A 57,671-nucleotide genomic window follows, 5' to 3' on the forward strand; every position below is an offset into this window, starting at 1 on the left:
GTTCCGTCTTCCGTGCGACCCACGAGCGGTCGCACGGAAGACGGAACCTCGCACCACTCGCCCAGCACCTCGCACGGTGCGAGCCCAGCACCTCGCACCACTCGCCCAGCACCTCGCACCGTGCGAGCCACCCCGGCGAGCCGCACGCCCCCGCGCCCCGCTCCCGACATACGCTCATCCCATGGCAGTCCCCGTCCCGCTCGGCACCGAGGACCGCACCGCCCGCCTCACCCTCCGCCGCCCGGACTCCTGGCGCCGCGAGGACACAGCCCAGGCGGACCTGCGCGTCACCGGCGACGACGTCGTCCTCACCGTTCGATCCCGACCCAGCGACCGCGCGATCGGCGACGAGAACACCGGCCTGCTCGCGCGGCTGCCCGGCTCGGTCGAGGGCCTGCTGCTCGTCGGCTGCGACCCGTGGACCACCGCCGGCGCCCCGGCCCGGCTGGTCGAGTACGTCCGGCCCGACGAACACGGCGACGTCGCCGGCACCCACCTGCTCTTCGTCACCGGCCGGCACCGCGTCGACCTGACGATCGAACGCCCGCTCGCCCGGCTGCTCGAGACCGACGACCTCGTGCTCGCCGTCCTCGAGAGCGTCCGCGCCACCGAGACGGTCCCGGTCCGCCCCGAGCGCGACCTCGAACCCCTGCCGGCCCCCGCCCCCACGACACCGCTCGAGGGCCCCCGGCTCAGCACGGACGCGATCGGCACCCTGCAGAGCCTCGCCGGACGCCGGTGGAACCCCACGCTCCTCCGCACCGCGGCGGGCCGCGAACTCATCGAGGCGGGCCTCGTCGGCCGGCTCGGCACGCTGCCGGAGTCGACCCAGACCCTGCTCGAACCCTGGCAGGGCGATGCCCAGCCGGTCACGCTGGAACAGCACCTGCCCGACGGGGGCGAGTCGCGCCTCCAGGCCTGGTCGCAGACCGTCGTCGACGGGACCGACGCGGCGGGCGCCGTGGTCGCGTCCGTCACGCCCGACCGGGCCGTCGCGCTGATGGCCGGGAGGCTCGGCATCGGTCCGACGTGGACCTTCCCGTTCCGCACGGGGTCGCTCCCAGGGCACCTGCTCGGCCGCAAGCTGGCCGGCGGTCCGGACGCACCGGACCTGCCGGAGGCCCTCGTCGAGGCGGACCCGCGCCTCGCGCGGTTCTGGGCTGCGCCGTGGACCGTCTCGTACCTGCGTCGACCGGGCAAGCCGAAGCCGATCACGATCGTGCGGGCCGAGGGACGCGGATTCGCGCGCGTGGGTACGACGAAGGCCGGGGAGACCGCCTTCCGGACGGACTCCCCGGCCAACGTCTACCGGTCGGTGGTGCGGGCGCTGCTGGGCTGAGCGCGCCTGCGTTCTCCCGCTACGCGGCGGGGCCGGCGGCCAGGGTGATCGTGACCGTCCTCGCGGCGCCGGTGCTGTCGGTGTAGCGGACACTCACCTTGTCGCCCACCGAGTGCGACTGGACGACCTTGGTCAGCTGGTCCGAGCTCGTCACGGCGGTGCCGTCGACGCTCGTGATCGTGTCCCCGGCGGTCAGGCCGGCGCTCGCGGCGCCGGAGCCCTCGACCGTGCCGGCGACGGTGACGCCGCCCGTGGTGCCGGTGGTGTTGCTGACCTGGACCCCGAGGAACGCGGGCAGCCCGATGGTGATCGTGCTCGACGACTCCCCGGCGAGGATCTTCTCGGCGATCGTCTTCGCGGTGGTGATCGGGATGGCGTAGCCGGTGACGTCGGCCGTGCCCGAGGACGCTGCCGTGGCCATGCCGACGACCTCGCCCTCGCTGTCCAGCACCGGCCCGCCGGAGTCACCGGAGACGATGTCCGCCGAGATCTCGATCAGGCCGGTCAGGGACTCGGTGCCGGTGCCGGACTCGCTCTGCACCTGGATGTCCTGGTCGGTCGCGGTGACGGTGCCCTCGGCGGCGACGAGGTTGCCGGTGCCCTCGGCGTTCCCGACGTCCTTGACGGTGTCGCCGGTGCTCGGCTCACCGTCGTCGTCGAGCGTGACCGTGGACAGCCCGGAGGCGTTCTCGAGCTTCAGCACGGCGACGTCGTTGGTGGCGTCCGCCCCGACCACGTCGGCCTTGTACTCCTTGCCGGTGGTCTCGTCGGTGACGGTGATGCTCGTCGCACCCTGGATCACGTGGTTGTTCGTCAGGATCGTGCCGTCGGAGGTCAGGACCATGCCGGTGCCGGCCGCCTGCGACGACTCGTCGTAGTTCAGGACGGTGTTGATGGTCACGACGCCCTTCTTGTCGGCGGCCGTCGCCGCCGTGGCGGCGGACTGGGTGCTCGTGCCGGTGCTGCCGGTGCTGCCGTCACCGCTGGAGCCGCTGCCGCTGCCGGGCACCGTGAAGCCGTTCGTGCCGTCGTTGCTGCCCGTGCCGCCGGTGCCGTCGGTGCCGGATCCGGTGCCGGGCAGCGTGGTGGTGCCCTGCGACTGGCTCGACGTCGTGGTCGTCCCCTGCGAGGACAGGCCGAGGGCCGTACCACCGGCCGCACCGACGATGGCGAGCGCGGCGATGCCGGAGCCGATCATCAGCCCGAGCCGACGCGGTCGCTTCGTCGTACCGGGGTGGTTCGCGGTCGCCGCTGAGTACGCCCAGGCGTGGTTCGCGCCGGCGAGGGCCGGGCTGCCGATCAGGTAGGGGCCGCGGCCGTCCGGCGTGTAGGCGTAGGGGCCGGAGCCGTCGGGGCCGTAGAGGTAGGGACCGGAGCCGTCGAACGCGTACGCCGGGCGCAGGGAGGCCGGGTCGGCGTGCGGCGCCTCCCAGTGCATCCCGGGAGCCTGCTGCTGCGCGGCGGGGGTGCCGTTCTCGTCGTGGTCGGCGGCTGCGGGGTTCGGGGTCTCGTTCATCGGTGCTCTCCGGTCGTCCCTCGACGGCCCGGTCGGGCGTCGATGGAGACCAGTACAGAGCGCTTCCCCATGACGAGCCTATGAACGAACCCTGCGCATGCTCCGGGCTTGCTCGGGGGACGCCGAGTGGGGCTCCGGCGTTAGGGTGGCCTTACTTCCATGCCTCCGTCGACGTCCACGCCCCCGGCTCCCAGCTCCGTCCCCCGACTCGTCGGTGCGACCGTGCTGGCGGTCGTCGTCCTCGCCGTGGCGTGTGCGCTCTCGATCGCGTACGGCTCGCGGCCGATCCCGCTCGGCACCGTCCTCGACACGGTGATGCACCCCGGTCGGAGCGACGAGGTCGGGCTCATCGTGCTCGGCAACCGCGTGCCCCGCACCGTCGTCGGACTGCTCGCCGGGGCCGCGCTCGGGGTGGCCGGGGCGGTCATGCAGGGCGTGACGCGCAACCCGCTCGCCGACCCGAGCGTCCTCGGCATCAACTCCGGAGCGACCCTGGCCGTGGTGGCCGGGATCGCGCTCTTCGGCGTGAGCGGCACGGCGGCCTACCTGCCGTTCGCGTTCGTCGGGGCAGCCCTCGCCGCACTGCTCGTGTACGGGATCGCGACCGTCGCCCGTCGCGGCCTCTCACCCGTCGGACTCGCCCTCGCCGGAGCCGTGGTCGCCGCAGCGCTGTCGTCGGTCACCACCGCGGTGCTCGTGACCGACCAGAGCCTGCTCGACCAGCTGCGGTTCTGGCAGGTCGGTGCGCTCGCCGGCAAGGACCTCGGCACGGCAGGGATCATCACGGCGCCGGTGCTCGTCGGGCTGGTGATCGCGTTCGGTCTCGGTCGATCGCTCAACACCCTCGCGCTCGGGGACGAACTCGCGGCGTCGCTCGGGCAGCGGGTCGTGCTCGTCCGCGCCGTCGGCGGTCTGGTCGCGGTGCTGCTGGCAGGGTCCGCGGTGGCCGCCGCCGGGCCGATCGCCTTCGTCGGGCTCGCCGTGCCGCACGCCGTCCGCCGGCTGAGCGGCCCCGACCACCGCTGGACCATCCTGCTGTCGGCGATCGTCGCCCCCGCACTGCTGCTCGTCGCCGACGTCATCGGCCGCGTCGTGGCGTACCCGGGGGAGCTGCAGGTCGGCATCGTCACGGCGCTCATCGGGGCGCCGGTGTTCATCGCGCTCGTGCGGTCGAGGGTGGTGCGGGGACTGTGAGGCAGTTGTTCGGCTCCGGCCGCCCGCGGTCCGGCGGTCTGCGCCGCTCGGCCGGCCTGCGTCGTGAGGTCGCGGTGCTCGTCGCCGTGCTCGTGGTCGTCGTGGTGCTCGTCCTGGTCGGGCTCGGCGCCGGTTCGATCCCGCTCACCCCGGGCCAGGTACTCGCCGCCCTGTTCGGCCAGGGGGACCGAATCTCGGACTTCGTCATCGGGCAGCTCCGCGGGCCGCGGGTGCTCGGTGCCGTCCTCGTCGGGGCCAGTCTCGGCGTCGCGGGCGCGATCGTGCAGAGCGTCGTGCGGAACCCGATCGCGAGCCCCGACGTCATCGGGATCACCTCGGGGGCCAGCGCCGCGGGACTCACCGCCATCGTGCTGTTCGGTGCCAGCGGTGGCACGCTCTTCTCGGTCGTGCTCGTCGGCGCCGTGGTGGTCTCGATCGTCATCGCCGGGCTCGCCTGGCGACGGGGGATCACCGGCAACCGGGTGATCCTCGTCGGGATCGGCGTCGCGGCGATCTGCCTGAGCATCACCGGCTGGATGCTCACGAGCGGCACCGTCACCCAGGCCGGCACCGCGCTGCTCTGGCTCTCCGGCAGCCTGAACGCCGTCGACCGCGACCTGGTCGGGGTGCTCGGCGTCGCGTTCGTCGTGCTCGGCGTGCTCGCACTGCTGCAGTCCGCACGCCTCCAGGTGCTGAGCCTCGGGGACGAGGTCGCCGCCGCGCTCGGACTCCGGCCGGACCGGGCGAAGGTGCTCCTGCTCCTCACCGCCGTGTGCCTGACCGCCGCAGCCGTCGCCACGGCCGGGCCGGTCTCGTTCGTGGCGCTGATGGCCGCGCCGATCGCCAGACGCCTGGTCGGCGGTGGACGGGTCGCACTCGCGCCGGCCGCAGCCGTCGGTGCCGCGATCACGCTCGGCAGCGACCTGCTCGCCCAGTTCGTGATCCCCGGCAACGCGCTGCCGGTGGGGGTCGTGACGGGCGTCGTGGGGGCGCCGTACCTGCTCTGGTTGCTCGCGCGGGGCCGGTGACGACGGGTCGCACGAGTCGATGATTTCGGGTTCCACGGGTCGCTGACGCGGCTCGTGCGTTCGCGGATCGCGGAAGTCCCTCCACAGTCCCAGATCGGGGCTGCCGCTCGGGCCTTCGTTTCCGATACGCTGGTGGGCCAAGAGGAGGAGGTCCACCGATGCCAGATCCAGTGGTCCCGCAGCCGGGCGGTCAGAAGACCCCGGAGCAGCGGCTGGTCGACACCACGCTGACCTTCAGCATGGACATGGGCGCGGCGCTCACCGCCGAGTCCGGTGTCTCGACCGAAGAACGTGAAGCCGTCAACGCCCTGCCCTCCGGCTCGGCGTTGCTCGTGGTCCGTCGCGGCCCCAACGTGGGTGCGCGGTTCCTCCTCGACTCCGACGTCACGACGGCCGGTCGACACCCCGACGCCGACATCTTCCTCGACGACGTCACCGTGTCGCGCAAGCACGCGCAGTTCCTGCGCCACGGCACGAGCTTCAGCGTCAAGGACAACGGTTCCCTGAACGGCACGTACTTCGACGGTGTCCGCATCGACGAAGCGCTGCTCACCGACGGGGCCGAGGTCCAGGTCGGCAAGTTCCGCCTGACGTTCTACGCATCTCGGGTCGACCTGGCGCGCCTGGCGAACGCGTAGTGGCCGCACGGTCCGCTGCGGCCCGGGCGGGGTCCGCGGCACCGGACCTGCTCACCATCGGGCAGGTCCTCGCTCGCCTCAAGCCCGAGTTCCCGGACCTGTCGAGCTCCAAGCTGCGGTTCCTCGAAGAGCGCGAGCTCGTCACCCCGATCCGCACGGCCAGTGGGTACCGCAAGTTCTCCGCTGCCGACCTCGAGCGGCTCCGGGTGATCCTCGGACTGCAGCGCGACCACTACCTGCCGCTCAAGGTCATCAAGGAGTACCTCGCCGACCTCGATGCCGGGCGCGAACCCGTGTTGCCCGGCGGAGGCGACGCGCCGAAGCCGTCGATCCTCGGACGTGAGCGTCGGTACACCCGCGACGAGACGGTCCGGGCAGCCGGAGCCTCCCCGATGCTCCTCGCCGACGCGGTCTCGGCTTCGCTGCTCCCAGCCACCGACACCTACGGCGACGACGGCGTCTCCGTGCTGAAGGCCCTGGTCGAACTGCAGCGCACGGGTATCGAACCGCGACACCTCCGCACGCTGCGCAGCACCGCCGAGCGCGAGGTCGGTCTCATCGAGTCCGCCCTCATGCCGGTCTCCCGCCGGGGCGACGCCACCTCGCGGGCCAAGGCCACCGAACTCGCGCGTGAGATCGCCGGGCACCTCGAGATCATCCGGTCGAACCTCATCCGCCAGGCCATCGGTCGTCTCGACGCATGACACCGTCCGGTGCTTCGACGGGGCTTGTGTGTCAGTGGCCGAGGCGTATCCTCGACACGCCGGACGCGCCGGGTCGGATGTCCCGCGCGGGAGCGGTCGGAGTCGCTACCGTGGACCTCGGAACAACTCTCAACCCGTCGTTGAAGCTTCGGGTGGGAGCTCGATCGTCGTGGAAGGCAAGCTCATGAGTGGGAACGACACCCCTGGCACCGAGTCTGATGTGACCCGGTACGACCTCGGGCTGCTCTTCACCGATGGTCTGCCCGAGCACGACGAGCAGAACGGCTACCGCGGCACCGTCGCCGCACGGGCAGCCGGCATCTCGTACCGACAGCTCGACTACTGGGCCCGCACCGAGCTCGTGCAACCGACGATCCGCGGGGCCGCCGGCTCCGGGTCGCAGCGTCTGTACGGGTTCCGCGACATCCTCGTGCTGAAGCTCGTGAAGCGCTTGCTCGACACCGGCATCTCGCTGCAGCAGATCCGCACCGCGGTCAACCAGCTCCGTGAGTCCGGCGTCTCCGACCTGGCGCAGACCACGCTGATGTCCGACGGCGCCTCGGTGTACCTGTGTACCTCCGACGACGAGGTCATCGACCTCGTGTCACGCGGCCAGGGTGTCTTCGGCATCGCGGTCGGCAAGGTCCTGCGCGAGGTCGAGAGCTCCCTGGTCGAGCTCGACGCCACCGCGGCGGCCGACCCCTCCGACGAGCTCGCCGCTCGTCGCGCTTCCCGCGCTTCCTGACCTTTCGCGTTCGGGCCCGGGTTCGGGTTCGGGTCCAACGGTCGCGAATCGCCGTGTGCGCGTTGCCGAGTGGTCACGAACCGTCGCTTGCGGCGCTCCCAACTGACAGCTGTTGACCGCTCGGCGGCCGTGAGCGGTGTGTTGTGACCGCGCGGCGAGCCGGGGCCGGGCGTGTCTGCCGGAGCCGGGATGGGCCTCCCGGCGGTCTGCGCGTGGTCGCGCACCGTCGTGTGTGCCGCGCCGAATGGTCACGAACTGTCGGCTGCGACGCTGCCGGGCGACAGTTGGTGACCGCTCGGCGGACGTGAGCGGTGTGTTGTGACCGCGCGGCGAGCCGAGGCCGGGCGTGTCTGCCGGAGCCCGGGTCGGCCTCCCGGCGGTCTGCGCTTGGTCCCGAACTGCCGTGTGCGTGTCGTCGAGTGGTCACGAACCGTCGGCTGCGACGCTGTCGGCCGACAGGTGGTGACCGCTCGGCGAAGGCGAGCGGCACGTCACGCGACCGCGACCGCGCCGCGACCGCACGAGCACCGACCTACGCGGCGCCACCCTCGGCGTACGGACCGATCTTGCCGGTGCGCATGATGCGCTCGAGCAGCTGGTCGAAGTTCTTTGCCATCTCCTGCGCGGACTCGCCGGGCCAGACGTGCAGCGGCTTCGCGGCACCCTGCGCCTGCTGCAGCGACGTGCGCTCCGGCAGCTGCGGGGAGAGCACGAGCGGGCCGAACATGTCCCGGAGCTCCTTGATGCGGAACTGGTGCTCGAGCGACTGCACCCGGGCACGGTTCACGATGATGCCGAGGGGCTGCAGGCGCGGGGAGAGTCCGCGGCGGATCTCCTCGATGGCGCGCAGCGCACGGTCGGCGGCGGCGACGGAGAACAGGCCGGGCTCGGTGACGACGGTGACGCGGTCGGACGCGGCCCACGCGGTACGCGTCAGGGCGTTCAGCGACGGCGCGCAGTCGATGAGGACGAGTTCGTAGTCCTGCTCGACGTTGGCCAGGGCCTCTTCGAGCTTCCAGATGTCGCGGATCGACGGGTGCGGCCCGTCGAAGTTGATGGCGGAGGGCGATCCGACCATGACGTCGATCTTGCCCTGCGACCCCTTCGTCCAGCCCGAGGGGGCGATCGCCTGACGGACGATCTTCTCCTTCGGGTTCTCGAGGACGTCGGCGACGTTGAGGTGGCCGGCGAGGTTGATGTCGAGGCCCGTGGAGACGTCGGACTGCGGGTCCAGATCCACCACCAGCGTGCGCAGTCCCTTGGCGAACGCGGCCGAGGTCAGGCCGAGCGTCACCGTCGTCTTGCCGACACCACCCTTGAGGGAGCTCACGCTGAGTACATGCACGTTGAGCAACGTTACCGCCACTAGGGTTGTCTCACCTCAACCCGGGCTGAAAGGGACGTCGTGTTCACGAAGATCCTCGTTGCGAACCGTGGCGAGATCGCCATCCGCGCGTTCCGTGCCGCCTACGAGTTGGGGGCCCGCACGGTGGCCGTCTACCCGTACGAAGACCGGAACTCCCTGCACCGCCTCAAGGCCGACGAGGCCTACCTGATCGGGGAGCGCGGCCGCCCGGTCCGGGCGTACCTGGACGTCTCCGAGATCATCCGCGTCGCCCGCGAGTCGGGGGCCGACGCGATCTACCCGGGGTACGGGTTCCTGTCCGAGAACCCCGAGCTCGCCGCGGCAGCAGCCGCGAACGGCATCACCTTCATCGGTCCGGGCGAGCACGTGCTCGAGATGGCCGGCAACAAGGTCACCGCGAAGGAGCACGCGATCGCGGCCGGCGTCCCGGTCCTCGCGAGCACCCCGGCGAGCCGCGACATCGACGAACTGATCGCCGGCGCCGACGCGATCGGGTTCCCGGTCTTCGCCAAGGCCGTCGCCGGTGGTGGTGGCCGTGGCATGCGCCGGGTGGAGACGAAGCCCGAGTTGCGCGACGCCCTCGAAGCAGCGATGCGCGAGGCCGACAGTGCGTTCGGCGACCCGACGATGTTCCTCGAGCAGGCCGTCATCCGTCCGCGCCACATCGAGGTGCAGATCCTCGCCGACGCGACCGGCACCGACGCGGGCACGATCCACCTGTTCGAGCGGGACTGCTCGGTGCAGCGGCGCAACCAGAAGGTCGTCGAGATCGCGCCGGCGCCGAACCTCGACCCCGCGGTCGCGCAGGCACTGCACCGCGACGCCGTGGCCTTCGCCCGGTCGATCGGGTACGTCAACGCCGGCACCGTGGAGTTCCTGCTCGACACCGAGGGCGAGCGCGAGGGGCAGCACGTCTTCATCGAGATGAACCCGCGCATCCAGGTCGAGCACACGGTCACCGAAGAGGTCACCGACGTCGACCTGGTGCAGTCGCAGATGCGCATCGCGGCGGGGGAGACCCTCGCCGACCTCGGCCTGTCCCAGGACACCGTCGCCGTGCACGGCGCCGCGCTGCAGACCCGCATCACGACCGAGGACCCGACGCAGGGCTTCCGTCCGGACACCGGCCGGATCAGCACCTACCGCAGCCCCGGCGGTGCCGGCGTCCGGCTCGACGGCGGCACGGTCGCGACCGGCGCACAGATCAGCCCGCACTTCGACTCGATGCTCGCGAAGATGACGTGCCGCGGCCGGGACTTCCCGGCCGCGGTGTCCCGGGCCAAGCGCGCCCTCGCCGAGTTCCGCATCCGCGGCGTCAGCACGAACATCCCGTTCCTGCAGGCCGTACTCGAGGACCCGGACTTCGCCCGCGGCGACGTCTCGACGAAGTTCATCGAGGAACGCCCGCAGCTCTTCGGCGGTCACGTCTCGAAGGACCGCGGCACGAAGGTGCTCACCTGGCTCGCCGACGTCACGGTGAACAAGCCGAACGGTGAGCGGTCGCCGCTCGTCACTGACCCGGCCGACAAGCTCCCGGCCACCGACCTGACGACCCCGGTGCCCGAGGGGCAGCGCGACCGCCTGCTGGCGATGGGTCCGGCCGAGTGGTCGAAGGCACTGCGCGCCCAGACGGCCCTCGCCGTGACCGAGACGACGATGCGGGACGCCCACCAGTCGCTCCTCGCCACCCGGGTCCGCACGAAGGACCTCGTCGCCGTCGCACCGCACGTGGCAAGGCTCACCCCGCAGCTGCTCAGCGTCGAGGCCTGGGGTGGTGCGACGTACGACGTCGCACTCCGGTTCCTCGGTGAAGACCCCTGGGAACGCCTGTCCTCGCTGCGCGAAGCGATGCCGAACATCCCGATCCAGATGCTGCTGCGCGGCCGCAACACGGTCGGGTACACGCCCTACCCGACCGAGGTCACGGACGCCTTCGTCGACGAGGCGGCTCGGTCCGGCGTCGACGTCTTCCGCGTGTTCGACGCGCTGAACGACGTCAGCCAGCTGCGTCCAGCCCTGGAGGCGGTGCTCGCGACCGGCACGGCCGTCGCCGAGGCGGCGCTCTGCTACACCGCCGACCTCCTCGACCCCGCCGAGGACCTCTACACGCTCGACTACTACCTCCGCCTTGCGGAGCAGATGGTCGAGGCCGGCGCGCACGTCATCGGCATCAAGGACATGGCGGGGCTCCTCCGTGCCGGTGCCGCCGAGAAGCTCGTCACCGCCCTGCGCGAGCGCTTCGACCAGCCCGTGCACGTGCACACCCACGACACCGCCGGCGGCCAGCTCGCGACCCTGCTCGCCGCCTCGCGCGCCGGGGCCGACGCCGTCGACGTGGCCGCAGCACCCATGGCCGGCACGACCAGCCAGCCGAGCACGTCCGCCCTGGTCGCCGCACTGGCCCACACCGAGCGCGACACCGGTCTGTCCCTCGACGCCGTCGGTGACCTCGAGCCGTACTGGGAGTCGGTCCGTCGCGTGTACGCCCCGTTCGAGTCCGGGCTCGCCGGTCCGACCGGGCGTGTCTACAAGCACGAGATCCCCGGCGGTCAGCTGTCGAACCTCCGGCAGCAGGCGATCGCCCTCGGGCTCGGCGACCGGTTCGAGCAGGTCGAGGACTGGTACGCCGAGGCGAACCGGATCCTCGGGCGCCCGACCAAGGTCACGCCGTCGTCGAAGGTCGTCGGTGACCTCGCGTTGCAGCTCGCCGCGGTCGGTGCCGACCCGGTCGACTTCGAGCAGAACCCCGACAAGTACGACATCCCGGACTCCGTGGTCGGGTTCATGGCCGGCGAACTGGGCGACCTGCCCGGTGGCTGGCCCGAGCCGTTCCGCTCGAAGGTCCTGGCCGGTCGCGAGGTCCGACTCGAGATCAGCCCCGTGCCCGCGGACGAGCGTGCGCACCTCGAGACCCCCGGACCCGCGCGCCAGCAGGCCCTCAACCGCCTGCTCTTCCCGCAGCCGACGCAGCAGTTCCAGCGCGTGCGGGAGCAGTACGGCGACCTGTCCGTCGTGCCGACCGTCGACTACCTGTACGGGTTGCGCCCCGGACAGGAGCACAGCGTCCCGCTCGGCAAGGGCGTCGACCTGTTCGTCGGGCTCGAGGCGATCGGCGAGGTGGACGCCAAGGGCATCCGCACGGTCATGGCGACGATGAACGGGCAGCTCCGCCCGGTCGCCGTCCGCGACCGTTCGGTCGAGGTCGAGACGAAGGCGGCCGAGAAGGCCGACGCGTCCGACCCCAAGCACGTGGCCGCGCCGTTCTCCGGCGTGGTGACGCTCAAGGTCGCCGTCGGTGACGTCGTCGAGGCCGGTACGCCGGTGGCGAGCATCGAGGCGATGAAGATGGAAGCGGCTATCACGGCGCCCGTGTCGGGCACCGTCGGCCGACTCGCGATCCCGGTGACCCAGCAGGTGGACGCCGGCGACCTCCTGGTGGTGCTGCAGTAAATTGACCGTTCGTCCCATCCGCCTGTTCGGCGACCCCGTCCTCCGCTCGCCGGCCGACCCGATCCGCCCCGAACTGCTCGGGAGCGCCGGGGTCCGTGACCTCGTGCAGGACCTCATCGACACCGTCAAGGAACCCGGACGTGCCGGAGTGGCCGCGCCCCAGATCGGCGTCGGACTCCGTGCGTTCTCGTACAACGTGGACGGCGAGGTCGGCTACGTCCTCAACCCCGAGATCGTCGAGGTGTCCGGGGAGCCTGAGCTCATGGAAGAAGGGTGCCTCTCCGTCCCGGGGCTCGGCTACCCGACGCGTCGCTCCCCGTACGCGAAGGTGCGGGGTGTCGACGTCGACGGCGATGAGGTCGTCCTCGAGGGCACGGGCCTGATGGCCGAGGCGCTCCAGCACGAGTGCGACCACCTCGACGGGACCGTCTACGTGATGACGCTCGACCCCGAGATCCGCCGTCAGGCGTTGCGCGACATCCGCGCGCAGGACTGGTTCCACTGAGTGCTCGCACAGGCCCGCGTTCGCCGGCTGTGAACAGTGGTCTGACACCCCCACGGGGGATTGTCGCTTTGTCCTGACGAGGGGGTACCGTGCTGCTGTCGGCCTCCCACCGACGACCATCCCATCCCCCCAGGACTCCCGCATGACCAGTCAGAACGACGAGCTCAGCTCGCACCGCACCCGCACCAACCGTCGACCAGCCGAGACCACCGTCACGACCGGTTCGACCGCCGTCCTCGACGCCCCCGCGACGGAGCAGTCGCAGGAGGCCTGAGCCCCGCAGGCGCCCCGGCGCCCGCTGTACGGCCTGGAGGCCCGGATCACGTCCGACGGACGTGATCCGGGCCTCCAGACTGTTGCGTGCACACCCGCGCGTACCTGGCAGATTCGGGCGTACCTGGTCGAAAGAAACGATCCGGTACGCCCGAATCGACCCGGTACCCCCGTAGCCGGTCGGTTAAGGGTCGACCCCGCGTGTACCTGGCGGAATCGGGCGTAGCTGGTCAGAAGAACCGACCCGGTACGCCCGAATCGACCCGGTACGCCCGAGTCCACCCGGTACGCCCGCTGATGGTCGGTCACGGGTCAACTCCGCGCGTACCTGGCGGAATCGGGCGTAGCTGGTCAGAAGAACCGACCCGGTACGCCCGAATCGACCCGGTACGCCCGAAAGCTGCCAGCCGAGCGCCGGCAACCGCCTGGAGGCCCGGCGCCAGTCCGGCGGACCGGCACCGGGCCTCCAGGCGGTCGCGTCTCCGACCTGCGCCCACCTAGCGGAATCGGGCGTACCTGGTCAGAAGAACCGATCCGGCACGCCCGAAACGGCCCGGTACGCCCGACGGGCGCTACGCGCGGTTGCGCCGCCGACCCTCGATCACCGGGGTCGCCGTCGTCTGCACCTTCGACCCGGAGTAGATGTGGTCGATGTCGGCGGCGAAGTCCTTCAGGATGACCGACCGCTTGATCGTCAGCTTCGGCGTGAGGTGCCCGGAGGCCTCCGTCAGGTCCGTGTCGAGGATCGTGAACGACCGGACCGACTCGGCGCGGGAGACACGGCCGTTGGCGGCGTCGATGGCCTCCTGGACGGCGGAGAGCACGCGCTCGTCGTACGCGGCCTCGTGCCCGCTCAGCGCCGGGGTGATCCCGCGGGACTCGCACCAGCCGGGCAGCATCTCGCGGTCGAGCGTCACGAGCGCGGCGACGAACGGCTTGCCCTCGCCGACGACCACGACCTGGCCGATGAGCGGGTGCTCGCGGATGCCGTCCTCGAGCGGTGCCGGGGCGACGTTCTTGCCGCTCGCGGTGACGATGAGCTCCTTGGCGCGTCCGGTGACGGTGAGGACCCCGTCGGCGTCGAGCCGGCCGAGGTCACCGGTCCGGAACCAGCCGTCGGCGAAGGCGTGCTCGGTCGCCTCGTCGTTCCGCCAGTACCGGTCGAAGACGTCGACGCCGCGGATCAGGATCTCGCCGTCGTCGGCGATCCGGACCTCGATGCCGGGCAGCGCGCGGCCGACGGTCCCGATGCGGAGTTCGCGGGCGCGGTTGACCGTGGCGGGGGCCGTGGTCTCGGTCAGGCCGTAGCCCTCGAGGATGAGCACCCCGATCGAGCGGAAGAAGTGCGAGAGCCGCGGGGAGAGGGGCGCCGAACCGCTGACGGCGTACCCGACCCGGCCGCCGAGGGCGTCGCGGAGCTTGGCGTACACGAGCCGGTCGAACAGCTTGAACTTCAGCCCGAGCAGGAACGGCACCCTGCCGGCTGCGAGGGCCTCGGAGTGGGCGACCGCGGTGTCGGCCGCCGCGCGGAAGATCCTGCCCTTGCCACCGAGGTCGGCCTTCTGCTCGGCGGAGTTGTAGATCTTCTCGAACACCCGGGGGACCGCGAGCAGGAACGTCGGCTTGAAGGTCGACACCGCGCGCATCAGGTCCTTGGTGTCCGGCTCGTGGCCGACGAGGACGCCGGCGGACACCGACATCGCGGCGATGAACCGGGCGAAGACGTGGGCGAGCGGGATGAACAGCAGGGTCGAGGCGCCGTCGGCGACGACCTCGGGCATCGCCTCGCTCGCGCCCTCGACCGTGGCGGTGAAGTTGTCGTGCCGCAGGACGCAGCCCTTCGGTCGGCCGGTGCTGCCCGAGGTGTAGATGATCGTGGCGTCGTCGTGGCCGTGCACGTTCGCGGTCCGGGCGTCGAGTTCGTCGTCGGTGACGTCCTCGCCGAGCCGGGTCAGGTCGTCGAGGCCGCCGCCGTCGATCGTCCAGTGCTGGCCAAGGGAGGGCAGGTCGGGCGCGATGGAGGCGACGCGGCGCGCGTGCTCCTCCTGCTCGACGACGATCGCGACCGACTCGGAGTCGGACAGGATCCAGCGCACCTGGTCGGGGGAGCTCGTCTCGTACACGGGCACGGACACGAGGCCGGCTGTCCACACGGCGAAGTCGACCAGGGTCCACTCGAGCCGCGTCCGCGACAGGATCGCGACGTGCGCGCCCGGTTCGAGCCCGGCGGCGACGAAGCCCTTGGCGATGCCGCGCACCCGGGCGAGCGTCTCCGCCGCGGTGAAGGTCGTCCAGGTGTCGCCGTGTCGCTGGGCCAGGATCGGACGGTCGGGCGTCAGGCGGACGCGGTCGCCGAGGAGCCGTGCCGCCGAGCCGTGGTCCGGGGCGACGGGACCGCCGTGGGCCGCGGAGACCGGGTGGTCCTGGGCCGGGGTGGTCGGTGCGGCCGGGGCGGCTGGTGCAGCCGCGCCGGCGCCGGTGCCGGCGGGTGTGGCGTGCCTGCCGGCCGACGGTGGGGTCCCGGTGGCGGCGCTGCCAGCGGTGGACGTGTCGGTGGAGGCGCTGCTGCGTGCAGGACGCTGATCGTTCACGGTGACTCCCTTGTCTGCCGGTTCGACTCGAGTGCGCCTCAACACCGAGGCGACACCGCCAGCATAGGACGCGTCACCGGGCGTTCCGTGACTTCGCGGCGAACCGGTAGGCTCGTTGCTCGTGCACGCCATCGGAATCGACATCGGGGGCACCAAGATCGCGGGTGCGGTCGTGACGGAACTGGGCGAGATCGTCGCCGAGGACCGCGTGGCCACCAACGCTGCGGACCCGAACGCCATGCTCGACGACGTCGTCTCGATGGTCGAGCGACTCAGCTCGCTCCACCAGGTCGGCGCCGTGGGGGTCGCCGCCCCCGGGTTCATCGACGCCTCGCAGTCGATCGTCTACTACACGCCGAACATCCGGTGGCGGAACGAACCGCTCCGGCAGAAGCTGCAGCAGCGCCTCGGCGACCTGCACATCACGGTGGACAACGACGCGAACGCCGCGGGCTGGGCCGAGTTCCGGTTCGGCGCCGGTCGGCTCGTGTCCGACATGACGATGCTCACCATCGGCACGGGCGTCGGCGGCGCCATCGTGACCGAGGACCGTCTGTTCCGCGGGGGCTTCGGTACCGGCGGCGAGATCGGCCACCTGCGCATCGTCCCGAACGGGCTGCCCTGCGGCTGCGGTGCCCGCGGCTGCATCGAGCAGTACGGCTCGGGTCGTGCCCTGCAGCGCATGGCGAACGACGTCGCCGACGCCGGTGGCATCGGTTCGGCGCTGGCCGATGCCCGCGCCGACAACGGTGGCCAGCTCGACGGCAAGATCGTCGGCGACCTGATCCTGGCCGACGACCCGGGTGCCCTCGCGGCCCTCCGTCGGCTCGGTCGACACCTCGGCGAGGCGTGCGCATCGCTGTCCGCGGTGCTCGACCCGCAGCTCTTCGTGTTCGGCGGCGGCGTCGCCAGCGCGGGGGACCGGCTGCTCGACCCGATCAAGCAGGCGTACCTCAACAACCTGCCGGCCCGCGGGTACCACCCGGAGCCGGACTTCGTGATCGCCGAGCTCGTCAACGACGCCGGCGTCGTCGGTGCCGCCGACCTCGCCCGCATCCACGCCCGCACGGCGTAGGGTCGGGCCATCCACCCGGGCCACCACCTTCTCACCACCTGGAGTCGTCGATGACCTACTGGCTGCTGAAGAACTTCGTGCTCGGCCCGCTCATCCTCACCCTGTTCCGGCCGTGGGTGGTCGGGCGTGAGCACGTGCCCGCCAAGGGCCCGGTCATCTTCGCGTCGAACCACATCTCGTTCATCGACTCGGTGATCCTGCCGGCGGTGCTCGACCGTCGACTGTCGTTCCTGGCGAAGAGCGACTACTTCACCGGCCGCGGGTTGAAGGGCTGGGCGACGAAGACGTTCTTCAACGCCATCGGCCAGCTGCCGATCGACCGCTCCGGCGGCAAGGCGTCCGAGGCATCGCTGCGCACCGGCCTGCAGGTCCTGGCACGCGGTGAACAGCTCGGCATCTACCCCGAGGGCACCCGCAGCCCCGACGGCAAGCTCTACCGCGGGCGCACCGGCATCGCCCGGATGATCCTCGAGGGGCGCGTGCTCGTCGTCCCCGTCGCCATGGTCGGCACGCGCGAGGTACAGCAGATCGGGCAGCGCTTCCCGAAGATCAAGCGTGTCGGGGTCGTGTTCGGCAAGCCGCTCGACTTCTCGCGGTTCCAGGGGTTCGAGACCGACCGCTTCATCCTGCGCAGCGTCACGGACGAGGTCATGCACGAGCTCGCCGGCCTGAGCCGACAGGAGTACGTGGACGTCTACGCCACCAGCGTGAAGGAGCGGGCGAGCTCCGCGCGCGAGGCCGTCATGCGGGAACGGAAGTCGACGCCTGCACGTTAGGCTCTGATGGTCCCGGCACCCCGCCAGGACGCCCATCGACGACGCGCGGCCCGGTGCCGGTAGCGCGTCGTCGGGCCGCCCGCACAGAACACCGAGGTAACGCCCTTGTTCGAGTCGACCGACTTCGTCGCCCTGCAGGATCCGGACGTCATCGAGGGGCTCGACTATTGGCGGACGCTCCCGATCAAGCAGCAGCCGACCTGGCCGGACGCCGCCGCTGCCGAGGCCGCTTCGGCCGAGATCGCCACGCTCCCGCCGCTCGTGTTCGCGGGCGAGGTCGACAAGCTGCGCGAACGGCTCGCCGCCGCCGCTCAGGGCAAGGCCTTCCTGCTGCAGGGCGGTGACTGCGCCGAGACCTTCGCCGGTGCCACCGCCGACTCCATCCGCGACCGGGTCAAGACGATCCTGCAGATGGCCGTCGTGCTGACCTACGGCGCCTCGATGCCCGTCATCAAGATGGGGCGCATGGCCGGGCAGTTCGCCAAGCCCCGCTCGAGCGACTTCGAGACCCGTGGCGACGTCACGCTGCCCGCCTACCGCGGCGACATCGTGAACGGCTACGACTTCACGCCGGAGAGCCGGACGGCCGACCCGCGCCGCCTGGTGCAGGGGTACCACACCGCTGCTTCGACGCTGAACCTCGTCCGGGCCTTCACGCAGGGGGGCTTCGCCGACCTGCGCCAGGTGCACTCGTGGAACAAGGGCTTCGCCTCGAACCCCGCGAACGCCCGCTACGAGCACCTCGCGAAGGAGATCGACCGCGCGATCCGCTTCATGGACGCCTGCGGCGCCGACTTCGAGGCGCTCAAGCACGTCGAGTTCTACGCCTCGCACGAGGGGCTGCTGATGGACTACGAGCGCCCGATGACCCGCATCGATTCGCGCTCCGGTCTGGCGTACGACACCTCCGGTCACTTCATCTGGATCGGTGAGCGCACGCGCGACCTCAACGGCGCCCACGTGGACTTCCTGTCGCGGGTGCGCAACCCGATCGGCGTGAAGCTCGGCCCGACGACGAGCGTCGACGACATGAAGGCGCTCGTCGACAAGCTCGACCCGAACCGTGAGCCGGGTCGCCTGACCTTCATCACGCGGATGGGTGCGGGCAAGATCCGCGACGAGCTGCCCAAGCTGCTCGAGGCGATCAAGGGCATGGACGCCAACCCGCTGTGGGTCACCGACCCGATGCACGGCAACGGCCTGACCACGCCGACGGGCTACAAGACCCGTCGGTTCGACGACGTCGTGGACGAGGTCCTCGGCTTCTTCGAGGCGCACCGCCAGGTCGGCACGTACCCGGGTGGCATGCACGTCGAGCTCACCGGTGACGACGTCACCGAGTGCCTCGGCGGCTCGGAGCACATCGACGAGGCCACCCTCGCCACCCGCTACGAGTCGCTGTGCGACCCGCGCCTGAACCACATGCAGTCCCTCGAGCTCGCCTTCCTGGTGGCCGAGGAACTCGGCGCGCACCAGCCCGACCGCTCGTAACGCACGAACCGTGTCGCCAAAGCGACAGAACCCCGCAGCATGTTCGCGGGGTTCTGTCGCTTTCGTGTGTCGGACGGGAGGCCCGTGACGGCGCCGTCACGGGCCTCCCGTCCGTCCCGGGGTCGCGTCGACGGCCGAGGGTGCGGAGCGTCAGCATCTGCTGCTCGCGAAAGCGACCGTGTGCCACCGAACGGAGGCAGCACACTGTCGCTTTCGCGACGGTGTCTGCCCCTACTGGTCGTAGGACAGGGTGACCGTGTCCCCGCGGTAGACGGTGGCGCCGGCCCCCGGGTCGGTGCCGGTGACCGGCAGCTTCGACTTCCAGTCGTAGAAGCCGCAGAGGATGTTCGTGCAGTCGGGCACGGAGACCTTGAGGCCGAGGTCCTCGAGGGTCTTCGTCGCCTCGTTGATCGTCGCCCCGACGACGCCGTCCTCGGGCACGGTGATCGGCGTCGGACCCTTCGACACGACGACGTCCACGGCCGACCCGCGCACGGCGGGGGAACCCTGCACGGCGGCGGAGACGATCTGACCCGCTGGCACGGTCTCGCTGTACTCCTCGGTCCGGGCGCCGAGGAGCAGTCCGACGTCGTCGAGTGCGGCGGCGGCCTCGTCGACCGTCTTGCCGACCACATCGGGCACGGGGCCGAGCGAGACGGTCAGCGTGACCTGCCCGGTCTCGCCGTAGGCCTTCACCGTCGTGAGGTCGAGCGGCTTGCCGCCGGACGCGCGACCGGTCGCCGCGACCACGGTGTCCTTCGGGGCGTCGGCGGAGAACTCGTACCGGTCGTCCTGCAGCTCGAAGTCGTCGTCGAGTGCGGCCGTCACGGTGGAGAGCGGCTGCCCGACGATCGCCGGCAGCGGGATCATCCGGGGGCCGTTCGACACGACGATCTGCACCGCCGTGCCCTTCTGCACCTCGCGCTTCGGGGCCGGCTTCGTCGTGGAGACCTGCCCCTTCGCGACGACGGCGTCGAACCGTGTCCCGGTCTTCGACGCCGCCTGCAGGCCCTGTGCTTCGAGCAGCTGCCGGGCCTGCGAGACCGACTTGCCCGTGACTTCCGGGATCCGCACGTTGCCACCCGGCCCCGGGCCGAAGTACCAGCCGAAGCCGGCTCCGATCAGCGCGAGCACGACGACCACGGACAGCAGGATCCAGCCGCGCTTCCGACGCTTCGCCGACTGGTCGGCGAGCCGCTGTCCGGCGGGTGACAGCACGCCCGGCTGTGCCCCGGTGCGACGGGGGCCCGGGGCGTTGCCGCGCGCACGGGCGGGTGCTCGACCGCGGTCGCCCGTGTCGCGGTCGCCGGACCGGTCGATGATGGCGGTCTCGTCCGCACCTGCGGCTCCTGCGGCCGCTGCGGCACCGAGCGTGCCGGCGCCACCCGAGGGCAGGATCGCGGTGCCGTTCTCGGGCCGGAGCACGGCCGTGCGGTACTGGCCGGTCGCACGCTGCTGGTTGCCCGCCATGTGGTCGAGCATCTCGCGGGCGTCGCGGGGGCGGTCCTCGGGGTCGCGTGCGGTCGACCAGGCGACCAGCTCGTCGAGCTCCGGCGGCACCCCGGACACGGCGGCGCTCGGTGCCGGCACGGAGTCGTTGGCGTGCTGGTAGGCGATCTGCATCGGCTGCTCGCCCTTGTAGGGCTGCTCGCCGGTGAGCATCTCGTAGAGCATGATGCCGAGCGCGTAGATGTCGCTGCGCGAGTCGGCGGCGCCGCGGGTCACGAGCTCGGGGGACAGGTAGGCGATCGTGCCGAGCAGGGCCGCGCCGGTCGCCGTGTTCGCGGTCGTGGCCCGGGCCAGGCCGAAGTCGCCGAGCTTGATGCGGCCGTCGTCGGCGAGCAGGACGTTCTCGGGCTTCAGGTCGCGGTGCACGATCCCGGCGCGGTGGGCCGAGGCGAGGCCGGCCAGCACGGCGCGCAGGATGTCGGTCGCCTGCTCGGGCGTCAGGGCGTGGTGCTCCTGCAGCAGGTCCCGCAGCGTGATGCCGGGGATGTACTCCATGACGATGTAGGCGATCTCGCCCTCGGCGCCCTGGTCGTACACGCCCACCAGGTTCGGGTGCGACAGCCGGGCCGCCGACCGGGCCTCCTGGATGAGGCGCTCACGGAAGGCCTGGTCGTCAGCCAGGTGCCCGTGCATGATCTTGATCGCGACGCGTCGCTCGAGGCGCACGTCGGTCGCGAGGTAGACGGTCGCCATGCCCCCGCGCGCGATGCGGGAGCGGACGCGGTACCGCTGATCGATCATGCGACCGATCATCGGATCCGTGGCGGCGTTGGTGGTCATCGGCGGCATTCTACGAATCGGAACCGCACTCGGACGCACCGGCGCACCGCCCGTGACCCAATCTCGATCTTCCGGATGAGGCTCAGAGCGTCGCCAGCCAGCCCTGGGCGGCGCTCGCCCAGGTGGCGTAGGCCTTCGGGTAGGCGGAGAGCTGCACGGCCTGGGCCGCGTCGGTGATGCTCATCGAGGACCAACCGGGCACGTCGAGCAGGCCGCGGGTCTTGCCGGCGTTCGGGTTGTGTCGCCCGCCGAAGAACAGCGCGGTGGCGTGCGCCGGGTCCTGCAGCTTCAGCGCGCTGCCCCAACCCTGGCTCGGACGCTGCTGGAACAGGCCGACCGAGTCGCGGTCGCCGTGCGGCAGGTTCCGGAGGCTCGACTCCTGCATCGCGGCGGCGAGGGCCACGACGATGCCGCGGTCCGGGACGCCCAGCGATCGACCGACGGCCACGATGGTCGCGGCGTTCTGGCGCTGCTCGGCGCTCAGGCCGACGGCACCGCTGACCGCCGCACTCGCGGAGACCGCTGGTGCGGCGGTGGCGTTCGACGACGGGATCACGAGCGTCTTGCCGGCGTAGATCGTGCTCGTGTACGACAGGCCGTTCGCCGACAGGAGCGACTTGACGGAGACGTGGTGCGCGGCGGCGATCGAGGCCACGGTGTCTCCGGCGCTGATCTTCACGCTCGTCTTCGTCGACGGAGCCGAGGCGGTGGACGCCGACGGCGTCGATGACGTTCCGTGCGGCACCCGGAGCGTCTGCCCGGGGTAGATGACGCTGCGCTGCGACAGCTTGTTCGCGCTGAGGAGCGCAGTGGTCGACACGCCGACGCGGGACGCGATGGCGGAGACGGTGTCGCCCTGCTTCACGTGGTAGCTCGAGGTGTCCGAGCCGGAGCCGCCGGTCGACCCGGAGGTCCGCACCGATGCGGTGGTGACGGCGGGCGTCGATGCCAGGTGGAGCGTCTGCCCGGGGTGGATGATCGTGTTCCAGCCCAGGCCGTTGCGCACGAGGATCTCCTGCGCCGACAGGCCGAAGCGGGCTGCGATGCCCGAGACCGTGTCGCCGTGGTGGACGGTGTAGGTGGTGGGGGCCTTCGTGGTGGCGGCGACCGTCCGCACGACGGTCTGCGTCGGCCGGGCGACGGCGGTGCCGAACACCGGGCGGTCGGTCACGGCGCGGTCCTGGTCGACGTGGCGCTTGTGGTTCGCGTCGGCGTCGTCGTGCCGCGGCTCGGCGTGCGCGATCGGGCCGGTCAGGCCGGCGGTCACGGCGATCGTGCCCGCGAGGACGATGGGCATGGTGGCGAACCGGGCGGATCGTGCGCGCCGGGCGACTTCGTCTGCAGCGTGGTCCACGGGTTTCTCCTGATCTCGACTGAGCCGTGCGCACGCGTGCGCGCACTCACAGGTGCCACAACGCTGGCATGGCCTGATTCCCAAGTCAACCAGAGAGTCAGATGGGGTGGATGTGACGAATGTGACGAACGAGGCGGATTCACTCCGGCGGTCACTCTGGCACCATGGGCGTGTGAGTGCCGCACCCGCCGACGACCTGTCCCTCTCCGAACGCTGGCTGACCGTCCCCGAGCTGGTGGACATGTTCAGCACGAGCCCCGGACGGATCCACCGACTCTTCGAGCAGAAGACCCTGCTGGCAGCCCGCGTCGGCGGTGTGCTGCGCGTGCCGGTAGAGTTCCTCGAGGACGGGGAGCCGATGCCCGAGCTCCGCGGCACGCTGATCGTGCTCGGCGACAACGGCTTCACCGACGACGAGGCGGTGCGCTGGATGCTCACCGTCGACGACGCGATGGGCACCACGCCGATCGCGGCGCTCCGCGCGGGCCGCAAGGCCGAGGTGCGTCGCGTCGCCCAGTCGCTGCTCTAGACGCCATCCGGACGGACAGGAGGCCCGTGGCGGTGTCGCCACGGGCCTCCTGTCCGTCCTGGCCTCGCGTCTAGGACGACCGGCGGCTGACCGTGTCGGCCAGCGACGCGAGCTGCTCGCGCGCCGACGGGGTCAGCGGCGAGGCGTCGAGCGCCGCCTTGGCGCGCTGGACGTGCCGCTCGATCGACCGCTCCACGGCGGCCACGGCGCCCGACTCGGTGAGGGTCGCACGGAGCATCTGCACCTGCTCCTCGTCGAGGTCGGGGTCTCCGAGGAGCTCGTCCAGGAGCTGCCGTGGGCCGTTCGCCAGCGTCTTGCGCGCCGAGGCGATGAGGACGGTGCGCTTGCCCTCGCGCAGGTCGTCGCCGGCCGGCTTGCCGGTGACCTCGGGATCGCCGAAGACCCCGAGCATGTCGTCGCGGAGCTGGTACGCCACGCCGAGGGGGAGCCCGAAGGCGCGGAGGCCCTCGAGCTGGGAGTCGCTCGCGCCGGCGACGAGGGCACCGATGACCAGCGGGGCCTCGATCGAGTACTTCGCCGACTTGAAGACGATGACGCGCTGGGCGCGGAGCAGGTGCTCGGACTCGTCGATGACCGGCCAGGCGGTCTCCTCGTGCACGTCGAGGTACTGCCCCGCCGTGACGTCGAGGCGCATCGCGTGGAACTCCTGGCGGACGATGCGGGCCCGCACCGGGTCGAGGAGCGCGAGGCCCTCGTCGAAGACCGAGTCGCTCAGTGAGAGCAGCAGGTCACCGAGGAGCAGCGCGGAGTTCGTGCCGTACTGCCCGCGGTCGCCGACGAAGCCGGACTGCTCGTGCAGGGACTCGAAGCGGCGGTGCGCGGCCGGACGCCCGCGGCGGGTGTCCGAGCGGTCCATGATGTCGTCGTGCACCAGGGCGGCGGCGTGGAAGACCTCGAGTGCGGCGGCGACCGTGACGACCGCTTCGGCCGTGGTCTGCCGGGACCCTTCGGCCAGCGGGTCGAACGAGCCCGAACGGCCCGCCACCGACTGCCATCCCCAGTAGCAGAACAGTGCCCGGAAGCGCTTGCCGCCGGACAACAGGTCTCGTGCGTACCGGTCGAACGGCGCGAGGTCGGGGCTGATCGCGAGGAGCCGTTCACGCTGCTCGTCGAGTGCCCGGTCGATACGCGCCGATACGAGGTCCACTAATCGCGTACTCTCAGCCACGATCCCTACCCTAGTGGAGTGGTCGAGGCATAGAATCGGCCCACTCAACCCGCGTTTTTCAACCCCGCGTCGATCCCAGGAACAGAGGGAACCAAGATGCCGCTCTCGGAACAGGAGCAGCGCCTTCTCGAAGAGATGGAGCGCAGCCTCTACCAGAACGATTCCGATTTCGTGGCTCGTGTCACACGTCGACAGGGTCGTCCGACGTACACAGCCATCACGCTCGGGGTCCTCGGCGCACTCGCCGGGGTCGCCATCGTCATCGTCGGCCTCGTCATCAAGGCGCCGCTGCTGGGCATCCTCGGCTTCGTCGTGATGCTTGCCGGTGTCCTGTTCGCGCTGCGCCCGGGCATGCGTGCCCCGAAGGCGAAGCCCGCTCGACCGGGCAAGCCCGCATCCGGTGGGTCCGCGCGTCCGTCCACCGGTGGCGGTGGGTCCTTCATGGACCGGATGAACGAGCGCTGGGACAAGCGCAACGACCAGAGCTAGTAAACGACCAGAGTCAGTAGCTGACAGGAGTCAGCAGGACTCCCTCCACACTCCTCCACGGGGTCGGCCTTCGGGTCGGCCCCGTTTCGTGTTTCCGGGGGGCGGGTGGTTCGTCGGGAGCGCGCGAGTGGTCACGACACGCCGCGTGCGGGTTGCCGATGGCGCGGGAACTGTCGGCTGGGGCCGGCGCTGGCAACGGTTCGTGACCCCTCGGCGGCGCGGCGGCGGCACGTCGTGACCGCGCGCTGACCGGAAGCCGGGCGTGGTGGGGCCGACCATGCGCCCGCGTGGGCACCGTGGCGGACGTGGGGCGGGCCTCCAGGCCGGGGTGGACCGTCGCCGCGTGCGTGCGTGCGCGAGTGGTCACGACACGCCGCGTGCGGGTTGCCGATGGCTCGGGAACTGTCGGCTGGGTCCCGCGCGAGCGACGGTCTGTGACCACTCGGGGTCGTGGCGGCGGCACGTCGTGACCGCGCGCTGACCGGAAGCCGGGCGTGGTGGGGTCGACCCTGCACCCGCGGCGCGCCCCGGGGTGCTCCACCGGCTGCGAAAGTCCTCCACTTTCCTCCACGCCGTCCCCGGTGCTGTCGAACCGCATGATTCCGGGCCTTGGAGGTCGTCGCTGCCTGGTCCATTCCGGTCTGCGTGCCCCCAGTAGGGGTGTCGTGGGCCGAAAAGAGAGCGGAATCCTGGGCCTGGGGAGGGGAGTGGAGTAAAGTGGGGCTCGCAACGGTCCGGTGGAGCGGAGGGGAGGCCCGACGTGCTGCTCGGTACTCATGCCCCGAAGCTCGACGAGAAGGGTCGCGTGATTCTCCCCGCCAAGTTCCGGGACGAACTGTCCGGCGGGCTCGTGATGACCCGCGGCCAGGAACGCTGCGTCGTGGTCTTCAGTGCCCGGACGTTCGAGGAACTCCACGAGCGCATCCGGACCGCCCCGATGACGTCGAAGCGCACCAGGGACTACATGCGTCTGTTCCTCTCGGGGGCCAGCGCCGAACAGCCCGACAAGCAGAACCGCGTGACGATCCCGCAGAACCTCCGCGAGTACGCGGGGCTCGAGCGGGACCTCACGGTCATCGGCAGCGGTGACCGTGCCGAGATCTGGTCCACCCCCGCGTGGGAGGCCTACTACGCCGAAGCCGAAGAGGCATTCGCCGACAACGACGAGGAGGTGATCCCGGGGATCTTCTGATCCGCGGATCGGGACTCCCAGCCGTGAAGCCCTGACGCCACTTCCCCGGTGTCAGGTCGCATGGATGGGGATCCGGACCCACGGCCCAGGAGACGAGGGGCTGCACATGGCCGACAACGACAACGAGACGCCACGCTTCCCGCACACGCCGGTGATGCTCCAACGCATCGTCGACCTGTTCACGCCGACGCTCGAGGGCCCGGGCAAGGTCGTCGTCGACGCCACGCTCGGCATGGGCGGCCACTCCGAGGGTCTGCTCGAGCGGTTCCCGAAGCTCACGCTCATCGGACTCGACCGGGACACCGACGCGCTCGGCATCGCGGGGGAGCGTCTGGCCCGCTTCGGTGACCGCGTCCGCCTCGTGCACACCGTGTACGACGGCATCGTCGACGCGATCGAGGGCGAGGGCTTCACGAAGGTCGACGGCGTGCTCTTCGACCTCGGCGTGAGCTCGCTGCAGCTCGACCGGGCCGAGCGCGGGTTCGCGTACAGCCAGGACGCCCCGCTCGACATGCGGATGGACCGGACCGAGGGGCAGACCGCCGCCGACGTCCTGGCCACCTACGACGAGGGCGAACTCCGCCGCATCTTCCAGCGCTACGGCGAGGAGAAGCTCGCCGGCCGCTACGCCCGAGCGATCGTCGAGCGGCGGGCGACGAAGCCGTTCGAGATGTCCGGCGACCTGGTCCAGGTGCTGCACGACGCGACCCCGGTTGCCATCCAGCGCCAGGGGCACCCGGCCAAGCGCGTCTTCCAGGCGCTCCGCATCGAGGTCAACGCCGAACTCAGCGTGCTCGAGCGGGCGATCCCGGCGGCGCTCGACGCCATCGCGGTCGGCGGTCGGATCGTCGTCGAGTCGTACCAGTCCCTCGAGGACCGCATCGTCAAGCGGGCACTGGTGGAGCGCACGAAGTCGAGCGCCCCCGCCGGCCTGCCGGTGGAGCTGCCCGAGCACGCCCCCACCTTCTCCCTGATCGTCAAGGGCGCCGAGCTGGCCGACGAGGCCGAACGCGCCGCCAACCCCCGAGCAACCCCCGTGCGCCTGCGCGCGGCCGAGCGGATCCGGAACTGACATGAGCACGAACCTCGCACTCGTCGACCCTGCGGTCGTCCCGTCGCGGGCCCCGCGCCCCGACCGTCAGCGCCGCCCCGAGCTGGTCGAGGTCACCCCGACCGCGGCCCAGCGGCGGGCACGCCCCCGCATCGGGTACGCCGTGGTGGCCGTCGCCGCACTCGGGATCCTGCTGCTGGCCCAGCTCGGCATCAGCATGGTGCTCAGCCAAGGCGCCTACACGCTCAACTCGCTGTCGGCCGAGCAGACGAACCTGTCCCGCACGCAGCAGTCGCTGTCCGAGCAGCTCCGGGTCCTCGACTCGCCGCAGAACCTGGCCCGCAACGCCCAGTCGCTCGGCATGATCGCCAACTCGACGCCGGTGTACCTCGACCCGAAGACCGGTCGGGTGTACGGCACGCCGACCCCGGCGAAGCCCGACGAGGCCACGGCGTCCACCGAGAACCAGGTGCCGAACTCACTGCTGAGCGACGTGCCGCTGGCCACGAAGCCGGGGGACACCTCGACCAGCAAGGAGACCGGCACGACGGACACGTCGGGCACGTCGAGCACGAAGGACACGTCCGGCGCCACGAGCTCCACGGGATCCGCCGACAGCACCGCCACGTCTGAGAAGACGAGCGGCGCCAGCGCGTCGGACCAGGGGACGGCGAAGTCGTCCGTAGAGTCCGACGCGAACCCGCTCCAGGCGCCCTCCACCCGGTGACCGGCGGGTCCGCCGCACCCTCAGCACCGCCCGGGAAGGACCGCACCGCGTGACGAAGACGATCCGCAACCGACGCCTGCGCTACAGCATCGTGATGCTCGCCGTGATCGCCCTCGTCGGGGTGTTCGTGGTGCGGCTCGTCGACATCCAGGTCGTCCAGGCGTCGGAGCTGAACAAGGCGTCGGCCCAGAAGCGCAGCATCCCCGTGACGATCTACGGCACCCGCGGGTCGATCGTGGACCGCAACGGCACCGAACTCGCCGACAGCGTCACCCGGTACAACATCACGACCTCGCCGCGTCTGGTGAAGGGCTTCAAGGGCAAGCTCGGCGGCACCCGCATCAAGGACGTCAGTGTCGGCACCGCCCTGAGTGCGCTGGCGAAGGCGTCCGGCGGTGACGTCGCGACCATGCGGAAGAACATCGCCGCGAACCCGAAGTCCGACTTCGCGTACCTGGTCAAGGGCCTCGACGTGCAGCACTACGAGGCCGTGCGCGCGCTCGGCATCCCCTGGCTGTACCCGGAGCCACAGGCGGCGCGGGTGTACCCGACGGGTGCGACCACGGGCAACCTCACCGGGTTCATGGGCACCGACGGCGCCCAGGCCGGCCTGGAGTACTCCTACAACCAGTGCCTGGCGGGCACCAACGGCTCCGAGACGTACGAGCGTGGCGAGGACGGCGTGCAGCTCCCGGGCAGCACCGTGACCACGAAGAAGGCCAAGGACGGCGGCACACTCGAGACGACCATCGACAGCGACCTGCAGTACATGGCGCAGCAGACCATCGCGTCCGCCGCCAAGACCCTGCAGGCGGAGTCCGCGACGGCGACGGTCACGAGCGTCAAGACGGGTGAGCTGCTGGCGGTCGCCGACTACCCGACGGTGGACCCGAACGACGTCGACGCCACGACCGACAAGGGCGCCTTCGGTTCCCGCGCCCTGACCGCGTCGTACGAGCCGGGCTCCACGATCAAGGCCGCCATCGCCGCCGCGCTGCTCGACCAGGGCAAGTCGAGCCCCACCGACCAGGCCGTCGTGCCGTACTCGCGCACGTTCCCCTGGGGCGGCACGATCCACGACTCCGAGTTCCACGCCACCGAGAACCTCACGCTGACCGGCATCCTGCAGAACTCGTCGAACGTCGGCATCACCGAGCTCGGCGCACGGCTGACATCGCAGCAGCGCTTCGACTACATGAAGAAGTTCGGGCTGTTCGAGCCGGAGACGGCCATCGACTACCCGGGCCAGCCCTCGATGGACTACGGCACCACCCCGAACTGGGACCAGCAGACGAACATCAACTCGATGTTCGGCCAGGGCATCTCGACCACGGCGGTGCAGGTCGCGAGCGTGTTCCAGACCATCGCGAACGACGGTGTCCGGATCCCGCTGCACTTCGTCAAGGGCTGCACCACGGCGGACGGCAAGACGATCGACGCGCCCGACGTGCAGAAGCAGCGGGTCGTCTCCGCAGCCGCCGCCACGCAGGTCACCGGCATGCTGCAGAGCGTCGTCACGGGTGGCACGCTGGTGGGGATGAAGCCGATCTCCGGCTACAACATCGCCGCGAAGACGGGGACCGCCGAGGTGGCCGAGGGGTCGCAGGGCTACGGCGGTCAGCGCATCACGTCGGTGGCCGGAATGGCACCCGCCGAAGACCCCCAGTATGTTGTCACGGTGACGTTCACGAAGCCGCAGACCAACAAGTGGTCCAGCGGAGCGGCTCCGGCGTTCCGCACACTCATGTCCCAGGTGCTCGAGAAGTACCGAGTAGCCCCCTCCGCGTCCGAGGCGAAGCTCTACCCGTCCACGTGGTGAGGAAGAAGGAACACTTGTCCGCACGGATCCCCCCGGTCCTCCGACCCGAACACCCGACCCCGAGGGCCGTCTCCGAGCTCGCCAACGCGTTCGGTCTGCGAGTCGTCGGCTCGGTCGACAGCATCGAGACCACCGGTGTCACCCTGAGCGCCACCGAGGTGCAGCCGGGTGACCTGTTCGTCGGCGTGCACGGTGCCAACCGGCACGGCGCACAGTTCGCGACGGAGGCCGCCGAGCGCGGCGCCGTCGCCGTCCTGACCGACCAGGACGGCGTCGCACTGGTCGAGCCGTCCGGGCTGCCGGTGCTTGTCGTCGACGACCCCCGCGCCGCCCTCGGCGACGTCGCGGCGTGGGTCTACCGCACCCACCCCGACGAGGCCACCGACCTGCCGCAGCTGTTCGCCGTCACCGGCACGAACGGCAAGACGAGCACGTCGTACATCCTCGAGGGCATCCTCAAGCAGCTCGGCCTGGTCACCGGCCTGAGCTCGACCGCCGAGCGCCACATCGGTTCGCTCAGCGTGACGAGCCGCCTGACCACGCCCGAGGCCAGCGAGATGCACGCGCTCCTCGCCCGCATGCGCGAGAGCGAGGTCCGTGCGGTCGCCGTCGAGGTCAGCGCGCAGGCCCTCAGCCGGCACCGCGTCGACGGCATCGTCTTCGACGTCGCAGCCTTCACGAACCTGTCGCACGACCACCTCGACGACTACGCCGACATGGAGGAGTACTACCAGGCGAAGCTCCCGCTGTTCCAGCCCGAGCACGCCCGTCGCGGCGTCGTCTCGCTGGACACCGACTGGGGCCACCGCGTGGTGCAGGACTCCCGCATCCCCGTGACCACGATCACGGTGCACCCCGACGTCGAGGCCGAGTGGCACGTCGACATCGTCGAGGCGCACGCCGCCTACACCGAGTTCCGCCTGACCGGCCCCGAGGGTCGCGAGCTGACGACCCGTGTGCCGCTGATCGGCTGGCACATGGCGGCGAACGCGGCACTCGCGATCGTCATGCTCGTCGAGGGCGGGTTCGAGCTCGGTGCCATCGCGCACGCGCTCGAGTCGGGCCACCGCCGCTACCCGGACGAGGACGACGCGAGCGAGCGCGACGGCGAGCCGCACCGCGTCTCCGCCATCGAGTGCTACCTGCCCGGCCGCACCGAGCGCGTCTCCGGCGAGCACGGCCCGAGCGTCTACGTCGACTTCGGCCACAGCGCCGACGCCTTCGAGAACACCCTCGCCGCCGTCCGGCAGTTCACCTCCGGCAAGGTCCTCATGCTGTTCGGCGCCGACGGCGACCGCGACACCACGAAGCGCGGCGACATGGCCCGCGTGGCCGCGGCCGGCAGCGACATCCTGGTCGTCACCGACCACCACCCGCGCTTCGAGGACGCCGCGTCGATCCGGAAGACCCTGCTCGACGCAGCACGTGCCGCCTACCCGGACCACGAGGTCCACGAGGTCAGCCCGCCCGAGGCGGCGATCCGCACGGCCGTGAGCCTGGTCGGCGAAGGGGACTCGATCCTCTGGGCCGGCCCGGGGCACCAGGACTACCGCGACATCCAGGGCGTCCGCACGCCCTACTCCGCCCGTGACGAGGCCCGCTCGGCCCTGCGCGAGGCCGGCTGGGAGCCGAACTCCGGTCCGGCGGAGGACGTCCGATGATCGCCATGACCCTCGCCGAGATCGCCACCGCGGTCGGCGGCGAGCTGATCGGCGGCGCGCAGGCGACCGACGTCGCCGAGCCCGGCGACCTGGTCGTCGAGGGCTCGGTCGAGACCGACTCGCGCCTGGTCCGCCCCGGCAGCGTCTTCTTCGCCCTGCCCGGTGAGGTCACCGACGGCCGACGCTTCGTGCCCGCTGCGGTCGACGCCGGTGCCGCCCTGGTGATCACGCCCGAGCGCGTGGACACGACCGCGCCGCAGATCGTCGTCGCCGACGGGTACGAGGCCCTCGCCGCGCTCGCGCACGAGGTCGTCACGCGCGTCCGGATGAGCACCGCGGACCGCGTCGACGCCGACGGTCGCCCGGCGCCCCTGCGGGTCGTCGGCATCACCGGCTCGAACGGCAAGACGAGCACGAAGAACATGCTCCGCACGATCCTCGAGCAGCACGGCGCGACCGTCGCGCCCGAGGGCTCGTTCAACAACCACGTCGGCGCACCGATCTCGATGCTCCGCGTCACGTACGACACCCGGTACCTGGTCGTGGAGATGGGCGCGAGCGGCGTCGGCCACATCGCCAAGCTCGTGTCGATCGCCGAGCCCGACCTCGGCGTCGTCCTCAAGGTGGGCCTCGCGCACGCCGGCGAGTTCGGCGGCATCGAGGCGACGCAGCGCGCGAAGTCCGAGATGGTCACCGACCTGCCCGAGACCGCGACGGCCCTGCTCAACGTCGACGACGACCGCGTCGCGTCGATGCGCGACCTGACCGCCGCGCGCGTGGTGGGCTTCGGCACGTCGGCGGAGGCCGACTACCGCATCACCGGCATCGAGACGGACCGCAGCGGCACCCGCTTCACCCTCACCGCGCCTCCAGGACAGCCTGGAGGCCCGGATCACGTCGACGTGCGCCTCGCGATCCTGGGCGAGCACCACGCGATGAACGCGTCCGCCGCGCTCACGGTGGCCCACCTGTGGGGCGTCCCGCTCGCCGACGGCGCCGCGGCGCTCGCGTCGATGACGCGCGCCGAGCGCTGGCGCATGGAGCTGCTCCAGGGCGGCCCCGAGGGCGTCACCGTGATCAACGACGCGTACAACGCGTCGCCCGACTCCACCGCGGCGGCGCTGCGGACCCTGGCGCAGATCGTGCGCCCGGGGGAGCGGACCTTCGCCGTGCTCGGTGAGATGGCCGAGCTCGGTGAGTTCTCCGTCGAGGAGCACGACCGTATCGGTCGGCTCGTCGTCCGCCTCGGCATCGGACAGCTCGTGGTCGTCGGCCGCGGCGCGATGCCCATCCACCAGGCCGCCACCCTCGAGGGATCGTGGGACGGCGAGTCCGTGTACATCGAGGACGTCGACGACGCCGTCCGTGCCATGCAGGAGATGCTCCGCCCCGGCGACGTCGTCCTCGTCAAGTCCTCGAAGTCTGCCGAACTGCGATTCCTCGGCGACCGCCTCGGAGGTGTCACCGAATGATCGCGCTCCTCGTCGCCGGCGCCACGTCGCTGGTGTTCACGTTGCTGCTCACCCCGTTCTTCATCAAGCTCTTCCACCGTCTCGGGTGGGGGCAGTTCATCCGTGACGACGGTCCGCAGTCCCACCACACCAAGCGCGGGACCGCCACCATGGGCGGCATCGTCCTGATCATCGGTGCGGTGATCGGGTACTTCGTCGGCCACCTGATCGGGCGTGACTCGATCACGCTGTCCGGCCTGCTCGTGCTGTTCCTGATGGTCGGGCTCGGGTTCGTCGGCTTCATCGACGACTTCCTGAAGGTGCGGCGTCAGCGGAGCCTCGGGCTCGGCGGCTGGGCCAAGATCCTCGGTCAGGTCATCGTCGGCGTCATCTTCGCCACGATCGCCCTGGTCGTGCCGACGTCGAACGGCAAGCCGCCGGCATCGACGATGATCTCGGCGATCCGCGACGTGCCGTGGCTCGACTTCATGGCGCTCGGCACCGTCATCGGCACCGTGCTGTTCCTCGCCTGGATCGTCCTGCTGACGGTGTCGACGTCGAACGGCGTGAACGTGGCCGACGGGCTCGACGGCCTGGCCACCGGGTCGAGCATCCTGGCGATCGGCTCGTACGTCATCATCGGTTTCTGGCAGTCGAACCAGATCTGCGGCGGCGCCCGCCTCGACTCGAACACCGCACACGCCTGCTACACCGTGTCGAACCCGCTCGACCTCGCCGTGGTCGCGGCCGCGGTCTGTGGTGGGCTCATCGGGTTCCTCTGGTACAACACCTCGCCGGCGCAGATCTTCCTCGGTGACACCGGTTCGCTCGGCCTCGGCGGCGCCCTGGCCGGCCTCGCGATCCTCAGCCGCACCGAGCTGCTGCTCATCCTCATCGGTGGCCTGTTCTTCATCGTCACCGGCTCCGTCATCCTGCAGCGGGCCTACTTCAAGATCACCCACGGCAAGCGCATCTTCCTGATGAGTCCGCTGCACCACCACTTCGAACTGAAGGGGTGGGCCGAGGTGACCGTCGTCGTCCGCTTCTGGATCATCGCCGGGCTCTTCGTCGCGGCGGGGGTCGGACTCTTCTACCTCGAATGGATCGCACGCGTTGGTTGACCCGGTGTCCTCGCCGTCCCGCCTCCAGTCCCTCGACAGCTGGTACTCCGAGGGGTGGAAGGGGCTGAACGTCGCCGTCCTCGGACTCGGGGCCACCGGGTTCTCGGTCGCCGACACGCTCGTGGAGCTCGGCAGCGAGGTGACGGTCTACTCCTCCGACGCCCCCGCCGACAGCGTCGAGCTGCTCGACGTGATCGGTGCCCGGTTCCAGCAGACGCCGCTCGACACCGTGCCGGACGCGCTCGTGCAGCAGGCACCCGACGTCGTCATCGTGTCGCCGGGACTGCCCCCGCACAACGCCACCGTGCGGTGGTCGGTGACGAACAGCACCGTCTGGGGCGACATCGAGCTCGCCTGGCGCGTGCGCGACAAGGTCGTCCGCGGCCCGGTCGCCGCCCCCTGGATCACGATCACGGGCACGAACGGCAAGACCACGACGACACAGCTCACGACCGCGATGTACGAGGCCGGCGGCCTGCGTGCCGTCGCATGCGGGAACATCGGCGTGCCGGTGCTCGACGTCGTCCGCGACCCGGTCGGCTACGACGTGCTCGTCGTCGAGCTCTCGAGCCACCAGCTGCACTACGCGGCGACGTCCGGCGACGGTGCCGTGGTGCCGCTCGCGAGCGCCTGCCTGAACATCGCCGACGACCACCTGGAGTGGCACGGTTCCGCCGAGGCCTACCGCGCGGCGAAGGCCAAGGTCTACGAGCGCACCGTGATGGCGTGCGTCTACAACACCTCGGACGACGCCACCCGGCAGATGGTGCAGGAAGCCGACGTGGTGGAGGGCTGCCGTGCGGTCGGCTTCACCCCCGGCGTCCCCGCTCCCGGCGACGTCGGCATCGTCGAGGACGTCCTGTGCGACCGGGCCTTCAACGAGGACCGTCGCAACAGCGCGCTCGAGCTGTCCACCATCGCCGACCTCGAGGCCGCCGGGCTCGCCAGCCCGCACATGACCATGAACGTCCTGGCCGCCGCTGCACTGGCCCGTGCCGGCACCGTCCAGCCGAGCGCCATCCAGTCGGCCGTCCGGGCGTTCCGCGCCGACCACCACCGCACCGAGCTCGTGGCCCAGGCGGACGGCATCACCTGGGTCGACGACTCCAAGGCCACGAACCCGCACGCCGCCACCGCGTCGCTCGCGTCGTTCGACACCGTCGTGTGGATCGTCGGTGGCCTGTTCAAGGGCGTCGACGTCGACGGTCTGGTCGAGCGCTTCGGCCCCGGCGTCCGCGCCGTCGTGGTGATCGGCACCGACCGGACCCCGGTCCTCGAGGCATTCGCGCGACACGCGTCCACGGTCCCGGTGCTCCAGGTGGAGACGACGGACACTGATCAGGTCATGCGCGAGGCGGTCCGGCATGCCGCATCGGTCGCGAGGCCGGGCGACACCGTCCTCCTCGCCCCGGCGGCGGCGTCGTTCGACCAGTTCGGCTCCTACGCCGACCGGGGGCAGCGTTTCGCGGCCGCGGTCAACGAGCACCTGGGAGGAGAAGTCGATGGCGACGACACCGACGGATCTTCCGAACAGCCGTAACGGCCGGACCGCGTCGACCCCACGACGGACCAACGGCGCGATCGTCGCCGTCAAGAACGTCTTCGTCGCGGAGTCCAGCACCTTCTACACGATCCTCGGCGTCACGCTGTTCCTCGTCGTCTTCGGCGTCGTGATGGTGCTGTCCTCGTCGAGCGTCGAGGAGTACGCGGCGACCCACGACTTCTTCGGGGCGGCGTCCCGTCAGGGCCTGTACGCCGTGCTCGGCGTGCCGCTCATGCTCATCGCCAGCCGGGTCCCGACCCGGATCTGGCGGAAGTGGGCGATGCGGCTGCTCGGTGCGGCGCTCGTGCTGCAGCTGCTCGTGTTCACCCCGCTCGGCATCGACATCCAGGGCAACCGGAACTGGATCGAGCTCGGGTCGTTCACCGCGCAGCCGTCCGAGGTCGTGAAGCTCGGCCTGGTGCTCGGCATCGGCGCCATCATCTACGTCAAGCGGGACAAGCTCGACGACTGGAAAGAGGTGTTCATCCCGATCGGGATCGCCTCGATGCTCTCGCTCGGGCTCGTCGTCCTCGGCGGTGACCAGGGCACCGCGATGGTCATGCTCATCCTGGTGTTCGGCGCGCTGTACATCGGCGGCGTCCGCGCCCGGCACCTGCTCGTCGGCCTCGGTGCGTTCGCCGTGATGCTGCCCTTCGTGACGATGGCCTCGGCCTCGCGCTCGACCCGCATCAGCGCCTGGCTGTCCGGGTGCACCGACACCAGCCAGTACCAGGACATCTGCTGGCAGCCCGTGCACGGCATGTGGGCGCTCGCGTCCGGCGGCGTGTTCGGCGTCGGCCTCGGCAACTCGAAGGCGAAGTGGTCGTGGCTGCCCGAGGCGGACAACGACTACATCTTCGCGATCATCGGCGAGGAGCTCGGCCTGATCGGCGCCGTCGTGGTGCTCAGCCTGTTCGTGGTGCTCGCCGTCGGCATGATCAAGATCATCCGGCAGTCCCGCGACCCCTTCGTGAAGACGGTCACCGGTGGCATCCTCGCGTGGATCATCGGCCAGGCGCTCATCAACATCGCCGTCGTGCTCGGCCTGCTGCCCGTGCTCGGTGTGCCCCTGCCACTCATCTCGGCCGGTGGTTCGGCCCTCATCATGACCCTGGTGGCGATCGGCGTCGTGCTCTCCTTCGCCCGTGACCTGCCCGGCAAGAACGACCCCGGCCTGACGAACGCCCCACTCGGCCGGACCTCCACGAACGGATCACTGCGGTGAGCAAGTACCTCTTCGCCGGCGGCGGCACCGCCGGCCACGTCAACCCCCTGCTCGCGGTCGCCGACCGGCTGACCGAGCGGGAGCCCGGCGCCGAGGTGCTCGTGCTGGGTACCGCCGAGGGCCTGGAGTCCCGCCTCGTCCCGATGCGCGGCTACGAGCTGCTGACGATCCCGCGCCTGCCGTTCCCGCGGAAGCTGAACGGCGCGGCCCTGCGCTTCCCGCAGCGCTTCGCGGCGGCGGTCAAGCGGACCGAGCAGATCATCCGCGACCACGAGATCGAGGTGGTCCTCGGCGTCGGTGGCTACGCGGCCGCTCCGGCGTACATCGCCGCGCGCCGCACCGGCACCCCGATCGTCGTGCACGAGCAGAACGCCAAGCCCGGGCTCGCGAACCGCCTCGCCGCCTTCCTCACCGAGCACGTCGGCCTGACCTTCTCGAACACGCGCCTGCGCCACGGCCGCGTCGTCGGCATGCCGCTCCGTCGCGAGATCGAGTCGCTCGACCGCCGTGCCGTCCGGGCCGAGGGCCTCGCCGAGTTCGGGCTCGACCCGGACCTGCCCGTGCTGCTCGTGACCGGTGGCTCCTCGGGTGCGCGGAGCATCAACCGGACGATCAACAAGTCTGCCGCCACGATCGTCGGCGCCGGCTGGCAGGTCCTGCACGTCGTGGGTGCCGCGTCGGACATCGGCCCGAGCGACCTCGAGGGCTACCACGTGCTGCCCTACTGCGACCGGATGGACCTGGCGTACGCGGCGAGCGACTTCGTCGTGTCGCGCTCGGGTGCCGGCATGGTGTGCGAGCTGACCGCGGTCGGGCTGCCGAGCGTGCTCGTGCCGTACCCGGTGGGCAACGGCGAGCAGCGCCACAACGCGAAGGACGTCGTCGACGCCGGTGGAGCCGTCCTGGTGGCCGACGGGGAATTCGACCAGGACTGGGTGACGTTCCAGCTGCTGAGCATCCTGCAGGACCGCTCCCGCATCGCGGACATGACCGTGCGGGCGGGCAGCGTCGGCCACCGCGACGGCGCCGACCGGATGACCGACCTGGTCCTCGACGCCGCGAAGCAGGCCCCCAGCACCACGGAGGAACGATGACCATCAAGCCGGACCTGACCCAGCCGATCCCGGACGACCTGGGCACGGTGCACTTCGTCGGGATCGGCGGCGCGGGCATGAGCGGGATCGCCCGCATGTTCCTCGCCGCCGGGCACCGCGTGACGGGCAGCGACTCCCGCGAGACGGAGACGACCGGCACGATGCGCGACCTCGGCGCGAGCGTGCACATCGGTCACGACGCGGCGAACGTCGGCCAGGCCGACACCATCGTCGTCACGAGCGCCCTCTGGCCTGACAACCCCGAGCTCCTCGAGGCGCAGCGCCGCGGTCTGCCGGTGCTCCACCGCTCGCAGGCCCTCGCCGCCCTGATCGCCGAGCACCGCCTCGTCGCGGTCGCCGGTGCGCACGGCAAGACCACCTCGACCGGCATGATCGTCACGGCGATGGTCGAGCTCGGCCTCGACCCGAGCTTCGTCAACGGCGGCGTCATCCAGTCCCTCGGCACGAGTTCGGCCCCGGGATCCAGTGACCTGTTCGTGGTCGAGGCCGACGAGTCCGACGGCTCGTTCCTGCTCTACGACGTCGCCGTGGCCCTGGTCACCAACGTCGACGCCGACCACCTGGACCACTACGGCAGCGAGGAGGCCTTCACCGAGGCCTTCGTCGAGTTCGCCGCGAAGGCGAGCGAGCGCGTCGTCATCTCGAGCGACGACGCCGGTGCGAAGACGGTCACGGCCGGCATCCGCCAGCGCGCCGACGCCCCCGAGATCGTCACGTTCGGCGAGGCCGTCGACGCGGACGTCCGCATCGAGGGCATCACCGAGTCGGCCGGCGTCGAGGTCGACTTCCGCGCCGGTGGCGAGGCGTACCACCTGACCCTCCGCGTGCCCGGCCGGCACAACGCGATCAACGCCGTCGGGGCCTTCGCGGTCCTGACCGGTCTCGGCGTCGCCCCGGCCGACGCGATCCGCGGCCTCGAGGCCTTCGGCGGCACGCAGCGCCGCTTCGAGCTGCACGGCGTCGAGCGCGGGGTCTCGGTCTACGACGACTATGCCCACCACCCGACCGAGGTCGCCGCGGCGCTCAAGGCCGCCCGCAACGTCGTCGGCGACGGCCGCATCATCGCCATCCACCAGCCGCACCTGTACTCGCGCACCCGCCTGATGGCGGGTGACTTCGCCAAGGTGTACGAGGAGCTCGCCGACCACACGGTCGTGCTCGACGTCTACGGTGCCCGCGAGGACCCGGAGCCCGGCGTGACCGGCGCCCTGGTGCAGGAGCGTTTCGCCGACCAGTCGCGCGTCGAGTTCCTGCCCGACTGGGACGAGGCGGCGGCACGCGCGGCCGCGGTCGCCCGTGACGGCGACATCATCATGACGCTCAGCTGCGGCGACGTGTACCGGATCATCCCGCAGGTGCTCGGCGCCCTGGGTACCGACGGAGCGTCGTCCCGGTGAAGCGCCCCGAGGGGTTCGACGAGGGGGACGCCCGCAGGGACGCCCCGGCCGAGGCCGCCGAAGCGCCCCGGCAGCGTCGTGGTCCCTCGAAGCCGCGGCTCCCGTTCCGCGGACGCGTCGCCGACGACCGGGAGGCCCGCCCCGCGTCCGCCCCGGAACCCCCGGTCGACGAGACGGTCGACCCCACCCCGGCGGTCCAGCCCGACGTCGACACCTCCGGTCCCCAGCGGGACCGCGTCGGCGCCTTCGCCGGTGCGGCCGGACGCCGGTTCGGCGCCGGACTCTCCACCGTGGCGGACCGCCTGCGTGAGTACACGCCGAACGAGGACCACCGGGACCCGGAGACCGACCGCCGCGACGCGGAACGCCGAGCCGCCACGAGCGGTGGAGCCGACCACGACGCGACCGTGACCGACGTGCTCGACGCGACCGGTGCCTCCCGGACCGACCAGCACGCCGAGGCGCCCATCGGGGCGCGGGTGCGCGCTGCCGAGACCGCGCGTGAGGCACGCATCGCGAAGCGCCGACGCCGGTTGCTCGAGCGTGCCGAGGTCCGCCGGTTCACCCGGCGCAGCCGGCACCGTCGCGCCGCGTGGATCACGGCGGCGAGCGTCGTCCTCGTGCTCGGGGTCTCGATCCTCGTCGCGGTGTTCTCACCGCTGATGGCGCTCCGCACGATCGAGATCAAGGGCACCAACCGCGTCGACGAGTCCGCGCTGCGCCAGGCGCTGTCCGACCAGATCGGCACACCCCTGGCCCGGCTCGACTTCGACGCGATCAAGCGGGACGTCGCCGGCTTCCCGCTCATCGAGAGCTACGTGACCGAGGAGGCTCCGCCGCACACGCTCGTCGTCACGGTGACCGAGCGCACGCCGGTGGTCGCGGTGCAGTCCGGCAGCACGTTCGACCTCGTCGACCCCGCGGGCATCGTCGTGCAGTCGTCGCCGAAGCGTCCCGCCACGATGCCGCTCGCCGACATCGGCCGGGCGCGCCTCGGTTCCGCGAGCTTCCGCACGATGACCGAGGTCGTGCTGGCACTGCCGTCGACCGTCCGTTCCCAGGTGACGCGCGTCGCCGGGTCGACGGCCGACGACGTCACCCTGACCCTCAAGGACGGCTCGACCGTCGTGTGGGGGAGCCCGGACGACTCGGTGGCGAAGGCCGAACTGCTCGCCGCGCTGGTCAAGGACCACGCGGCGCGGAACCCCGGCGTCGTCGTCGAGTACGACGTCTCGGCACCGGACAACGGCGTGATCCGCGCCAAGGACTGAATTGCCGGACCTGATCGGCGACACGCGGCGTGGCGGGGCGACACTGCGCCGAACGCACCCGTAGCGTCGATGCCAGCACCACATCTACCAGCATTGCCCCTGAACTTCAAGTAGAGGTTGAGGGTTCGACCGGAGGCCTGACTGACGTGACCACGAACCACAACTACCTCGCCGTCATCAAGGTCGTCGGTGTCGGCGGCGGCGGCGTCAACGCCGTCAACCGCATGATCGAGCTCGGTCTCCGTGGCGTCGAGTTCATCGCGATCAACACCGACGCCCAGGCCCTGCTGCTCAGCGACGCCGACGTCAAGCTCGACGTCGGCCGCGAGATCACCCGCGGCCTCGGTGCCGGCGCGGACCCCGAGGTCGGCCGTCGTGCCGCCGAGGACCACGCCGAGGAGATCGAAGAGGCCCTGGCCGGCGCCGACATGGTGTTCGTCACCGCGGGCGAGGGCGGCGGCACCGGCACCGGTGGCGCACCGGTCGTCGCACGCATCGCGAAGTCCATCGGTGCACTGACCATCGGCGTCGTCACGAAGCCCTTCAGCTTCGAGGGCAAGCGTCGCCAGTCGCAGGCCGAGAACGGCGTCGCGGGCCTCAAGGACGAGGTCGACACGCTCATCGTCGTCCCGAACGACCGCCTGCTCGAGATCAGCGACCGTGGCATCTCCATGGTCGAGGCCTTCGCCACGGCCGACCAGGTGCTCCTCGCCGGCGTGCAGGGCATCACCGACCTCATCACCACCCCGGGTCTGATCAACCTCGACTTCGCCGACGTCAAGAGCGTCATGCAGGGTGCGGGTTCCGCACTCATGGGCATCGGCTCGTCCCGCGGTGCCGACCGTGCGATCAAGGCGGCCGAGCTCGCCGTCGCGTCGCCGCTGCTCGAGGCCTCGATCGACGGTGCGCACGGCGTGCTGCTGTCGATCCAGGGTGGCTCGAACCTCGGCATCTTCGAGATCAACGACGCCGCGCGTCTGGTGCAGGAAGCCGTGCACCCCGAGGCGAACATCATCTTCGGTGCGGTCATCGACGACACCCTGGGTGACGAGGTCCGCGTGACCGTCATCGCCGCAGGCTTCGACGGCGGCGAGCCGGCGCAGCAGCAGAAGGAACGCCGCTCGAGCTACGTCGACCCGGAGTCGAGCGCCGCGGCGCCCGTCGCCGCCTCGACCGGCGCGATCGAGGACTCGACCACGTCGAGCCCGTCCTGGGCCTCGCAGGAGCACCAGCCGCCGGTGCAGCGCGCCGCCGACCCGGCGTTCGACGACGACGACGAGCTCGACGTCCCCGACTTCCTGAAGTAACCCACCCTTGGTAGCCGACACGCGCCTCCCGTCCGCCTCGTCACCCGACGACGGACCGGAGGCGCGTCTCGCGTCCGTCAGGAGCGGCATCGCCGACGCGGCGCGCGCCGCAGGGCGCTCGCCCGACGAGCTGACGCTCGTCGTCGTCACGAAGTACCACCCGGCGTCGCTCGTCCGCGAGCTCGCCGCACTCGGCGTGACGGACGTGGGGGAGAACCGCCACCAGGAGGCGCAGGCGAAGGCCGCCGAGCTGGCGGACCTCGGCCTGACCTGGCACTTCGTCGGGCAGCTGCAGTCGAAGAAGGCCCGGCAGGCCCGACGGTACGCCCACGTGGTGCAGTCGCTCGACCGTGGATCCGTCGTCGACGCGTTCGCCCCGACCGAGGCCGAGCCGGAACCCCGGGTCATCGACGGGTTCGTGCAGGTGAACCTCACCGACGACCCCGGCCGTGGCGGGGTGCAGCCGGACGACGTCGAGGCCATGGTGTCGCGCGTGCTGGACACTGGGACGATCCGGCTGCGGGGTGTCATGGCGGTCGCGCCCCTGGACGAGGAGCCCCGAGCCGCCTTCGCCCGACTCCGCTCGATCTCCGAACGGGTCGTGGCGCTCGAGCCCGCTGCGACCGACATCTCGGCCGGCATGAGCGGGGACTACGCCGAGGCGATCCTCGAGGGCGCGACACACCTGCGCATCGGCACCGCAATCACGGGAAACCGGCCGCCCGCACCCTAGCCTCGTTGCAGGGCACCACGAGCACGAACCCCGGAGGAACCATGGCCAACCCGCTGAAGAAGACGATGGTCTACCTCGGCCTCGCCGATGAGGAACTCGACTACGAGGACGAGCAGCAGGCCGAGCCCGCGCGCCAGCAGGCAGCCCCTGCACGCCAGGCCGCAGCGGCTGCTCCGGCGCCCGCTGAGCCGCAGGAGACCCCCGCGGCGGCAGCAGCCCCCGCGGCCGCTCCCGCAGCCGTCCCGGCTCCCACCAAGACGCACACCCACCAGCGCGGCGCCCAGGTCACTCCGCTCCGCCGCTCGCACACGACCGCACAGAAGGCGACCCCGGTCCAGGAAATGAACGAGATCCTCACCGTCCACCCGCGCGAGTACAAGGACGCCCAGTCCATCGCCGAGAGCTTCCGCGACGGCATCCCCGTCATCATCAACCTCTCGCAGATGACCGAGGGTGACGCCCGACGCATGATCGACTTCGCCTCCGGGCTGTCGCTCGGTCTGTTCGGCAAGATCGAGCGCGTCACGAACAAGGTCTTCCTCCTGTCGCCGGCACACGTCGCAGTGAGCGGTGAGCCTGCTGAGGTAGAGTCCGACATCGAGGCGAACTTCTTCGCCCAGTCCTGAGCCGTACCCGGCACACCCGCCCCTGAGCGTCGTCTGACGACGCTCGCCCGAGACGAGCGAGCCCCATCGTGTCCGTGATCCTAGGGATCATCTCCCTCGCGTTGCTCCTGTACTTCTTCGTGATGTGGGGGCGTTTCGCGCTCGACCTCGTGCAGAGCTTCAACCGTTCCTGGCGTCCGCGCGGGGGCATGCTCGTGGTGTCCGAGTTCGTCTACACGATCACGGATCCGCCCATCCGAGCGGTGCGACGGGTCCTCCCGCCGCTCCGCCTGGGGCCGGTGGCGCTCGACTTCGGCTGGACGATCGTGATGCTCGTCGTCATCATCGCCCGGTTCGTGGTCGCCGCCCTGGCACGCGGTATCTGAGCGGACTCCCGTCCGCGACACGCGCCACGCCAGGCGCGCGGCACGGTTCCTCCCCATCGTCGGTGTACGGTGGTCGGGATCGATGCCCGCTCCGGTGGCGCATCCGCACCGCACGGTACGACTGGTACATTCGGTCGCACCGCACGCGGTTCCACACGTTCAGCAGTTCTATTGAGGTGACGGCAATGGCTTTGACGCCGGAAGACGTAGTCAACAAGCGGTTCCAGCCGACGAAGTTCCGCGAGGGCTACGACCAGGACGAGGTCGACGACTTCCTCGACGAGGTCGTGGTCGAGCTCCGTCGCCTGACCGCGGAGAACGACGAGCTCCGCCAGCGCCTGCAGGCGGCCGAATCGGCCCCGCAGTCGGCGCAGGCAGAGCAGCCCGCTCCCGCAGCCGAGCCGGAGCCCACCCCGGCCCCGGTCGAGGCAGCACCGGAGCCCGCTCCGGTCGCCGCGGCGGCACCGACCACCACGGTCCCCGCCGACGAGGACACCGAGGGCACCACGAACCTCCTGACCCTGGCGCGTCGTCTCCACGAGGAGCACGTCCGCGAGGGCATCGAGAAGCGCGACGCGCTCATCGCCGAGGGCACGGCCCAGGCCGCTCGCCTGGTCTCCGAGGCCGAGGCGAAGCAGCGTCAGATCATCGCCGACACCGAGAACACGAACCGTCAGCGTGTCGCGGTGCTCGAGCAGGAGCAGCGCCAGCTCGAGGGCAAGATCGACGAGCTCCGGACCTTCGAGCGCGACTACCGTGCGCAGCTCAAGAGCTACATCCAGGGGCAGCTCTCCGAGCTCGACTCGGGCGAGCAGTCCGGTCTCACCCCGGCGCCGGCTTCGGCGCAGGGCTTCGGCAACTGACGTTGTCGCGACCAGCATCACGAGCGAAGGTCAGTGTCCGCGCGATCGCGGCACTGGCCTTCGCCGCTGTCGTGGTGGTGGCGTTCGACCAGGTCGCCAAGACGCTGGTCGTCGCCAACCTGCCGTACGGCACCCCCGTCCCGGTCCTCGGCGGGGCGTTGCAGTTCCTGTACGTCCGGAACCCGGGGGCCGCGTTCTCGTTCGCGGTGAACATGACCTGGGTGTTCTCGGTCATCTCGGCCGCGGTCGTCGTCGCGATCATCGTGTACTCGCGCCGGATCCGGTCGATGTGGTGGGCCATCGTGCTCGGCATGCTGCTCGGCGGCGCGCTGGGCAACCTGCTCGACCGGCTCTTCCGTGAGCCCGGCTTCGGTCGGGGCCACGTCGTCGACTTCATCTCGACGCCGTGGATGATGCCGGCGATCTACAACGTCGCCGACTCCTTCATCTGCATCAGCATGGTGGTCTTCGTGCTGCTGGTGATCCTCGGGGTGAACCTCGACGGCACCCGCACGCTCTCGGCCAAGCGCCAGGCGCAGCTCGACGCGGCGCAGCCGGTCGACGCGGCGCAGCCGCTCGACGGTGGGGCCGCGTTCTCGTCGGCTGATGCTGCGCTCGACGAGCCGACCCGCGCCTCCAAGCCGGAGGAACGCGACCGTCGCGACACGCTGGGCCACGACGCCACGTGAGCGAATCGCGTTCTCTTCCCGTGCCCGACGGGCTCGCCGGTGAGCGCGTCGACGCCGCCATCGCCAAGCTCCTCGGCTTCAGCCGGTCGTTCGCGGCCGACGTCGTCGCCGCCGGGGGCGTCCGCGTCGACGGGGTTCCCGTCGACAAGTCGGACCGGCTCCATGCGGACTCCTGGCTCGAGGTCGAGTGGACCCCGAAGGAGCCGCCGCGCATCGTTCCGGCGGCCGTGCCGGGCATGACGATCGTGCACGACGACGAGGACATCGTCGTCGTGGACAAGCCCGTCGGCGTCGCTGCGCACCCCTCGCCGGGGTGGGACGGGCCGACCGTGCCCGGCGGCCTCGCCGCCGCCGGTTTCACGATCGCGACGTCGGGTGCCGCCGAACGTGCCGGGATCGTGCACCGCCTCGACGTCGGGACCTCGGGTCTGATGGTGGTCGCGAAGACCGAGCTGGCGTACACGCACCTGAAGCGGGCGTTCAAGGAGCGCACGGTCGAGAAGGTCTACCACGCGCTCGCGCAGGGCCACCCCGACCCCACGTCGGGCACGATCGATGCTCCGATCGGCCGGCACCCGTCGAGTGACTGGAAGTTCGCGGTCACGTCCGAGGGCAAGCCGAGCGTCACCCACTACGAGACGCTCGAGGCCTTCCGCTCGGCCACCCTGCTCGAGGTGCACCTGGAGACCGGGCGCACCCACCAGATCCGGGTGCACATGGCGGCAACACGCCACCCGCTCGTCGGGGACACGATGTACGGCGCCGACCCGGTGCTGGCGGCCGAGCTCGGGCTGACCCGCCAGTGGCTCGACGCCGTCCGGCTGGGCTTCGACCACCCCCGCACGGGCGAGTGGGTGTCGTTCGAGGCGCAGTACCCGGACGACCTGCAGGCCGCGCTGGAGCAGATCCGGAGCGCGTCGCTCTGACGCGCCCGGCCGTTTGCGCCGAGTGGTCACGAACTGTCGGCTGGGGCGCCGCCAGGCGGCGCTTTCGCCGCCCGCGGCGGCGCGCGTGCGGCGTGTCCTGACCGCTCGGCGCCGCGCCCCGCGCGTGTCGCGACCCGAGGCCGGCGCGCCCGGCAGCTTGCGCCGAGGGGTCACGAACTGTCGGTTGGGAGGCCGCCAGACGACGTCTTCCGCACCCGCCGCGGCCAGCGTGCGGCGTGTCCTGACCGCTGGGCGGCGCGCCCCGCGCGTGCCGCGACCTGCTGCCGGCCTGGAGGCACGGTGCGGCCCTGCCCCGAGCCTCCAGTCCGCCGCGCCCGGCCGTTTGCGCCGAGGGGTCACGAACTGTCGGCTGGGAGGCCGCCGGGCGACGCTTTCCCCACCCGCCGCGGCTCGCGTGCGGCGTGTCCTGACCGCTGGGCGGCGCGTCCCGCGCGTGTCGCGGCCCGCTGCCGGTCTGGAGGCGCGGTTCGGCCCCGCCACGCGCCTCCAGGCCGACGCGCCCGACGCGCCCGACGACGCGCCCGGCCTCTCTCGCTAAGGGGTCACGAACTGTCGGTTGAGAGGCCGCCAGGCGACGCTTTCCGCACCCGCCGCGGCTCGCGGGCGGCGTGTCTCGCCCGCTGGGCGGCGCGCCCCGCGCGTGTCGCGACCCGCTGCCGGTCTGGAGGCGCAGTGCGGCCCCGCCACGCGCCTCCAGGCCGACGCGCCCGACGCGCCCGGCCTCTCTCGCTGAGGGGTCACGAACGGTCGGTTGGGAGGCCGCCAGGCGACGGGTTCTGTACCCGCGGCGGCCCCCGCGCGGCGTGTCCTGACCGCTGGGCGGCGCGCCCCGCGCGTGTCGCGACCCGCTGCCGGCCTGGAGGCGCAGTGCGGCCCCGCCCCGCGCCTCCAGACCGCCCCGACGCGCGCGGGAATGTGGGCGGCCGCGGTTAGGCTGTTCCCACCCCGCAGCACACCGTACGAACCGGAGGTTCCGTGTCGGATTCCGACTCCTTCGTCCACCTGCACGTGCACAGCGAGTACTCGATGCTCGACGGTGCCGCCAGGCTCTCCGACCTCGTGGCGGAGACCGCCGCGCAGGGGATGCCAGCCGTGGCGGTGACCGACCACGGCAACATGTTCGGCGCCTTCGAGTTTTGGAAGGCCGCCAAGGCCGGTGGCGTCAAACCGATCATCGGGACCGAGGCGTACATCACGCCCCGCACGCACCGTTCGGACAAGACCCGTGTGCGCTGGGGTGACGGTGGTGGCGACGACGTGTCCGGCGCCGGCTCGTACACGCACATGACGATGTTCGCCGAGAACACGACGGGCATGCACAACCTGTTCCGGCTGTCGTCCAAGGCGTCGCTCGAGGGCTACTACTTCAAGCCCCGCATGGACATCGAGCTCCTGCAGGAGTACCACGAGGGCATCATCGCCACCACGGGCTGCCCCTCGGGGGAGATCCAGACGCGCCTGCGTCTCGGCCAGTACGACGAAGCAGTGCAGGCGGCCGCCGACTACCGCGACATCTTCGGCAAGGAGAACTACTTCGCCGAGGTCATGGACCACGGCCTCGAGATCGAACGCCGGATCATGAGCGACCTGATCCGCCTGGCGAAGGACCTCGACATCCCGCTGGTCGGCACGAACGACCTGCACTACACGCACGCCCACGACGCCAAGTCGCACGCGGCACTGCTCTGCGTGCAGTCCGGCTCGACCCTGAACGACCCGAACCGCTTCAAGTTCGACGCCGACGAGTTCTACCTGAAGACCCCGGCGCAGATGCGGCACGTCTTCCGCGACAACCTCGAGGCCTGCGACAACACGCTGCTCATCGCGGAACGCTGCAACGTCGAGTTCGACACCTCGGCAAACTACATGCCGAAGTTCCCGGTGCCCGAGGGCGAGACCGAGCACTCCTGGTTCGAGAAAGAGGTCGCGAAGGGGCTGGACTACCGGTACCCGGACGGCATCTCGAAAGAGGTCCAGGACCGCGCCGACTACGAGGTCGGCATCATCAACCAGATGGGCTTCCCCGGCTACTTCCTGGTGGTCGCGGACTTCATCAACTGGTCCAAGAACAACGGCATCCGCGTCGGTCCGGGGCGTGGCTCCGGTGCCGGCTCGATGGTCGCGTACGCGATGCGCATCACCGACCTCGACCCCATCCGGCACGGCCTGATCTTCGAGCGGTTCCTCAACCCGGACCGCGTCTCGATGCCCGACTTCGACGTCGACTTCGACGACCGGCGCCGCGGTGAGGCGATCAAGTACGTCACCGAGAAGTACGGGTCGGAGCGCGTCGCGCAGATCGTCACGTACGGCACGATCAAGGCGAAGCAGGCGCTCAAGGACTCCTCGCGCGTCCTCGGGTTCCCGTTCGGCATGGGCGAGAAGCTCACGAAGGCGATGCCGCCGCCCGTGATGGGCAAGGACATCCCGCTCACCGGGATCTTCGACAAGGACCACCCGCGCTACAAGGAAGCCGTCGACGTCCGCACCGTGGTCGAGACCGACCCCGAGGCGAAGACCGTCTTCGACACCGCACTCGGGCTCGAGGGACTGAAGCGTCAGTGGGGCGTGCACGCGGCCGGCGTCATCATGTCGAGCGACCCGCTGATCGACATCATCCCGATCATGAAGCGGGAGCAGGACGGCCAGATCGTCACGCAGTTCGACTACCCGGCAGCGGAGTCGCTCGGCCTGATCAAGATGGACTTCCTGGGGCTCCGCAACCTCACGATCATCAGTGACGCCCTCGACAACATCAAGACGAACCGCGGGACCGAGCTCGACCTCGAGAACATGGGTCTGGAAGACCCCGAGGCGTACGCGCTCCTGCAGCGCGGTGACACCCTCGGCGTGTTCCAGCTCGACGGTGGGCCGATGCGTGGCCTGCTGCGGCTGATGAAGCCCGACAACTTCGAGGACATCTCCGCGCTCATCGCCCTGTACCGCCCGGGGCCCATGGGTGCGAACTCGCACACGAACTACGCGCTCCGCAAGAACGGCGAGCAGCCGATCACGCCGATCCACCCGGAGCTCGAAGAGCCCCTCAAGGACATCATCGGCACGACCTACGGCCTGATCATCTACCAGGAGCAGGTCATGGCCATCGCGCAGAAGGTCGCGGGGTTCTCCCTCGGCCAGGCGGACATCCTCCGCCGCGCGATGGGCAAGAAGAAGAAGTCCGAGCTCGACAAGCAGTACGCGGGCTTCCAGCAGGGCATGAAGGACAACGGGTACTCCGACGCGGCGATCAAGACGCTGTGGGACATCCTGCTGCCCTTCTCCGACTACGCGTTCAACAAGGCGCACTCGGCGGCCTACGGCGTGGTGTCCTTCTGGACCGCGTACCTCAAGGCGCACTACCCGGCCGAGTACATGGCGGCGCTGCTGACGAGCGTCGGCGACGCCCGCGACAAGCTCGCGCTCTACCTGAACGAGTGCCGCCGGATGGGCATCAAGGTGATGCCGCCGGACGTCAACGAGTCGATCGGCTTCTTCGCCGCCGTCGGCGACGACATCCGGTTCGGCATGGGTGCCATCCGCAACGTCGGGTTCAACGTCGTCGACGACATCGTCAAGGCCCGGACCGAGAAGGGCGCCTTCGAGTCGTTCCACGACTTCCTGCGCAAGATCCCGATCTCGTCGGCGAACAAGCGCACGGTCGAGTCGCTCATCAAGGCCGGTGCCTTCGACGAGTTCGGCGACACCCGACGTGCCCTGGTGGAGATCCACGAGGGCGCGGTCGAGGGTGCGGTCAAGGTCAAGCGCGACGAGGCCCACGGCAACGTCGGGTTCGACTTCGACTCGCTCTTCGCCGAGGCAGCCGAGGACGCCCCGAGCGCCGCGGTGTCGCAGGTGCCGGACCGTCCGGAGTGGTCCAAGCGCGACAAGCTCGCGTTCGAGCGGGACATGCTCGGGCTCTACGTGTCCGACCACCCGCTCGCCGGGCTCGAGATCGAGCTCGCGAAGCACCAGTCGATCACCATCGCCGACCTGCTGACCGCCGACGACTCGATCGAGGGCGAGACGGTCACCGTCGCCGGCCTGCTGACGAGCGTGCAGCACCGGGTGGCGAAGACGAGCGGCAACCCGTACGGCATCGTCGACATCGAGGACTTCGGCGGCCAGATCGGCGTGATGTTCCTGGGCAAGACCTACCAGGAGTTCGGCCCGTCCCTGGTGCCCGACTCGATCGTCGTCCTGCGCGGCCGGGTCAACGTCCGCGACGACGGCAAGGCCCTGCACGCGGTGAGCATGTTCCAGCCGAACGTCGGCGACGCGATGGGCTCGGGCCCGCTCACCCTGTCCCTGCCGGAGCGACAGGCCACGACGACCACGGTGACGGAACTCGCCGCCGTGCTCGGCCGCCACCAGGGTGACACCGAGGTCCGGCTGAAGCTGCTCAAGGACGACGTCGCGCGCACCTTCGAGCTGCCGTTCCCGGTGAACCTGACCCCCGACCTGTTCGGCGAGCTGAAGAGCCTGCTCGGACCCCGCTGCCTGGTGTAGGAGCGTCGACCATGGCCGGTCACCGGATCTTCGGGACGCCCGTCGCGGACGTCTACGGGCACTACCTGGCGAAGGTGGAGCGGAAGGGCCACACGAAGGCTGAGCTCGACACCGTCATCGAGTGGTTGACCGGCTTCGACGGCCCGGCGCTCGCGCAGCACCTGGCCGACCGGACCACGTTCGAGGACTTCTTCGCCGGCGCGCACCTCAACGCGAACGCCCCGCTCATCACCGGGGTGATCTGCGGGGTGCGGATCGAGGAGCTCGACGACCCGCTCATGCGGCAGATCCGGTACCTCGACAAGCTCGTCGACGAGGTCGCCAAGGGCCGGCCGATGGTGAAGATCCTGCGGACCGCGTGACCGACGGGCAGCCGGCACCGCACGTCCTCCGCCCGTCCGGTGACCGCCTGGAGGCCCGGTGGCGGTCCGCCACGCTGGCGCGGCTCGTCCACACGGCGGGGTTCCGGACGCCGCGCCCGGTCGCCGCCACGTCCGGGGACTGGGTCGTGGACGCCCGCGCCGCCGCGGCTGCCGGCGACGGCGACGGCGACGGCGCTGGCGCCGGCACCGACGTCAGCACCGGCGAGGACGGTTGGGAGGCCTGGCGGTGGGTCGACGGTCGGACCGACCCGACTCGCGTGGACGACGTGATCGCCGCGGGCGCAGCGTTCCACCGGGCGATCGCCCATCTGCCACGCCCGGACTTCCTCGACGACCGCGACGAGCCCAGGAGCCGGGCGGACCGCATGGCCTGGGGCGGAGCAGCCCTGCCCGACGACCCCACGCTGGACCGCCTGGCCGCGACGTTCCGGCCGGTGACGTCCCCGTCGCAGCTCGTCCACGGTGACCTGCTCGGCAACGTGCTCTTCACTCCGGGGGAGCCGCCCACGGTGTTCGACTGGGCACCGTACTGGCGCCCGGCGGGCCTCGGCGCCGCGATCGCCGCGGTCGACGCCGTGTGCTGGCACGGGGTCGCCGTCGGTCGGCTCGGCGTGCTCGGCACCGGCGTCCCCGAGTGGCCGCAGCTGCTCGTCCGTGCCCTGGCGTTCCGGATCGCCACGCTGCACCTGCTCGACGCGTGGGACGCCGAGCAGACAGTCCGCCACCGGCCCGTGGTCGACGCCGTCGTGCAGCACGCCGCCGGTACGCTGGAGGCCTCATGATGCAGCGAATCGACCTCCGCGGCGGCCTCCCCGCCCGTGCCGAACTCCTCCGACTCATGCCCCGTGCCGCGGGTGACGTGTCGCACGCGGTCGACGCCGCGCGCGAGTTGATCGAGGACGTCCGGCACCGTGGTGCCGCGGCCCTGCACGACCAGGCCGAGCGCTTCGACGGCGGGGCCCCCGCGGACGTCCGGGTCCCCGCTGCCGAGATCACCGCCGCCGTGGCCGGGCTCACCCCCGAGGTCCGAGCAGCCCTCGACGAGGCCATCCGCCGGGTCCGGGCCGCGAGTGCCGCGCAGATCCCCGCCCCGTCCGTGACGACCCTGGCCGACGGCGCCGAGGTCCACCAGCGCTGGCAGCCGATGCGCCGCGTGGGGCTCTACGTGCCCGGTGGCAAGGCCGTCTACCCGTCCAGCGTCGTGATGAACGTCGTCGCGGCCCAGGTCGCGGGCGTGTCCTCGATCGCCCTCGTGTCGCCGCCGCAGCGCGACCACGGCGGCGCGGTGCACCCGACGATCCTCGCGGCGGTGGGGCTGCTCGGCATCGACGAGGTCTACGCCATGGGCGGCGCGGGAGCCGTCGGCGCACTGGCGTACGGCGTCGCCGAGATCGACCTCGAGCCGGTCGACCTGGTCACCGGTCCGGGCAACAACTACGTCGCCGCGGCCAAGCGTCTGGTGCGCGGGGTGGTGGGCATCGACTCCGAGGCCGGGGCGACCGAGATCCTCGTGATCGCGGACGACACCGCCGACGCCGGGTTCGTGGCCGCCGACCTCATCAGCCAGGCCGAGCACGACGAGCAGGCCGGCAGCGTGCTGGTGACGACGTCCGCGACGTTCGCCGACGCGGTCGAGGCGGCCATCCCGGAACGCACGTCGGTGCTCGGGACGGCTGCGCGCCTCCAGGCCGCCCTGGACGGACCGCAGTCCGCGATCGTCCTGGTGGACTCCTTGACCGACGCGGCGACCGTGAGCAACGCGTACGGGCCGGAGCACCTCGAGATCCAGACGGTCGACGACGACGCGGTGCTGGCCGACATCGACGCCGCCGGTGCGGTGTTCGTCGGACCGAGCACGCCGGTGAGCCTGGGGGACTACCTGGCGGGGTCGAACCACGTGCTGCCGACCGGCGGCCAGGCCCGGTTCGGGTCCGGGCTGTCGGCGTCGACGTTCCTGCGGCCCCAGCAGATCGTGCGGTACACGCCCGAGGCCCTGGCCGAGGTCGCGCCGCACATCGTCGCGCTGTCCACCGAGGAGCAGCTCCCCGCGCACGGGGCCGCCGTGACGGAGCGCACGAACCGATAGCCTGGGGAACGACATGTTCTGCCCCTTCTGCCGCCACCCGGACTCCCGCGTCGTCGACTCACGGACGAGCGACGACGGAACCTCCATCCGCCGCCGTCGTCAGTGCCCCAACTGCGGTCGACGGTTCTCGACCACCGAGACCGCATCGCTCAACGTCGTGAAGCGCAACGGTGTCACCGAGCCGTTCAGCCGCGACAAGATCGTCTCCGGCGTGCGCAAGGCGTGCCAGGGGCGCCCGGTCACCGACGGCGACCTGGCCGTGCTCGCGCAGCGCGTCGAGGAGACCGTCCGGTCCTCCGGATCCAGCCAGATCGACGCGAACGACATCGGCCTCGCGATCCTCGCGCCCCTGCGGGAGCTCGACGAGGTCGCCTACCTGCGGTTCGCGAGCGTCTACCAGGCGTTCGACTCGCTCGAGGACTTCGAGGACGCCATCGGCCAGCTCCGCCGCGACCACCACGGGGCATCCGACACGGCCGCCGGGTCGTCCGCACCGTCCGGCACGCGCGCGTGAGCGGCATCGCCGAACGGATCGTGCGCGGCGGCTACCGCGTCGTGTTCCGTTCCGTGTTCGCGAACATGGACCCGGAGCGCGCCCACCACCTGGCGTTCGCCGTCATCGCGGGGCTGCCCCGCGTGCCGTTCCTGAGCGGCGTCGTCGAGCGGTACTGCCGTCCCGCGGCGGCCGACGGCGTCACCACGATGGGCATCCACTTCCCGTCGCGCTTCGGCCTGGCCGCCGGGTTCGACAAGGACGCCCGCGGCATCGCCGGTCTCGGCCTGCTCGGCTTCGGCCACGTCGAGGTCGGCACCATCACCGCCAAGCCGCAGCCCGGCAACGAGCGCCCGCGCCTGTTCCGGCTGATCGGCGACCGCGCCCTGATCAACCGCATGGGCTTCAACAACCACGGCGCCGCTGCGGCCGCCCGACGCCTCGAGCGCGCCCGCCGCAACCCCGGCCGACCGGTCATCGGCGTGAACATCGGCAAGAGCCGGGTCGTCTCCGTCGAGGACGCCATCGACGACTACCTCGAGTCCACCCGTCGGCTCGCCACGTTCGCGGACTACCTGGCGGTCAACGTCAGCTCGCCGAACACGCCCGGCCTGCGCGGACTGCAGGAACTCGACCAGCTCCGACCGCTGCTGTCCGCGGTGCGTGACGCCGCCGGCCGGACGCCGGTGCTCGTCAAGATCGCACCGGACCTGACCGACGAGCAGATCGACGCGATCGCGGGCCTCGCGGTCGAGCTCGGACTGTCCGGGGTGATCGCGAACAACACGACGATCTCCCGCGACGGCCTGACGGCCGATCCGTCCGACGTCGAGGCGATGGGTGCCGGGGGCCTCTCCGGTGCGCCGGTCGCCGCCCGCTCGCTCGAGGTCCTGCGTCGCGTCCGCGCCGCGGTGCCCGCCGACTTCTGCGTCATCGCCGTCGGTGGTGTGACCACCGAGCAGGACGTGCAGGATCGCATCGACGCCGGGGCCACGCTCGTGCAGGGCTACACGGCGTTCCTCTACGAGGGACCGACCTGGGCCGCGCGCATCAACCGGCTGCGCCGTCGGCGGCTGCGTCGCGCCGCGCGGTAGGCGCGACCACCTGACGGACTGGAGGCCCGTGGCGACACCGCCACGGGCCTCCAGTCCGTCGTGTGGGTGCGCTCACGGCCGCTTCGTGAGCAGGAATGGGGGAGCGGGAACGACGAAGCGCCGCCCGGCAGGCCGGGCGGCGCTTCGTCGTGTGCGTGTGGCTAGAGCGTGGGGTACTGCCCACGCCGGACCTGGGGCTTCGGCAGCCGCAGGAAGCGCAGCTGCCACGCCCGCGTGAGGATGTAGAGGAACGTGCCGCGCTGGAGCTCGCCGAACTTGGTGGTGAGCTTGCGGCGGAGCGACAGCCACAGCACCACGCAGTCGATGATGAACAGCGCCACGAACGCCCACACCAGCAGGAGCGAGTAGGACGCGATCACGGTCTGCGCGGCCGCGAACCCGACGATCAGGAACAGCACGAGCACGGGCATCATGACCTCGCCGACGTTCCAGCGGGCGTCGATCCAGTCGCGGACGAAGCGTCGCTGCTCACCGCGGTCCTTCGCCGGCAGGTAGCGCTCCTCGCCGTTGGCCATGCCGACCCGGGCACGCTCGCGCTCCGAGTTGAGACGTGCGCGCGCAGCCTTCTTGTCGACCGGCGTGTTGCCGACGAGGGGGCGGCGGTTCGCTGCCTCTCGCTCGCGGCGGGACGGCGTGGGGCGGCCCTTGCCCTGCTCGAGGAGCTCGGCCTCGGTCGGGTTGACGGTCGTGTTGGTCTTGGGGGCTGCCTTCGCCACGGTGCGTTCCTAACGGCGGTGTGCGTGCGGGATCTCCTCTAGATTACCGGGCATGACCGACAGCGAACAGCACAGCCCCGCGACCGACCCCGCGCTCCTCGACGCCCTGCGCGAACACGTGCAGGGGGCACTGCCCACGACGATCGCCGACCTGTCCGCGCTGGTGCGCCTGCCGTCGGTGTCCTGGTCGGCCTTCGACCCGGCGAACGTGCGCGCGAGTGCCGAGGCCGTCGCGGACCTCGCACGGTCCACCGGGGTGTTCGGTGCGGACGACGTCCGGATCGTGCGGTCGGCGGTGTCCGGCTCGACGGCCGACGTCGCCGAGGCCGACGCCGAGACCGAGCTCGGCCAGCCCGCGGTGCTCGCGGTGCGCCCGGCGCGGAACGGCAAGCCGACGGTGATGCTCTACGCCCACCACGACGTGCAGCCGCAGGGCGACGAGGCCCTGTGGGAGACGCCGCCGTTCGAGCCGACCCTGCGCGGTGACCGCCTGTACGGCCGCGGCGCCTCGGACGACAAGGCCGGTGTGATGACGCACATCGCGTCGCTCCGCGCGGTGCACGCCCAGTTCGGTGACGACCTCGACCTCGGGATCGTGCTGTTCGTCGAGGGCGAGGAGGAGTTCGGCTCCCGCTCGTTCCGCACGTTCCTGCGCGAGCAGAAGGAGCACCTCGCCGCCGACGTCATCGTCGTGGCGGACAGCGACAACTGGTCGACCGAGGTGCCGTCGATCACGGTCTCCCTGCGCGGCAACGTCACCTTCAAGCTCACCCTGACCACGCTCGAGCACGCCAGCCACAGCGGCATGTTCGGGGGAGCGGCCCCGGACGCGATGATCCCCATGGTGCGGCTGCTCGCCTCGCTGCACGACGCCGACGGTTCGGTCGCCGTCGACGGGCTGACCTCGTACGAGGCCGACGTGCCGGAGCGCACCGAGGACGAACTCGCCGTCGACGCCGCGCTCGTGCCCGGTGTGCGCCCGATCGGCACCGGCGCCGTGCTGTCGCGCATGTGGTTCCAGCCGTCGATCACGGTGACCGGCATGGACGTGCCGAGCGTCGCGAACGCCTCGAACACCCTGCTGCCCACGGTCTCGGCACGGGTCTCGGTCCGCGTCGCGCCCGGCCAGGACGCCCGGCAGGCGTCCGCGGCCGTCGAGCGGCACCTGCGCGAGCACGTCCCGTTCGGTGCACGGATGGAGATCACCGAGCCGGACAGCGGCGACGGGTTCCTCGTCGACACCGCTGGCTGGGCCGTCCAGGAGGCCCGCACGGCGATGCGCGAGGGGTGGGGCGCCGAGGCGGTCGAGCAGGGCATCGGCGGGTCGATCCCGTTCGTGTCCGACCTCGCCGCGGAGTTCCCGGACGCGCAGATCCTGGTCACCGGCGTCGAGGACCCGGACACCCGCGCGCACAGCCCGAACGAGTCGCAGCACCTCGGTGTCCTGCACCGTGCCATCGCGTCGGAGACGATCCTGCTCGCCAGGCTCGCGACGCGCAGCTGAGGGTGCTTACAATCGACGCCAGGCGCGGTGACCAGCACCGCCCGGAGGGAGACGCGCGATGAGCGACACCATCACCGAAGCACCGGCGACCGAAACGCAGTCGCACGGCGTCCTCCTGAGCGACGCCGCTGCCGGCAAGGTGGCGACCCTGCTCGAGCAGGAGGGCCGCGACGACCTGCGCCTGCGCCTCGCCGTCCAGCCCGGTGGCTGCTCGGGCCTGATCTACCAGCTGTACTTCGACGAGCGCCTGCTCGACGGTGACGTCACCGCCGAGTTCGACGGGGTCGAGGTCGTCGTCGACAAGATGAGCGTCCCGTACCTCGACGGCGCGACGATCGACTTCGAGGACACGATCCAGAAGCAGGGCTTCACGATCGACAACCCGAACGCGCAGGGCAGCTGCGCCTGTGGTGACAGCTTCCACTGAGCACCAGCGATCCGACACGCGAGCGGGGAGCGACCGGAACGGTCGCTCCCCGCTCGCGTTCGTGTGGCCGGACGTGGCGCGCCGGGGCGCGGCGTGACCGGGCGAAATGGTGCCCGCCGACGTGCGGATCGAGGCCAGAACCGTGTCGTGTGTGCGCGAGCGGTACCGAGCTGCGAGTAAGCTAGGAGTGTTCCAATCAAGCTGGGAGCCAGCCATGCGCCGCCTTCGTGCGGCTCGCCGTCGGACTCGACGGGCTGACCTCCTGAAGCTCACGTCTTTTGCGAGAGGTAACAGTGCGTTCGAATCGCCGTATACGTTGGGCGGCCGTCCCGGTGGCCGTCGGTCTGGTCATCGCACTGGCTGGCTGCACGCAGCAGCAGATGAACGGATGGCTCCCCGGCACGGAGGAGACGAAGAACGTCACCAACCACACGAGCCGCATCGTCGGCCTGTGGACCACCAGCTGGGTCGTTCTCCTCGCCGTCGGTCTCATCGTGTGGGGCCTGATCATCTGGGCAGCGATCGTCTACCGCCGCCGGAAGGGCCAGACCGGCCTGCCCGTGCAGATGCGGTACAACATGCCGCTCGAGATCTTCTACACGATCGTGCCGCTGATCCTGGTGCTGGGCTTCTTCGCCTTCACCGCGAAGGACCAGGCCGCGATCGAGAAGCCCTTCGCCGACCCCGACGCCACCGTGCACGTGTACGGCAAGCGCTGGGCGTGGGACTTCAACTACATCAACAAGGACAACCCCGAAGAGAGCGTCTACTACCAGGGCATCCAGGCCCAGGAAGAA

49 protein-coding genes (1 of these 49 running past the window's edge) are annotated in these 57,671 nt (G+C 71.0%); 42 read left to right on the forward strand and 7 right to left on the reverse strand.

All coding sequences use genetic code 11. The features are described 5' to 3' along the window. Positions 1 to 181 precede the first annotated feature (181 nt). Positions 182 to 1,339 (forward strand): hypothetical protein, encoded by a 1,158-nt coding sequence (locus tag BIU89_RS08020; protein ID WP_071245704.1) that lies wholly within the window; start codon positions 182 to 184, stop codon positions 1,337 to 1,339. Between the two features lie 19 nt (positions 1,340 to 1,358). Here BIU89_RS08020 and BIU89_RS08025 read toward each other — a convergent pair whose 3' ends face one another. Continuing rightward, positions 1,359 to 2,855: a trypsin-like peptidase domain-containing protein gene (locus BIU89_RS08025; protein ID WP_254791538.1), complete on the reverse strand. Its 1,497-nt coding sequence runs from the start codon at positions 2,853 to 2,855 to the stop codon at positions 1,359 to 1,361. Between the two features lie 159 nt (positions 2,856 to 3,014). Between BIU89_RS08025 and BIU89_RS08030 the strand changes: the two genes are divergently transcribed. From BIU89_RS08030 to BIU89_RS08050, 5 genes are all read left to right on the forward strand, one after another. Beyond that, entirely contained in the window at positions 3,015 to 4,049 is a 1,035-nt protein-coding gene (locus BIU89_RS08030) for a FecCD family ABC transporter permease (RefSeq protein WP_083404249.1), read from the forward strand. Further along, positions 4,046 to 5,077, forward strand: coding sequence for a FecCD family ABC transporter permease (locus tag BIU89_RS08035; RefSeq protein ID WP_231495652.1), 1,032 nt, complete (start codon positions 4,046 to 4,048; stop codon positions 5,075 to 5,077). Before BIU89_RS08030 ends, BIU89_RS08035 begins: the two co-directional genes overlap by 4 nt. 158 nt (positions 5,078 to 5,235) lie before the next feature. After that, a complete protein-coding gene (locus tag BIU89_RS08040; protein ID WP_051596676.1) occupies positions 5,236 to 5,715 on the forward strand; it encodes an FHA domain-containing protein in 480 nt (159 codons plus the stop codon). After that, a complete protein-coding gene (ftsR, locus tag BIU89_RS08045) occupies positions 5,715 to 6,419 on the forward strand; it encodes a transcriptional regulator FtsR (RefSeq protein ID WP_027465230.1) in 705 nt (234 codons plus the stop codon). The genes BIU89_RS08040 and ftsR overlap by 1 nt, the downstream gene beginning before the upstream one ends. A gap of 184 nt (positions 6,420 to 6,603) precedes the next feature. Next, positions 6,604 to 7,164, forward strand: coding sequence for a MerR family transcriptional regulator (locus BIU89_RS08050; protein WP_027465231.1), 561 nt, complete (start codon positions 6,604 to 6,606; stop codon positions 7,162 to 7,164). Between the two features lie 532 nt (positions 7,165 to 7,696). Here the strand turns inward: BIU89_RS08050 and BIU89_RS08055 are convergent. Next, a complete protein-coding gene (locus tag BIU89_RS08055) occupies positions 7,697 to 8,509 on the reverse strand; it encodes a ParA family protein (RefSeq protein ID WP_027465232.1) in 813 nt (270 codons plus the stop codon). Positions 8,510 to 8,569: 60 nt separating this feature from the next. Between BIU89_RS08055 and BIU89_RS08060 the strand changes: the two genes are divergently transcribed. The 3 genes from BIU89_RS08060 to BIU89_RS19040 all read left to right on the forward strand — a co-directional run bounded on the left by BIU89_RS08060 (position 8,570) and on the right by BIU89_RS19040 (position 12,759). Further along, positions 8,570 to 11,980 (forward strand): pyruvate carboxylase, encoded by a 3,411-nt coding sequence (locus BIU89_RS08060; RefSeq protein ID WP_071245706.1) that lies wholly within the window; start codon positions 8,570 to 8,572, stop codon positions 11,978 to 11,980. A gap of 1 nt (position 11,981) precedes the next feature. Continuing rightward, positions 11,982 to 12,485, forward strand: a complete 504-nt coding sequence (locus BIU89_RS08065; RefSeq protein ID WP_027465234.1) for a peptide deformylase — start codon at positions 11,982 to 11,984, stop codon at positions 12,483 to 12,485. A gap of 142 nt (positions 12,486 to 12,627) precedes the next feature. After that, positions 12,628 to 12,759, forward strand: coding sequence for a hypothetical protein (locus BIU89_RS19040; protein WP_258366694.1), 132 nt, complete (start codon positions 12,628 to 12,630; stop codon positions 12,757 to 12,759). Positions 12,760 to 13,330: 571 nt separating this feature from the next. Here BIU89_RS19040 and BIU89_RS08070 read toward each other — a convergent pair. Then, positions 13,331 to 15,349: an AMP-dependent synthetase/ligase gene (locus BIU89_RS08070; protein ID WP_071245708.1), complete on the reverse strand. Its 2,019-nt coding sequence runs from the start codon at positions 15,347 to 15,349 to the stop codon at positions 13,331 to 13,333. Between the two features lie 121 nt (positions 15,350 to 15,470). Here BIU89_RS08070 and BIU89_RS08075 point away from each other — a divergent pair, with 121 nt between their 5' ends. The 3 genes from BIU89_RS08075 (at position 15,471) to BIU89_RS08085 (ending at position 18,691) form a co-directional block, all read left to right on the forward strand. Next, positions 15,471 to 16,424 carry an ROK family glucokinase gene (locus BIU89_RS08075; RefSeq protein ID WP_017886608.1) on the forward strand — a complete coding sequence of 318 codons (954 nt, stop codon included), beginning with the start codon at positions 15,471 to 15,473 and terminating at the stop codon, positions 16,422 to 16,424. Positions 16,425 to 16,474: 50 nt separating this feature from the next. Beyond that, a complete protein-coding gene (locus BIU89_RS08080) occupies positions 16,475 to 17,200 on the forward strand; it encodes a lysophospholipid acyltransferase family protein (protein ID WP_027465236.1) in 726 nt (241 codons plus the stop codon). 105 nt (positions 17,201 to 17,305) lie between these two features. Further along, on the forward strand, positions 17,306 to 18,691 hold the full coding sequence (locus BIU89_RS08085) for a class II 3-deoxy-7-phosphoheptulonate synthase (RefSeq protein ID WP_071245710.1): 1,386 nt from the start codon (positions 17,306 to 17,308) through the stop codon (positions 18,689 to 18,691). A gap of 231 nt (positions 18,692 to 18,922) precedes the next feature. Here BIU89_RS08085 and pknB read toward each other — a convergent pair whose 3' ends face one another. Beyond that, entirely contained in the window at positions 18,923 to 20,980 is a 2,058-nt protein-coding gene (gene pknB, locus BIU89_RS08090; RefSeq protein ID WP_071245748.1) for a Stk1 family PASTA domain-containing Ser/Thr kinase, read from the reverse strand. An 82-nt stretch (positions 20,981 to 21,062) separates the two neighbouring features. After that, the gene (locus BIU89_RS08095; RefSeq protein ID WP_027465239.1) at positions 21,063 to 22,334 is read right to left on the reverse strand and encodes a LysM peptidoglycan-binding domain-containing protein; all 1,272 of its coding nucleotides are present in this window, start codon (positions 22,332 to 22,334) and stop codon (positions 21,063 to 21,065) included. Between the two features lie 172 nt (positions 22,335 to 22,506). Here BIU89_RS08095 and BIU89_RS08100 point away from each other — a divergent pair, with 172 nt between their 5' ends. Next, the gene (locus tag BIU89_RS08100; protein ID WP_173033316.1) at positions 22,507 to 22,863 is read left to right on the forward strand and encodes an Rv2175c family DNA-binding protein; all 357 of its coding nucleotides are present in this window, start codon (positions 22,507 to 22,509) and stop codon (positions 22,861 to 22,863) included. Between the two features lie 70 nt (positions 22,864 to 22,933). Here the strand turns inward: BIU89_RS08100 and BIU89_RS08105 are convergent, their stop codons facing one another. Further along, on the reverse strand, positions 22,934 to 24,052 hold the full coding sequence (locus tag BIU89_RS08105) for a polyprenyl synthetase family protein (RefSeq protein WP_071245711.1): 1,119 nt from the start codon (positions 24,050 to 24,052) through the stop codon (positions 22,934 to 22,936). Between the two features lie 96 nt (positions 24,053 to 24,148). Between BIU89_RS08105 and BIU89_RS08110 the strand changes: the two genes are divergently transcribed. The 26 genes from BIU89_RS08110 to BIU89_RS08235 all read left to right on the forward strand — a co-directional run bounded on the left by BIU89_RS08110 (position 24,149) and on the right by BIU89_RS08235 (position 54,206). After that, positions 24,149 to 24,541 (forward strand): DUF3040 domain-containing protein, encoded by a 393-nt coding sequence (locus BIU89_RS08110; RefSeq protein ID WP_071245712.1) that lies wholly within the window; start codon positions 24,149 to 24,151, stop codon positions 24,539 to 24,541. Between the two features lie 760 nt (positions 24,542 to 25,301). Next, positions 25,302 to 25,733 (forward strand): division/cell wall cluster transcriptional repressor MraZ, encoded by a 432-nt coding sequence (gene mraZ / locus BIU89_RS08115; RefSeq protein ID WP_017886616.1) that lies wholly within the window; start codon positions 25,302 to 25,304, stop codon positions 25,731 to 25,733. 106 nt (positions 25,734 to 25,839) lie between these two features. After that, positions 25,840 to 26,805 (forward strand): 16S rRNA (cytosine(1402)-N(4))-methyltransferase RsmH, encoded by a 966-nt coding sequence (gene rsmH, locus BIU89_RS08120; RefSeq protein ID WP_071245713.1) that lies wholly within the window; start codon positions 25,840 to 25,842, stop codon positions 26,803 to 26,805. A 1-nt stretch (position 26,806) separates the two neighbouring features. Further along, the gene (locus tag BIU89_RS08125; RefSeq protein WP_071245715.1) at positions 26,807 to 27,511 is read left to right on the forward strand and encodes a hypothetical protein; all 705 of its coding nucleotides are present in this window, start codon (positions 26,807 to 26,809) and stop codon (positions 27,509 to 27,511) included. A 49-nt stretch (positions 27,512 to 27,560) separates the two neighbouring features. Then, on the forward strand, positions 27,561 to 29,330 hold the full coding sequence (locus BIU89_RS08130; protein ID WP_083404250.1) for a peptidoglycan D,D-transpeptidase FtsI family protein: 1,770 nt from the start codon (positions 27,561 to 27,563) through the stop codon (positions 29,328 to 29,330). 14 nt (positions 29,331 to 29,344) lie between these two features. After that, a complete protein-coding gene (locus tag BIU89_RS08135; RefSeq protein WP_071245717.1) occupies positions 29,345 to 30,991 on the forward strand; it encodes a Mur ligase family protein in 1,647 nt (548 codons plus the stop codon). Continuing rightward, complete coding sequence (locus BIU89_RS08140; RefSeq protein WP_071245719.1) at positions 30,988 to 32,463, forward strand: UDP-N-acetylmuramoyl-tripeptide--D-alanyl-D-alanine ligase; 1,476 nt, start codon at positions 30,988 to 30,990, stop codon at positions 32,461 to 32,463. The genes BIU89_RS08135 and BIU89_RS08140 overlap by 4 nt, the downstream gene beginning before the upstream one ends. After that, complete coding sequence (gene mraY, locus BIU89_RS08145) at positions 32,460 to 33,563, forward strand: phospho-N-acetylmuramoyl-pentapeptide-transferase (protein ID WP_027465246.1); 1,104 nt, start codon at positions 32,460 to 32,462, stop codon at positions 33,561 to 33,563. Before BIU89_RS08140 ends, mraY begins: the two co-directional genes overlap by 4 nt. Before the next feature lie 4 nt (positions 33,564 to 33,567). Then, positions 33,568 to 35,103 carry a UDP-N-acetylmuramoyl-L-alanine--D-glutamate ligase gene (murD, locus tag BIU89_RS08150; RefSeq protein ID WP_083404251.1) on the forward strand — a complete coding sequence of 512 codons (1,536 nt, stop codon included), beginning with the start codon at positions 33,568 to 33,570 and terminating at the stop codon, positions 35,101 to 35,103. Beyond that, the gene (gene ftsW / locus BIU89_RS08155) at positions 35,066 to 36,331 is read left to right on the forward strand and encodes a putative lipid II flippase FtsW (protein ID WP_027465248.1); all 1,266 of its coding nucleotides are present in this window, start codon (positions 35,066 to 35,068) and stop codon (positions 36,329 to 36,331) included. The genes murD and ftsW overlap by 38 nt, the downstream gene beginning before the upstream one ends. Beyond that, positions 36,328 to 37,425, forward strand: a complete 1,098-nt coding sequence (gene murG, locus BIU89_RS08160) for an undecaprenyldiphospho-muramoylpentapeptide beta-N-acetylglucosaminyltransferase (protein ID WP_071245723.1) — start codon at positions 36,328 to 36,330, stop codon at positions 37,423 to 37,425. The genes ftsW and murG overlap by 4 nt, the downstream gene beginning before the upstream one ends. Then, on the forward strand, positions 37,422 to 38,843 hold the full coding sequence (gene murC / locus BIU89_RS08165) for a UDP-N-acetylmuramate--L-alanine ligase (RefSeq protein WP_071245725.1): 1,422 nt from the start codon (positions 37,422 to 37,424) through the stop codon (positions 38,841 to 38,843). Before murG ends, murC begins: the two co-directional genes overlap by 4 nt. Next, a complete protein-coding gene (locus tag BIU89_RS17720; RefSeq protein WP_083404252.1) occupies positions 38,840 to 40,114 on the forward strand; it encodes an FtsQ-type POTRA domain-containing protein in 1,275 nt (424 codons plus the stop codon). The genes murC and BIU89_RS17720 overlap by 4 nt, the downstream gene beginning before the upstream one ends. Positions 40,115 to 40,260: 146 nt before the next feature. Further along, positions 40,261 to 41,421 (forward strand): cell division protein FtsZ, encoded by a 1,161-nt coding sequence (gene ftsZ / locus BIU89_RS08175; RefSeq protein ID WP_027465251.1) that lies wholly within the window; start codon positions 40,261 to 40,263, stop codon positions 41,419 to 41,421. 7 nt (positions 41,422 to 41,428) lie between these two features. Beyond that, a complete protein-coding gene (locus tag BIU89_RS08180) occupies positions 41,429 to 42,154 on the forward strand; it encodes a YggS family pyridoxal phosphate-dependent enzyme (protein WP_071245726.1) in 726 nt (241 codons plus the stop codon). Positions 42,155 to 42,195: 41 nt separating this feature from the next. Continuing rightward, positions 42,196 to 42,780: a cell division protein SepF gene (locus BIU89_RS08185; protein ID WP_027465253.1), complete on the forward strand. Its 585-nt coding sequence runs from the start codon at positions 42,196 to 42,198 to the stop codon at positions 42,778 to 42,780. A gap of 68 nt (positions 42,781 to 42,848) precedes the next feature. After that, on the forward strand, positions 42,849 to 43,145 hold the full coding sequence (locus BIU89_RS08190) for a YggT family protein (RefSeq protein ID WP_017886631.1): 297 nt from the start codon (positions 42,849 to 42,851) through the stop codon (positions 43,143 to 43,145). A 185-nt stretch (positions 43,146 to 43,330) separates the two neighbouring features. Continuing rightward, positions 43,331 to 44,008, forward strand: coding sequence for a DivIVA domain-containing protein (locus BIU89_RS08195; protein ID WP_027465254.1), 678 nt, complete (start codon positions 43,331 to 43,333; stop codon positions 44,006 to 44,008). Between the two features lie 2 nt (positions 44,009 to 44,010). Further along, on the forward strand, positions 44,011 to 44,697 hold the full coding sequence (gene lspA / locus BIU89_RS08200) for a signal peptidase II (protein WP_254791542.1): 687 nt from the start codon (positions 44,011 to 44,013) through the stop codon (positions 44,695 to 44,697). Continuing rightward, a complete protein-coding gene (locus BIU89_RS08205; RefSeq protein ID WP_071245728.1) occupies positions 44,694 to 45,623 on the forward strand; it encodes an RluA family pseudouridine synthase in 930 nt (309 codons plus the stop codon). Before lspA ends, BIU89_RS08205 begins: the two co-directional genes overlap by 4 nt. 1,047 nt (positions 45,624 to 46,670) lie before the next feature. Beyond that, the gene (gene dnaE, locus BIU89_RS08210; protein WP_071245757.1) at positions 46,671 to 50,150 is read left to right on the forward strand and encodes a DNA polymerase III subunit alpha; all 3,480 of its coding nucleotides are present in this window, start codon (positions 46,671 to 46,673) and stop codon (positions 50,148 to 50,150) included. A gap of 11 nt (positions 50,151 to 50,161) precedes the next feature. Further along, positions 50,162 to 50,512 carry a DUF2200 domain-containing protein gene (locus tag BIU89_RS08215; protein ID WP_071245730.1) on the forward strand — a complete coding sequence of 117 codons (351 nt, stop codon included), beginning with the start codon at positions 50,162 to 50,164 and terminating at the stop codon, positions 50,510 to 50,512. Continuing rightward, positions 50,509 to 51,315, forward strand: a complete 807-nt coding sequence (locus BIU89_RS08220; RefSeq protein ID WP_175474991.1) for a phosphotransferase — start codon at positions 50,509 to 50,511, stop codon at positions 51,313 to 51,315. The genes BIU89_RS08215 and BIU89_RS08220 overlap by 4 nt, the downstream gene beginning before the upstream one ends. After that, on the forward strand, positions 51,312 to 52,619 hold the full coding sequence (hisD, locus tag BIU89_RS08225; protein WP_071245732.1) for a histidinol dehydrogenase: 1,308 nt from the start codon (positions 51,312 to 51,314) through the stop codon (positions 52,617 to 52,619). The genes BIU89_RS08220 and hisD overlap by 4 nt, the downstream gene beginning before the upstream one ends. A 13-nt stretch (positions 52,620 to 52,632) precedes the next feature. After that, positions 52,633 to 53,133, forward strand: a complete 501-nt coding sequence (nrdR, locus tag BIU89_RS08230; RefSeq protein WP_027465260.1) for a transcriptional regulator NrdR — start codon at positions 52,633 to 52,635, stop codon at positions 53,131 to 53,133. After that, complete coding sequence (locus BIU89_RS08235) at positions 53,130 to 54,206, forward strand: quinone-dependent dihydroorotate dehydrogenase (RefSeq protein ID WP_083404254.1); 1,077 nt, start codon at positions 53,130 to 53,132, stop codon at positions 54,204 to 54,206. Before nrdR ends, BIU89_RS08235 begins: the two co-directional genes overlap by 4 nt. 161 nt (positions 54,207 to 54,367) lie before the next feature. On the opposite strand, the gene BIU89_RS08240 is transcribed toward BIU89_RS08235, so the two are convergent. Continuing rightward, positions 54,368 to 54,943 (reverse strand): DUF3043 domain-containing protein, encoded by a 576-nt coding sequence (locus BIU89_RS08240; protein ID WP_071245734.1) that lies wholly within the window; start codon positions 54,941 to 54,943, stop codon positions 54,368 to 54,370. Between the two features lie 52 nt (positions 54,944 to 54,995). Between BIU89_RS08240 and BIU89_RS08245 the strand changes: the two genes are divergently transcribed. The 3 genes from BIU89_RS08245 to ctaC form a co-directional block, all read left to right on the forward strand. Next, entirely contained in the window at positions 54,996 to 56,447 is a 1,452-nt protein-coding gene (locus tag BIU89_RS08245) for a dipeptidase (RefSeq protein ID WP_071245736.1), read from the forward strand. A gap of 58 nt (positions 56,448 to 56,505) precedes the next feature. Then, on the forward strand, positions 56,506 to 56,874 hold the full coding sequence (locus BIU89_RS08250; RefSeq protein ID WP_071245738.1) for a HesB/IscA family protein: 369 nt from the start codon (positions 56,506 to 56,508) through the stop codon (positions 56,872 to 56,874). Positions 56,875 to 57,167: 293 nt separating this feature from the next. Continuing rightward, positions 57,168 to 57,671 carry the 5' portion of an aa3-type cytochrome oxidase subunit II gene (ctaC, locus tag BIU89_RS08255; RefSeq protein ID WP_027465265.1) on the forward strand. It continues 399 nt past the right edge of the window, so the window shows 504 of its 903 coding nt (coding positions 1–504); the start codon lies at positions 57,168 to 57,170; the stop codon falls past the right edge of the window.

It is taken from the genome of Curtobacterium sp. MCBA15_005 (assembly GCF_001864855.1).
GTDB lineage: Bacteria > Actinomycetota > Actinomycetes > Actinomycetales > Microbacteriaceae > Curtobacterium > Curtobacterium flaccumfaciens.

Coding starts and splice junctions, on each gene's coding strand:
- murC (WP_071245725.1), top strand. CDS start 37,422: ATGACCATCAAGCCGGACCTGACCCAGCCGATCCCGGACGACCTGGGC.
- BIU89_RS08040 (WP_051596676.1), top strand. CDS start 5,236: ATGCCAGATCCAGTGGTCCCGCAGCCGGGCGGTCAGAAGACCCCGGAG.
- BIU89_RS08110 (WP_071245712.1), top strand. CDS start 24,149: ATGCCGCTCTCGGAACAGGAGCAGCGCCTTCTCGAAGAGATGGAGCGC.
- ftsW (WP_027465248.1), top strand. CDS start 35,066: ATGGCGACGACACCGACGGATCTTCCGAACAGCCGTAACGGCCGGACC.
- dnaE (WP_071245757.1), top strand. CDS start 46,671: ATGCTCGACGGTGCCGCCAGGCTCTCCGACCTCGTGGCGGAGACCGCC.
- pknB (WP_071245748.1), bottom strand. CDS start 20,980: ATGACCACCAACGCCGCCACGGATCCGATGATCGGTCGCATGATCGAT.
- BIU89_RS08025 (WP_254791538.1), bottom strand. CDS start 2,855: ATGAACGAGACCCCGAACCCCGCAGCCGCCGACCACGACGAGAACGGC.
- hisD (WP_071245732.1), top strand. CDS start 51,312: ATGATGCAGCGAATCGACCTCCGCGGCGGCCTCCCCGCCCGTGCCGAA.
- BIU89_RS08245 (WP_071245736.1), top strand. CDS start 54,996: ATGACCGACAGCGAACAGCACAGCCCCGCGACCGACCCCGCGCTCCTC.
- BIU89_RS19040 (WP_258366694.1), top strand. CDS start 12,628: ATGACCAGTCAGAACGACGAGCTCAGCTCGCACCGCACCCGCACCAAC.
- BIU89_RS08185 (WP_027465253.1), top strand. CDS start 42,196: ATGGCCAACCCGCTGAAGAAGACGATGGTCTACCTCGGCCTCGCCGAT.
- BIU89_RS08050 (WP_027465231.1), top strand. CDS start 6,604: ATGAGTGGGAACGACACCCCTGGCACCGAGTCTGATGTGACCCGGTAC.
- BIU89_RS08030 (WP_083404249.1), top strand. CDS start 3,015: ATGCCTCCGTCGACGTCCACGCCCCCGGCTCCCAGCTCCGTCCCCCGA.
- BIU89_RS08140 (WP_071245719.1), top strand. CDS start 30,988: ATGATCGCCATGACCCTCGCCGAGATCGCCACCGCGGTCGGCGGCGAG.
- BIU89_RS08195 (WP_027465254.1), top strand. CDS start 43,331: ATGGCTTTGACGCCGGAAGACGTAGTCAACAAGCGGTTCCAGCCGACG.
- nrdR (WP_027465260.1), top strand. CDS start 52,633: ATGTTCTGCCCCTTCTGCCGCCACCCGGACTCCCGCGTCGTCGACTCA.
- mraY (WP_027465246.1), top strand. CDS start 32,460: ATGATCGCGCTCCTCGTCGCCGGCGCCACGTCGCTGGTGTTCACGTTG.
- BIU89_RS08125 (WP_071245715.1), top strand. CDS start 26,807: ATGAGCACGAACCTCGCACTCGTCGACCCTGCGGTCGTCCCGTCGCGG.
- BIU89_RS08080 (WP_027465236.1), top strand. CDS start 16,475: ATGACCTACTGGCTGCTGAAGAACTTCGTGCTCGGCCCGCTCATCCTC.
- BIU89_RS08250 (WP_071245738.1), top strand. CDS start 56,506: ATGAGCGACACCATCACCGAAGCACCGGCGACCGAAACGCAGTCGCAC.
- BIU89_RS08215 (WP_071245730.1), top strand. CDS start 50,162: ATGGCCGGTCACCGGATCTTCGGGACGCCCGTCGCGGACGTCTACGGG.
- BIU89_RS08020 (WP_071245704.1), top strand. CDS start 182: ATGGCAGTCCCCGTCCCGCTCGGCACCGAGGACCGCACCGCCCGCCTC.
- rsmH (WP_071245713.1), top strand. CDS start 25,840: ATGGCCGACAACGACAACGAGACGCCACGCTTCCCGCACACGCCGGTG.